The following is a 57,671-nucleotide window of genomic DNA, read 5'->3' as shown; positions in this document are numbered from 1 at the left end:
CATGAAGTTTGGTCTGCACACATCTTACATTTATGGTGGTCACTTTGTATTTATTTATCCTTTACTTTTGGGATGGCTGTTTTATGGTTACAGAGAATCACCGAAAATGCTATCATTCCTGACTGTTGTTGTCTGCATTTTATTCGCTTATCTGGCAACAAATAATTACCTCAGAATGACAGAATTCTTTTGGTTTTTAGATACATATTATTAATAAAAAAATCCGGAAAATAATTTTCCGGATTTTTTGCTTTTATGTTAAAATTAAATCTTATTTCGCTTCTGCACAGAAGATTCTGTACTGTACCGCCATTGCAGACTTAAAATATTCTTTTACTTTTGAAAGATCAGATGATGCACTTTGTTTTGTAAAATAGCTTCCTGCTAAAATTTTGTAATTCGGTCTTAATGAAGCGTCCGTTTCAACCTTAAGATTTGGAAATCTTTTTCTGAAATATGCTTTCACCTCATTTGCCTCCTCATTACTTTTCACTGTAGTGATCTGGATTTTATATCCCAGAATTCTCGGATTTTTTCTACAAATCTCTGCATTTGTCAGCTCTCTGCTGGGAACATAGATCTTTGTAGGCTTCGAAGATGCATAATCTTCATCATCATCTCTGGAAGATATGACAGTTGTAGTTTTTGAACACTTGTCTTCAAGGCTCTCCAAAGCACCGTTTACTTTAGAATCCATAGTCATGATAAGCTCTGTACCGGCTAGGGTATCTTTCTTCACAATCTGCTGTGCATCAATATCATAAAATGCCAATAAAGATAGTATCGAAAATAATTTAATCAAATTTTTCATTTAAACTTGTTTGCGCAAATTTATACAAATTAAAAAATTATACCAAACACAGTTATTTAGAATAATTACAAATTAAACGTAAATGACATTTTCCCCTTTCCATATACCGTTAAATTCCTGTTAAAAATATTATTTTTGCGGGATTGATTGAATGTTCAATATTTACTAACATAAGATAATTTAAATGATTAGTTGGAGAAAGCATTATAGACAAACGTTGATTGCAATAGGCTTATTGTTATCGACAAGTGCTTCAATTTACGGGCAGGACGGCGATCCTAAAAATGGTGAGAAGCTTTTCAAAGCAAATTGTACTGCTTGTCACGCACTAGACAAACAAGTTGTAGGACCACCTTTGAAGGGGATTGTTGCGAAAGTTAAAGAAGAGGCAGGCGTAGGCCCGGATTGGCTTCACAAGTGGATCAAAAACAACAAAGAACTGAGAGCTTCTGGCGACAAGTACGCTAATGAAATTTTCGAAAAATTCAATAAGACTGAGATGCAGCTCTTCCCTAATCTTTCAGATAAGGATATTGATGACATCTTAGCATTTACAACTAATCCTCCTGCGCCTGTTGTAGAAGGACCTAAAAATCCAACAACAGAAACGGCTGGTACTGCACCAGCAAACAATACTACTTCAAGTATTGTTATCATTTCACTTTTAGCAATTGCTGCCTTATTGGTTTGGATCTTAATTAAACTAAGACAATTAGTAAAATTAGGTCAGTCTGAAGACTTAGCAGGGCTTAATGAAACGAGGATCAAATCGTTTAGTGAAATCTATGAAAAGTACCATTATGTAGGTAAAGGATTAATCGCAATTCTTGCACTTCTGGCAACTTATGGCGTTTGGAACTGGGTCATGTGGATCGGGGTTTACAAAGGATATAAGCCAGAACAACCTATCTATTTCTCACACAAAATTCACGCTGGAGAGCAAAAAATTGACTGTCAACTTTGTCACTCAAGTGCTAAATACGGTAAAGTATCTGAGATCCCATCAATGAACGTTTGTATGAACTGTCACAGAACAATTTCTGAATACGGTGCAAATGATTACATGGAACCAGGAAAAGACAAAGCATTCTATGACGGAGAAATCCAGAAAATCTATGCTGCTACAGGTTGGGATCCTGCAAAACAACAGTACACAGGAAAAACTCAGCCAGTTGAATGGACAAGAATCCACAACATGCCGGATTTCGTGTACTTCAACCACTCTCAACACGTTGTAGCGGGTGAACAAGCAATCATCAATTCTTTCAATAAAAAGAATCCTAACAACAAAATTGATGTTGTATGTAAAGCTTGTCACGGAAAAATTGATACAATGAATGTTGTTCAGATGGCTAATGACTTCACAATGGGATGGTGTATCGAGTGTCACAGAACTACTGAGGTTGATATGAACAACGGTTATAATAAAGAATACTTCAAGAATCTACATGACAAGTTGAAAAAACAATACCCTAAAGATGGTGGTAAGATTACTGTAGATGCAATTGGAGGTCTTGAGTGTGGTAAATGTCATTATTAATAACTAAAAATTAGAAGTATAAATGGCTTCAAACAAAATACAATTTAGAAGTATTCACGAACTTAAAGACCCTGCTTTAAACAATAAGCTGGCTCAGAAAGAGTTCCAGGAAGAAATTCCGGTAGAAGATTTCCTTGGAGATGCTGAACAGAATGGTTCTAGTACTTCAAGAAGAGATTTCTTAAAATTATTAGGATTCTCTACTGCAGCTGTAACATTGGCTGCCTGTGAAGCTCCGGTAATTAAAACGATTCCTTACGTGGTAAAACCTCACGATATTATTCCCGGGGTTCCGAATTACTACGCTTCAACATATTTTGATGGTTTCGATTTTGCTAGTGTTTTAGTAAAGACTCGTGAAGGTAGACCAATCAAAATTGATCCGAACCCGGCAGCAGGTGATTTAGGTAAGACTAACGCAAGAGCTCAGGCAAGTGTACTTTCTCTTTATGATAACGATAAAGTAAAACAACCTAAGTTTGAAGGTAAAGACGAAACTTTCGATAAAGTAGACAGTTTTGTAATTAAAGGGTTGGAAGAAGCTAAGGCTTCAGGTAAAAAAATCGTGTTATTATCACATTCTTTTGCTTCACCTACTTTCAAAAAATTATTCGCTGAATTTAAAGAAAAATATCCTACAGCTGAATTAGTAACTTATGATGCTTTCCCTTATTCTGCAGCATTAGATGCAGCTCAGGAAGTTTTCGGACAAAGAGCATTACCTGTTTACGATCTTAAAGGATCTGAATTAGTAGTTGCTTTCCAGGCTGATTTCTTAGGAGATTATAACGCAGGAAGTGTTGAAACTTCTTATGCAGCAGCAAGAAAACCGGGAGCAAACATGTTGAGACACATACAAGTGGAATCAAACATGTCTATTACCGGAGCTAATGCTGATGAAAGAGTTAGACTAAAGCCAAGTCAGGTAAACAAAACTTTGGTTGAAGTTTACAATGCAATCGTAGGAGGTGGTACTTCCGACAAAGTTGCTTCTGAACTTGCAAAAGAACTTCAGACTAAAGGCAGTAAAGCTGTTGTTTTCGCTGACGGTTCTAAAGGTGCTCAGGTTTTAGCTCACTTAATTAACCAAAAATTAGGCTCTGTTGCTTTCACTGGTAAAGCAAACTTCCTAAAAGATTTCGACAAAGCAAGATTCGAGGAATTCCTTGGATGGGTAAATGCTGGTCAGGTTGGTGTTTTAATCGCAAACAACGTAGATCCTATTTATTCTTACCACAAAGGAGAAGATTTCAAAAAATCTCTATCTAAAGTTCCTTATGTAATCGCTGTTGCTGATAAGAAAAATGAAATGTACAAAGCAGCTAAAGCTGTAATTCCTGTAGCTAACTGGCTAGAATCTTGGGGTGATATCGAACCTCAGACAGGTGTATATTCATTAATGCAGCCTACAATCCAGAAAATCTACAAATCAAGACAGATTGAAGAATCTTTGTTGGTTTGGAAAAACGGAAAAAACAATGCTGCTAATAATTACTATGATTATTTAAAAGCGAGTGCTTCTTCTATTTTAGGAGCTACTTCTTTCAACAAAGCTTTATATAATGGTATCAATGTTTCTCCAAATGCTACGACATTGTCTTACGCTGGTGGAAACGGGGCTCAGGCAGTAGCTGAATTAGGAAACTTTAAAGCTTCTGATCTGGAATTGGTATTATATACTAAGACTTCGATGGGAGACGGAACTCAGGCAAACAACCCTTGGTTGCAGGAATTACCGGATCCGTTAACAAGAATGTCTTGGGATAATTACTTGACAATTTCTCCGAAAGATGCAGAAAGATTAGGTATCGATAACGATCTAAACGCAAGAATGCAGTTAGATGGTTCTATCGTAAACCTTACTGTGAACGGAGTAACAATAAAAGATGTTCCTGTATTCGTTCAGCCCGGTCAAGCTGACGGATCTGTAGGTCTTGCACTTGGTTATGGTAAAAAAGATTCAGGAGCAACAGCTGATACAGGTGTAAATGCTTATCCTTTATTTGATGGTTCTAACTTAGTTGTTTCTAACGCTAAAATCGAAAAAACAGGAGAAGATCACGAATTTGCAGGTATCCAGCTTCAAAACACATTAATGGGACGTTACGAAATCGCGAAGGAAGTTCCTTTAGCTGAATTCTTAAACGTAGCATTTGACGACGAACATAAAGGATGGAATAAGCCTTTGGAATATCACACGATCAGTGGAGCTCTTCCTGCTAGAAAGATTGACCTTTGGGACGCTTTCGATGATACGGACGGACCTCACTTCAACTTATCTATCGACTTGAACTCTTGTACTGGTTGTGGAGCATGTATCATTGCTTGTCAGGCAGAAAACAATGTTCCTGTTGTTGGTAAAGAAGAAATCAGAATGTCCAGAGATATGTATTGGTTAAGAATTGACCGTTACTATTCCTCAAGACAGAAAGTAGAGGTTTATGAAGGATTAAAAGAAGGAATGGCTGTACCGGAATTGTACGGAACTGCTTTTGGCGGTGACGGAGGTGCACTAAACCACCCAGCTGATAATCCGGATGTAATCTTCCAGCCGGTAATGTGTCAGCACTGTAACCACGCTCCTTGTGAAACTGTATGTCCGGTAGCGGCTACTTCACACGGTAAGCAGGGGCAAAACCACATGGCTTACAACAGATGTATCGGTACTAGATATTGTGCTAACAACTGTCCTTATAAAGTAAGACGTTTTAACTGGTTTACTTATAACTTAAATGATAAATTTGATTTCAATCAAAATAACGATTTAGGAAGAATGGTACTTAACCCTGATGTTGTTGTAAGAACAAGAGGGGTAATGGAAAAATGTTCATTGTGTATCCAAAAGACTCAGGCAACCATCTTAAATGCTAAGAAGGAAAACAGAAAAGTAACCGACAATGAATTTAAGGATTCTGTTGCTTGTGCTGGAGCTTGTTCTACCGGAGCAATGACGTTTGGAGACATGAATGACAAAGATTCTGAAGTGAGAGAATTATATTCTAGCAACAGAAGATATTATTTACTGGAAGAGATCGGAACAAAACCAAATGTGTTCTATCACACTAAAGTAAGAAACAGAGTAGAAAAATAACGTTTAAATAATAAATAGGTAAAAAATGTCAGGACATTACGAAGCTCCGATAAGGGAACCTCTAATTATTGGTCACAAAACTTATCACGATATCACAGAAGATATTGCACGACCTATCGAAGAAAGAGCAGGTAAATTATGGTGGATCTCACTATACGCAGCCTTAGTTCTATTTCTATACGGATTCGGCTGTATCGCCTACACTATCGGAACAGGTATTGGAGCATGGGGGCTTAACAGAACTATTAACTGGGGTTGGGATATTACCAACTTCGTATGGTGGGTAGGTATCGGTCACGCCGGAACACTTATCTCCGCAGTATTATTATTATTTAGACAGCGTTGGAGAATGTCTGTAAACCGTTCAGCGGAAGCGATGACTATCTTCGCAGTTGTACAGGCAGCAATCTTCCCTGTAATCCACATGGGTAGAGTTTGGGTCGGATATTGGGTATTCCCATTGCCAAACCAGTTCGGTTCTCTTTGGGGGAACTTCAACTCTCCTCTACTTTGGGATGTATTTGCGATCTCAACGTATTTCTCAGTATCAACTGTATTCTGGTTCATGGGACTTATCCCTGACTTTGCAATGATCAGAGATAGAGCAAAAACTCCTTGGACTAAGAAAATTTATACATTCCTAGCATTTGGTTGGGGTGGTAAAGCAAAACACTGGCAAAGATTCGAAGAACTATCTTTGGTTCTTGCAGGTTTGGCAACTCCGCTTGTATTCTCAGTACACACTACCGTATCTTTTGACTTCGCAACTTCAGTTATTAAAGGATGGCACTCTACGATCTATCCTCCTTACTTCGTTGCAGGAGCAATCTTCTCAGGATTTGCAATGGTACAGACACTATTGTTGATTGCAAGAAAAGTTTGTCACTTAGAAGACTATATTACAATGTACCATATCGAAATTATGAACATCGTAATCATCCTTACAGGTGGTATGGTAACTGTAGCTTATGCTACTGAATATTTCATCGGATGGTATTCTGGATCTAGATTTGAAGATTTCACTTATCTTTCTCCAGGTGCTGCTGTTGGACCTTACTGGTGGGCTTTCTGGGCATTGATTACTTGTAACTTAATTGTTCCTGCTTCATTCTGGTTCAAGAGATTGAGAACGAATATTATCTGGACTTTCATTGTTGCATTAATTATCAACATCGGTATGTGGTTCGAGCGTTTTGACATCATCGTTATCAACCTTTCAAGAGACTACTTACCGGGATCTTGGACAATGTTTAAACCAACGATCATCGATGTGGGTGTATACTTAGGAACAATCGGGTTCTTCTCTGTATTATTCTTATTATATGCAAGAACATTCCCTGTAATTGCACAGGCTGAATTAAAATCGATTCTGAAAATTTCAGGTGAAACTTATAAAGCAAAAGAAGGAGATGAGCACCACTAAAATTGTATACGGACTTTATGCTGACGACGACGATTTAATGAACGGCGTTAAAGCATTCAACGATAAAGGAATCGCGATAAATGAAGTTTATACTCCATTCCCGGTTCACGGACTAGATAAAGCTTTAGGGTTAAAGAAAACTAGAATTTCTGATGCTGCATTCTTCTATGCCCTTTATGGTGTTACCATTGGTGCTACTGTAACTTGGTATGTGATGAATCATGACTGGCCTCAAAATATTGGTGGTAAACCTGCTTTTGACTGGGCACACAACATGCCTGCATTCGTAGTTCCAATGTTTGAATTGATGGTTTTCTGTGCTGCTCACATGATGTCATTGACTTTCTTAGTAAGAAACAAAATGTATCCTGGAGCTCCTGCTCAGAATCCTGACCCAAGAACTACTGATGATAAATTCATGATGGAATTTGTAACTGAAGATGTAGAATCTGTAAAACAGTTGCTGATTGAAACTGGAGTTGAAGAAATAACTGTTAAAGACGCTTAAAATGAAAAAGAATGTATTAAAAATTACAGCGGTTTTAGGTTTAACAGCGGTTTTACTTAATTCTTGCGGACCAAAAGAAAATACTCCATTGGTATATTTCCCTGATATGTATTTTCCTGTAGCTTATGACCCATTGATGAAAGCTCAGGATGCGTATTCAGACCACGAAAATGAAATCCCTGCATTTGTTAAAAATAATGGTGCAACAGGTCTTTCTCCTGTAGAAGGAAGTGTTGCTCAGAATAAAGACGGCGTTTTTGAAGAAAGCTTGCTTCCAAAAAACGTAGATGAATATAACGCTGGTTATAACGCATCAAAATCAATGACTTCTTCTCCTTTAAATCCTGCAAATGCTGCTAAGGATATCGAAAGAGGAAAAATGTTATTCGACCATACTTGTTCGGCTTGTCATGGTGTAGGTGGAGATGGACAGGGACCAATCGTTCAGTCAGGAGCTTTCTCTGGTGTACCAAACTATGCCGATAGAGAAATTACTGTAGGATCTGTTCATTATGTATTAACAAACGGTAGAAATGCGATGGGATCTTATGCGGGACAATTGAACGCAGGAGATAGATGGAGAGTAGCAATGTATGTGATGAGTGCCTTCAAAAAAGGAGCAGCAGCACCTGCAGCCGCTACAGCGACAACGGAAGCAAAACCTGAAACGACTACCGAAACTAAAAAATAAGAAAAGAAATGTATAGTTTTTCACCAAAATTAAAATCAACTTCTATAATCCTTCTTGTTGCAGGTTTAGTTCTGTTTGGTATTGGTTTCTTTATGAATAAAGGACTTTCTACTGAAAAAATAGGAGAAATGATGGAGGCTGTTCATGCTTCTGGTCATAATGCACCTACGCATTCAAGTGAAATGGTAGGTCCTCAAGATCATGCTGCTCACTTAGAGCACGCTGAACTTCAGGTTCACAACCAACCTTTAGCGGCAATACATTTTGTAGCTGTATTTTTCTTCGGAGTAAGTTGTGCAGTATTGTTCTTTTACTGTATTCAGCATGCAGCTCACGCAGGTTGGCCAATTATTATTACAAGAGTAATGGAAGCTATTGCTTCTTATATTCCATACGGAGGAGCTATTTTGATCATTTTAATGCTTTTAAATATCTTCCACCAAGGACATCTATTCCACTGGATGGATCCTGATTTGACAGATCCAAATTCTGCTCATTTTGATGTGATCTTATTCGAAAAGAAAAGATTCTTAAACATTCCTTTCTATGCAATCAGAACTTTTATCTATGTTTTAGGTGCATCTTTCTTCTCATGGAAGCTTAAAGCTCAGTCTAAAAAAGTAGATGACACGAAGTCTGATAAAGTAGAATATCAAATGCTTTACAGATGGGCAGTAGGATATATTGCATTCTTCGGATTTGCTTCTGCAGCTTGGGCTTGGGACTGGTTGATGTCTATTGACCCTCACTGGTATTCTACAATGTATATCTGGTATTCAATGGTTAGCTGTCTTTCAAGTGGTATCGCTGTAATCATCTTACTAAGTGTATATCTTAAGAAAAACGGTTTCCTTCCTCAGTTCAATGATAATCATTTGCACGATTTAGGAGTATTCCTTTTCGCTACAAGTATGCTTTGGACGTATACATGGTTCGCTCAGTTCATGCTTTATTGGTATGCGAACGTTCCGGAAGAGGTTAACTATTTCTTTGGAAGATTCCAACACTATGGTATTACTTTCTTACCGATGCTGATCGTAAACTTCTTATTACCATTATTGGTATTAGTAAGCAGCAGCATCAAGAGAAACTACAAAGTTGTTACAACGATGGCTGTAGTTGTTATCTTAGGACACCTTTTAGATTACTTCAACATGGTAATGCCGGGAACGGTAGGGCCATACTGGAACACTCCTGAAGTATTCCTATTAGTAGTAGGAGCTGTTTTATTCGTAGCAGGGTTATTTATGTTTACTGTGCTTTCAGCATTAGCTAAATTAAAATTGATCCCTACAGGAAACCCTTTCTTACACGAATCTGAAATTTACGAATATCCTTTCTAAGGACTTGTAACAAAATAAAACTTTGAAAGACTGATTATTATGATCAGTCTTTTTTTATGCCATAGGTGAAGATGGGAAATTTCATGTAACCTTTTGCATTTTCATTTGTCATACTATTAAAAGATGATATTTAAACAAAAAATAACCATGAAAAAAAATTTCCTATTACAAATCATTTTCATTTTTGCCTTGCAGTTCTTTAATGCACAGACAATAACTTTTATTTCAGAAAAAACAAATAAGCCTTTACCAAAAGTTTCAGTGTTCGGGAAAGACGGAAGCATTCTTGCCTTCTCAGATATTGATGGTAAAATCGAAAAGCAATTATTAAAGCCCGACCAGGAAAAATTTCAGATTGTGTATGATAATTTGTCAGTAGCAAGTTTATCTTATTCGGATTTTGATAAAGAAGTGATAAAAATTAATGACAGAGTAAAAGACATAGAAGCGGTTGTCATTAAAAATAATAAACCTGCAAAATACATTTTTGTAAAAGGTAATTTTAATACTTATGTTACGGTAAACAGCAAACTGAATTGCTATGCCGACGGAATTGTAACCTACATCTTCGATAACAAAACAAAAAAACTGAAAAGTACAAACGTAGAACAATATCGAGTTTACAGACTTGAAGATGTAAAGTTTGAAAAAAAGCAGACCGCAATGTGGGATTATGATGCAACGATGGAAGTCCCGGACCTGAAAGAGGTGGGAAACATTTTAGATTATAAGCAAAGAAATTCTGTAATGAAAGAATTGAAAGGTGAGCAGAAAGATCAGATTGAAATCACCGGGGAAGCATTACAGAAAAAAGAGTTTGCCCTGTTCGGATATAGATTTTTTGATATGAAAAGTATCTTGAATGTTTCTTACGAAAAAGCATCAAAAAAAACATTGCGAGATTTATTAGAATTTAACGAAATAGGTTTTATTAAACTTAAACATAAAAGCGAACCGGAATACAACCAATTAGTTCTTTATACCAACTTCTACCCTACAGAATTAGACTTCAAAAATGATAACGAAATTGAAAAAGTAAAATTCAAAACAGACAATAGTGACTACGCAACGAAATATTGGGAAGATCCATCTTTTCCGAATATGCAGACTGTTTTCAGCTCATTTTTTAAGGATGATTTAAAAGAGAAACAAAATAAAAAATAAAATCCGCTATTAATAAAGGTTTTAGTATTTTTGTGGTAAACCGAAAAAAATGAAAAAGTTTTCTTTTCTACTAATTCTCAGCTTATTGCTTTTCACAGCATGTAAGAAAGATCATGTAGATGCTACGAATACTAAAACTTTGCAGTCGAGTATCAATGATATGACGGCTAGTCTTCCGACCATTAAACAGATTAAATTTAATGAAGCTCTTTACATCCTGAAAACTTTCGGAGTAGAAGCGGATGGCGATGTAGCAGAATTAAAAGCTCTGGGACAATTGATCAACGGGAAAAAAGTTCCTGAAATCATGACAATGGCAGACCAGATTGCACAAAAAAATGGTATCGAATGGGCAAGCACAGCTCCTCCATCATTAGGAGAAATGAATATCTTCGGTGATGAATCAGCAAAAGAAAGTGATCCGAATGATGTAAAAGCAAATTCACTGAGTATCATCACAAGACCGATCGGAGACGACGGAGCCGGAGCACCAACAGCACTTCAGATTATACCAAGATTGGTTGACAATGCCGGAAATCCGGTTGCATTCACCGGCGCAGGCTTAGAGGCGACTTTAGAGGTTTTCAGTAATGGCGTAAAACTTTCTACTGCGAAGAACCTAATGCAGGATAATAATTTCAAAGGATTTAATTTAAAATTCTCTTCAATCCCTGCTTCTAAGGTTGTTGATAATAAAATTGATATTACTATTTCAGTAAAAACAACGGCAAAAACTTTCAAAATGACAAAAATAGGATTGGATGTAAATCCTTCTTTATTGAAAGTGCCCGCTGCTCCAAAAGTAGATTCAACAGCCGTAAACCAAGATCCTGCGGTAATTGATCCTAATAATCCGGGAGCAACTGTGCCATCTACAACTACGGATCCAAATGCAACAGCGACTACACCTGCAGCAACTCCAACAGCACCAAAACAACCTGCAGATCCTAAAAATACGGTAAGCAGCTTCTTAAATAATGTAAGCTCACAAAATTTAAAGGCAGCATACAATTCTGCAAATAACCCAAGCTGGGGAAGCTATGAATCTTTTTCTAATCCAAACTCAGGTTTTGGATCTGTGAAAAATGTAAGTATAAAAAACATTACAACAAATGCCAATAACACAAGCGCTGCAAGTGTAAATGCTACTTATGACGTTACAGATAAAAGCGGAAAAACAACCTCTCTGAAAGTAACTTTCGGACTTAAAAATGTAAACGGAGACTGGAAAATTTCAAGCTACAAAATCAATCCATAAAAAATGGCTTCACAAGAATTAATTAAGAAATTAGAAGAAACTATTGAAAATATTCCTGATTTTCCGATTCCGGGAATTCAGTTCAAAGACATCTCTCCTATTTTCTTAAATCCTAAACTGTACGAAGATGTAATTGCAGATCTGGTGGAATTCAGTAAAGGAAAAGTTGATGCCGTTTGCGGAATCGAAAGCCGTGGTTATCTTTTCGGGATTGCAATTGCGGTAGCCTTAGAAGTTCCGTTTATCCTGATTAGAAAAGCAGGAAAACTTCCTCCACCTGTCATTTTAGAAAAATATGACCTGGAATACGGAAGCGCCATCATCGAAACCCGTGAAGGACAAATAAAACCGGGACAGAAAATTCTCATTCACGATGATCTTTTGGCAACAGGAGGAACTACGGAAGCCGCAGCAAAACTAGTTGAAAAACAAGGTGCAACAGTTTCACAATTCAGCTTCCTGATTGGTCTAAAAGGATTGAAGGGGGATGAGAAATTAAAAAAATTCAATGCAGAGGTTTATCATATTTTAGAATATTAACCTTTTGAAATAATATTTAAAAAATGCTTTATGAACCTATTCATGAAGTATTTTTTTTGAATGAAAACCGACAATTGATTCATTCACTTAAATATTTATTAATAATACTGACAAAGTATTTTGTAAATCATTCAGAAACAATTAAATTTGCAGTTCAATTTTTAATAATTTATGGCAAAACTTACAAACGAGCAAGAGGGTAAAGAAACAGTTGAGTTTTTTAAAGATCTTGACAGAGAGGCTTTAAACACAGAAAAATTCCTTGAAAAATACTCAAAACAATTAGGTATTGTTTTTGGGGTACTTGTTTTAGGTGTTCTGGGTTTCTTCGGTTACAAACAATTCGTTGTAACTCCTAAAAATGCAGAAGCTGTAAAAAGTTTCCTTGCAGCTCAGAAAAACCTTGTCGATGGTAAAGATAAAGAGGCATTGGGAGGAAAATCTGCTGCAAACCCAGGTTTTGTAGGAACTTACAATGAATATTCTGCAACAAACATCGGTAAACTTTCTGCTTACAACGCAGGGATTTTGAAGTTTAAGGAAGGGAAATTCCAGGAGGCATATGATCTTTTAGATAATTTTTCGTCTGATAACAAAACGATGATGGCAATGAAATTCGGAGCAATGGCAGATGCAAAGTCTGGTCTTAACAAGAATGATGAAGCTTTACAGCTATTAGACAAAGCATCTTCTGCAACCAATGATCCTTACACAACTTATTATTTTACCAGAAAAGCAGGTATTTTGGCTTTAGGTTTAAATAAAAAAGTAGAAGCTAAAAAATATTTTGCTACAATTGACGAAAAATATCAGGACTACGACAACGGAATGTCTGATTCTTATATTGAAATGACTAAATATTACTAAACAATGGCAACAGTTAATCTTTCTGATTACAAGCCACTTAATATAACCAATGCCGATGAGTTTTCTATCGGCATTGTTTTTTCTGAGTGGAATGATTTTGTAACCTACAATCTTCGTGATGCAGCTCTGGAAATCCTTCAAAAAGAAGGAGTAAAATCTGAAAACATCAAACTTTTTCCGGTTCCGGGAGCTTTTGAACTCAATTATGCAAGCATGCAGCTTTGCAAAGAACGTAAATATGACGCGGTAATTTCCATCGGATGTGTAATTCGTGGGGAAACTCCTCACTTCGATTATGTTTGCTCGGCAGTCGCTCAGGGAATCAAAGATTGTAACATCCTGACAGACACTCCTACCATTTTCTGTGTATTGACAGACGACACGAAAGAACAGTCTATCGCAAGAAGCGGTGGAGATTTAGGAAATAAAGGTGTTGAAGCAGCAGTAACTGCGTTAAGAATGATCGATTTCAAAAAAAATCTTTCTGATAAGAAAGGAAACATTGGTTTCGGACATTCTTCATAAAGTTTTTTTACATTAAAATATAAAGGGCTATTTTTTAATAGTCCTTTTTTCTTTTGAGAAATTAAATATCCATTATTTTACAAAAATTCTAAATGTCTTCAAAATTCATAATTAATATTGCATTTTAGTTTTATATTAGACGATTCTATACATCAACTATATTTATAAAAATTAATAGCTTTAACCGGATGCTTACTCAAAAAATAAAGCCATTCCTATATTTAGGAATTTTTTACCTTATCATCTCTTTAATATTAAGATTTGTATTCTTTTTCCATCCTATTACTACGGCAAGTTTTGGAGTTTTTGATACCTTAAAAATTTTACTTATAGGAATTTTAAATGACGCTTTGGTTTTCATTTTAGCGAGTGCTTTTTTGGCTCTTTATTTTTTATTTTTATCTAATTCGAAATACCACAAACCTTACGGACAAATCATTTTAGGTATATTGATTATATTATTCCTGTACATTTTACTCATTCCAAATAATATTTTTAAACAATACGGAGGTTCGATTGCAGAAATTGCTTTGGCTTTTATTGGCTTAAAAATAATTTTCTTCGGATTAATGCTTTTCTTACCCAAAAACCGACTAAAAATCAGAAATGTATTATATTTTATTACTATTTTTCTATATGTTTTATTAATCGTTTTCAATGCGGTAAGCGAATATTTCTTTTACAATGAATTTGGCTTAAGATATAATTTCATTGCAGTAGATTATCTTATTTACACCAATGAAGTCATTGGAAACGTGATGGAAAGCTATCCTGTTGTTCCTTTATTCCTGGGAATTTTTGTGATTGCCATTTCAATTACCATTTTCATTTATAAAAAAACAAAAAATGAACTTCTGGAACTTCCGAACTTAAAACAAAAATTCATTTTGCTGGGTTCATTTTTAGTGTTAGCGGGAATCAGTTTATTTGGGTTAAATTTTACTACAAAAATTAAAGCCGGGAATGTTTTTGAAGAAGAAATCGAAGCAAATGGATTACCCAAGTTTTATTGGGCATTTACACACAATGAATTAGACTATTTCCAATTTTACCCCGAAATCAATCAAAATCAGGCAGAAAAAAACTTTTTAAGCCAATATTCCCAGCCTTCTTTAAAGAGAAACATAACTACTGATGAGCCGGAATTAAAGAAAAATGTTGTTTTAATTTCTATTGAAAGCTTATCGGCAGATTTTATGGAACATTACGGAAATACACAAAAAATAACACCTTTTTTGGATAGTTTAGCCGACCATTCTTTGATGTTTACCGATCTTTATGCAACCGGAAACAGAACTGTTCGTGGTCTGGAGGCATTGACACTTTGCATTCCTCCAACAGCAGGAGAAAGTGTTATTAAAAGAGAAAACAATAAAAATAAATTCACAACCGGAAGTGTTTTCAAGTCTAAAGGTTATGATGTAAAATTCTTATACGGCGGTTACAGTTATTTCGATAATATGCAGGATTTTTTTGCCGGAAACGGGTATGGAATTGTGGATAGAAATAATTTTAAGCCTGAAGAAATTACTTTTGCCAACGTTTGGGGTGTTGCCGATGAAGATATGGCTAAAAAGGCAGTCCAAACAATGAATACGGAATCAAAATCCGGAAAACCATTTTTCAATCATTGGATGACGGTTTCCAATCACCGCCCTTTTACCTATCCGAATGGAAGAATAGACATTCCCGGAGATGCAAAATCTCGTGAAGGTGGTGTAAAATATTCCGATTATTCTTTGCGTAAGTTTTTCGAAATGGCAAAAAAACAGGATTGGTATAAAAATACCGTTTTTGTAATCATCGCCGATCATTGTGCCTCAAGTGCAGGAGACACCGAACTGCCAATGGATAAATACAGAATTCCGGCAATGATTTTCTCTGAAGGATTTATTCAGCCGCAAAAGTTTACGAAAACAATGTCACAGATTGATGTGATGCCAACTCTTTTCGGATTGCTGAATTTTAATTATCAATCTAAATTTTTAGGTCAGGATGTTTTCAAAAAAGAATTTCAGCCGAAAGCTTATATTGCAACTTATCAGGATCTAGGATTTGTAAAGGATAATTATTTAACAGTAATTTCTCCATTAAGAAAAGTAAAACAGTATATTTTAACTCAACAAAAAAATAATTTGGATCCTGCATTTAATATTTATTTCGACGAAAAATATTTAACTGAGCCTGATCAGAATAAAAAATATACTGACGAAACAATCTCTGCTTATCAATCTACTTCTTATTGGCTGAAAAAAAACCAGCTTAACCGCTAATTAATTATAAAATATTTTCTCCATTCATAGAAATTATGCTTTAAATTTTTAAATTTACATACAAATAAATACAAACTATGAAATGGACAGACGACAGAAGTGATAATGTTGAAGACAGACGCGGACTTGGCGGAGGAGCCGTTGTAGGTGGCGGACTGGGAACGCTTATTATTGCTGCAATTATATTCTTTTTAGGAGGTGATCCTTCTTCTATTCTTTCTTCAGGTGCAGGTTCCGGCTCTCAAAGAACAGAACAGAGACAACTGAACTCAAACGAATTACAGGTTCGCGAATTTGTAAAAATGGTAACCGCTGAAAACGAAGAAACGTGGACAAAAATTTTTGCTGAAAACGGAATGCAATATCATCCCGCGAAAGTTATCTTATTTGAAGAAACCACACAATCAGGATGCGGAACAGCACAATCTGCAATGGGACCGTTTTATTGCCCTGCAGATCAATCTGTTTACATGGATATGAGCTTCTTTAAAGAGCTTGAATCAAGATTTGGAGCGAAGGTTACAGAGTTTTCAATTGCTTATGTAATGGCTCATGAAATGGGGCATCATGTGCAAACTCTTTTAGGAACAACTCAAAAAGTAGACGGACTCAGACAAAGCGGAAGATATTCTGAAGAGCAAATGAACAGAGTTTCTGTGGCTACAGAATTACAAGCCGATTTCTATGCAGGAGTCTGGGCAAAACAAACCGATAGCAGAGAACATATTTTAGAACCTGGGGATATTCAGTCTGCAATAGAAGCTGCGGAAGCTGTAGGAGACGACAATATCCAGAGAAGATCACAGGGATATGTAAATCAGGAAAGCTTTACGCACGGGTCTTCCGCACAACGTAAAGAATGGTTCATGAAAGGCTATAACACCGGAGACATCAGACAAGGTGATACTTTCGACCAGCTTTTGAAATAAAATAATTAAATAATTAAAACCCTGAAGAAGTCCTTCAGGGTTTTGTTTTATTGTAATTCGATCGGATTACTGTTTCGTTTTGCTTCGTCTTTTATTCTCTCCTCCATTCTCTTTCTCATGTCGGCAGGATTTTGATTTCCACCACCGCCACCACCACGGTTTCCGCCTCCGCCACCAATTCTCATGGGACCGCCGCCTCCGCCTTGCGTCATGAATGACATTGGATCTTCCTGGAATTTCTTCTGCTGTTTTACATAATCTCCTCTTTTTACTTTAATTGTATTTCCGAATTGGTTTAAAGTAGGGAAATCCGCGATTTTATAATTTTTCATTAAGTCAAAAGAATATTCTCCTTTATCATCTTCTGCTTTTATAATTAATCCCGGAAGTCCGCCAAATTTATATGGCCCATCCTGATAAGGTAAATCTGTTGTAAACCAAGCCGTCCATTTTCTTCCTCCGAAATCTGTTTCAGCCTTCTGAACTTTATATTCACCGATTTTTGTGGTTTCAGAAGAAATTTTCCAGTTTAATGGTCTGTCTTCCTCGTAAGTATAAACATCTCTACCAATTCTGTCTTTAAAAGTCGTTTTCTGATTTTTTTTATCTTTTTCGATAGAATAATTGATATTCGACCTCAAATTTTCCATTTGGTCTCTGTTGAAACTTCTCGCTCCCCCACTTTGAAAAGTTGCCTGCATAATAGAATCTCTTTTAATTCTGTTTTCAGAATAAAAAACTGATTTTTCGGGAGAAATATCCAGGTATGCATTTTCTGTTTTAATATCACTTTTATTCGACGCGTCCGGTTTCATAGTAACCTGATACACAAATCTGTTCGTTTGCGCAAATGCAGTCTGTACGAATAACGCTAAAGCAATAATGCCTAATTTTTTCATTTATATTATATTTTTATTTTAATTCTATCGGATTTTGGCTTCCTGCATTAAAAGGAACATTTCCACTTCCTGAACTTTGCATTGGAAAACTATTATTTCCTCCGTCCATTCCCATTCCTCCTCTGTGCATTCCACGACCTCCGTTACCTCTCATTCCGCCTCCGTTCATTCCTCCTTGTCTTCCGCCGCCAAAGTCTTGCATTCCTCCGCCATTATTTCCTGCCATAGATTTTCTGTTTTTATTAAATTCTAATTCCAACGCAGCCTTATCACCATGAAAATTAATTCTTGTACTTTGTTTTGCATCAGAACTCACAGGTTCTTCAAAAGAATTTTGAACGATAATTTTTTTAACAAGATCAAATTTATAATCACCATTATCGTCTTCGAGTTTCACAATCAGTCCCGGTAATCCGGAAAATTTGTAAGGCCCATCCGAAACATTAATGTCTTTTGTAAACCAAGCCGTCCAAATTCTCCCTCCAAAAGTGACAGTCGCTTTTTGTGCAGAATAACCATTTTGTTTTTCAATACTGTTTGTTATTTCCCATTTTAGCGGTCTGTCTTCCTGATAATAAATTTGTTTTCCGCCTACTCTGTCATAATAATAAACTTTTTGTTCAGGAATATTTTTAGTGATAAAATATTCAAAAAAAGTCGGTTCAATACGCTTTCTTGCTCCTGATTTAGAAAAATCTTTTTCTTCTTTCTTATTATTTACTTTTTCTTCCGGTTTAAGAGAAGCAAAAAGAGAATCTTTTATTAATTTATTTTCACTGATGAATAAAGACTTGTTTCCTTTAATATCGAGAAACGTTTTTTCCATCTTCATGCTCACCAGATTAATTGAATCCGGATTTACATAAGTTTCATAAACATACCTTGCGGTCTGTCCATATGACATTGCTGCTAAAAACAACACAAAAAAACCAAGTAATTTTTGTCTCATCATTAATTTTATTTATAGATAAAAAATATGATTCAAAGTTAAATCAAAAACAGAGTCTCAGTGCTTTTGCAGGAAAATTTATACAATTTTAACATTCACATTTCTCTTTAAAATACACTTAATAAGATCGGAATCATTAAAATAGATATCTTCGATTTGAGATTGCGGAAATTAGTTCGTATTTTTGCACTATTAAATCATTCTAAATAAATACAATGATAAAAGTATCAGACCAAGCAAAGGCAAAAGCTATCCAACTTATGACGGAGGATGGTTTCAACCCTGCTGAAGATTATATAAGAGTAGGGGTAAAAAGTGGAGGATGTTCTGGTTTAGAATATGTTCTGGGATTTGACAATCACAAGACAGAAACTGATCAAATTTTCGAAGATAATGACGTTAAAATCATTGTTGAGAAAAAATCTATCCTTTATTTAGCGGGAACAATCCTTGAATATTCAGGAGGATTAAACGGAAAGGGGTTTGTTTTCAACAATCCTAATGCATCCAGAACGTGTGGTTGTGGAGAGAGTTTTTCTTTATAATTAGAAGTTAGTAGCTAGATGTTAAAATTAATTTGACATCTGAAATCTGACATCTAAAATCTAATAAAATGAGTAAATATACTGAAGACGACTTAAGAGTCGATTTAGAAAATAAAAAATATGAATTCGGTTGGGAAACGAAGATCGATTACGAAGATTTTCCCACTGGTTTAAATGAAGATATCGTCCGTGCGATTTCCGCTAAAAAAGAGGAACCCGAATGGATGACAGAATGGCGTTTGGAATCTTTCAGAATCTGGTTGAAAATGGCGGAACCAGAATGGGCAAACATTAAATATACAAAACCTGATTTTCAGGCGATTAAATATTATGCTGCTCCAAAGGCAAAGCCTGAATTGGAAAGTTTAGATGAAGTAGATCCTGAATTATTGGCAACTTTTGCAAAATTAGGAATCAATATTGAGGAGCAGAAAAGGCTTTCGGGAGTTGCTGTCGATATCGTAATAGACTCAGTTTCTGTAAAGACAACTTTTCAGGATACATTGATGGAAAAAGGAATTATTTTCTGCTCCATTTCCGAAGCTATTAAAAATCACCCTGATTTAGTAAGAAAATATCTTGGAAAAGTCGTTCCGAGAGGAGATAATTTCTATGCAGCTTTGAATTCCGCAGTATTTTCTGACGGAAGTTTCTGTTATATTCCAAAAGGCGTAAGATGTCCGATGGAATTATCAACGTATTTCCGTATCAATCAGGCAGGAACAGGTCAGTTTGAAAGAACACTTGTAATTGCAGATGAAGGAAGTTACGTTTCATATCTTGAAGGGTGTACAGCTCCTTCGAGAGACGAAAACCAGCTTCACGCTGCGGTTGTTGAGTTGATTGCAATGGATAATGCTGAAATTAAATATTCAACAGTTCAAAACTGGTATCCCGGAAATGAAGAAGGTAAAGGTGGGGTTTTCAATTTTGTAACAAAAAGAGGGCTTTGCGAAAGAAATGCAAAAATCTCTTGGACTCAGGTGGAAACAGGTTCTGCTGTAACATGGAAATATCCTTCTTGTATTTTGAAAGGAGATAATTCAATCGGCGAGTTCTACTCTATCGCAGTTACAAATAATCACCAATATGCTGATACAGGAACAAAAATGATTCATATCGGTAAAAATACGAGATCAACGATTATTTCTAAAGGTATTTCCGCCGGAAAATCTCAGAATTCATACAGAGGTTTGGTAAAAGTAATGCCTTCTGCAAAAGGAGCAAGAAACTTCTCTCAGTGTGACTCTTTATTGATGGGTAATGAATGTGGAGCACATACTTTCCCTTACATCGAAATCAAAGATCCTACAGCCCAGTTAGAGCATGAAGCAACCACTTCAAAAATCGGTGAAGACCAGATTTTCTATTGTAACCAAAGAGGTATTGATACAGAAAGAGCAATTGCTTTGATCGTAAACGGTTTCAGTAAGGAAGTTCTAAATAAATTACCGATGGAATTCGCTATTGAAGCTCAAAAGTTGCTTGAGATTTCTTTGGAAGGTTCTGTAGGGTAATCTTAGTTTTATTGAAAAGGGAAATTAAGATTAAAAAAATAAAAAATAATATTTCATTCGCACGCGTTAACACCTTTGTTAATTGTAGTTTAGTGTTACAAAGGATATACTCAAAGTCCGACCTTGCGATAAATTTGAACATATGTTAAATATAAAAAACTTGCACGCCAAAATTGAAGACGGCGCAGAAATTTTAAAAGGTATCAATCTTGAAATAAAGCCGGGTGAAGTTCATGCCATCATGGGACCGAACGGAGCCGGAAAATCTACTCTTTCTTCTGTGATTGCAGGGAAAGAAGATTATGAAGTTACAGACGGAGAAATTATTTTTGATGGTGAAAATATCATCGAAGACGCTCCTGAAGATAGAGCCCACAAAGGAATTTTCCTTTCTTTCCAGTATCCGGTAGAAATTCCGGGAGTTTCTGTAACCAACTTCATCAAAGCTGCGATGAACGAGAACAGAAAGGCAAAAGGATTATCCGAAATGCCTGCAAAAGAAATGTTGGCGATGATTCGTGAAAAATCTGAGCAGTTGGGTATCAAAAAAGATTTCCTTTCAAGATCATTGAACGAAGGTTTTTCGGGAGGTGAAAAGAAAAGAAACGAGATCTTCCAGATGATGATGCTTGATCCGAAATTGGCTATTCTTGATGAAACAGATTCAGGATTAGACATTGATGCATTGAGAATCGTTGCAGACGGTGTAAATGCTTTTAAAAATGAAGGAAATGCAGTGCTTTTGATTACTCACTATCAAAGATTGCTTAACTACATTCAGCCTGACTTCGTTCACGTTTTAGCAAACGGAAAAATCATCAAAACCGGTGATAAATCTCTTGCTTTAGAACTGGAAGAAAAAGGTTACGACTGGCTTTTAAATTAATTAAAAGAGTAAGAAATTCAGAGATTTTTACATTTCGGCTTTATTATTTTTTTAGTTTAATGAAAATTAAAAATCTCTAAGTTTAATATATTATCCATTCTTCGGAATGACAGATTTCAGCCAAATAAAAAGAAAAAAATGGTGCAAACCACAGATATACCAGTAATGGCATTAAAAGAACAAATTATAGAAAATCACAATGAATTTTTGGAGAGTCTTCGTCACAGATTTCTGGATGATGATAGAAAAGCTGCTCTTCAAAGGTTTGAAAAACTTGGTTTTCCTACAAAAAAAGACGAAGAATATAAATATACCAACCTAAAGGAGATTACCGAAAAAGGATACAACTTTTTCCCGAAAGAAAGTCACAACATCACCAAAGAGCAATTGGATGAATTGCATCTTGGTGAAGAGAATTTTGACTGGATTACTTTCGTGAACGGTAAACTTCGTAAAGAATTATCAAAAGTTTCGATTGAAAATGTTGAATTCCTTTCATTCAATTATGCTTTGAATGATGATAAACACAGAGATATTTTTGATCAGTATTTTAATACAATTGCTTCAAACAAGTCTGCCTTTACGAACTTAAATCAAGCTTATTGCAAGTATGGTTTCTTTTTAAAAGTTCCTAAAAATGTGGTAATTGAAAAGCCGATTCACGTCTTTTACATTTCTCAGAATCAGGAAGAAAACACTTTCTATAACACTAGAAATTTATTAATCGTAGATGAAGGCGCAAAAGTGGAAATCATTGAGAGTCACCACAATTTTGACAGCACATATGTATTGACAAATTCTGTGACGGAAATTTTCACATATCCAAATGCGAAAGCAGATTGGCACAAAGTTCAGAACGATAATGATACTTCTTATTTAATTGATAATACTTTTGCAAAACAGGAAAAAGACAGTTTAACGACTGTAAATACATTCTCTTTCGGAGGTAAATTGGTAAGAAACAACCTTGATTTTATTCAAAACGGATCGAATATCAATTCATTCATGAACGGAATCACGATTATCGGGAAAGACCAACTGGTAGATCACCACACGGCAGTTCACCACAATCAGCCAAACTGTGAAAGCTACCAAAATTACAAAGGTATTTTCAGTGGAAATTCTCATGGAGTTTTCAACGGAAAGGTTTTTGTGGATAAACTTGCTCAGAAAACAAATGCTTATCAGCAAAATAACAATGTTTTATTAAGTGAAGGTGCCAAGATTGATACAAAACCACAATTGGAGATTTTCGCAGACGACGTTAAATGTTCTCACGGCTGTACAGTTGGTCAGTTAAATGAAGATGCATTGTTCTATTTAAGAGCAAGAGGTATTTCTAAAAAAGAAGCTCAGGCTTTATTATTATATGCTTTTGCAAACGATGCAATGCAGAATATTGATATTGAGCCTTTAAAAGAAAAAATTTCAAAGCTTTTGGCAGAGAAATTAGAAGTTGATATAGAGTTTTAACAATATATAATTGATAATAAAAAAAGGGCTGTTTCATCATGAGACAGTCCTTTTAAATTTTGCATCCTCTGATTTTTCAATCAGTCTAATAAAATTTTTCACAAATTATTCATGTTTAATGTAAAAATATATTTAATACTTTAAAAAAACTGAATAATATTTTACGTTTTGTACTTTCAAGTGAATTTTAATAAGAAAAACTATTAATTAAAAAATTTTTACATTTACAGCAAACACGATAAATGCTGATCAAAATTTATGGAAGTGCAATTCATGGAGTTGCAGCACAGACAATTACAATCGAAGTAAATGTAGATACAGGCGGTGTCGGCTATCATTTGGTCGGACTTGCCGATAATGCCATCAAAGAAAGCAGTTACAGAATTTCAGCTGCTTTGAAAAATGTAGGCTATAAAATTCCGGGAAAGAAAATCACGATCAATATGGCCCCTGCAGATCTCCGTAAAGAAGGAGCGGCTTATGATCTGAGTATTGCCATCGGAATTCTTGCTGCTTCAGACCAGATTCTTACAGAAAATATTCAGGATTATATCATTATGGGAGAACTTTCTCTTGATGGAACCTTGCAGCCTATTCAGGGAGTTTTGCCTATTGCCATTCAGGCTCGTGAGGAAGGTTTTAAAGGAATTATTCTGCCAAAACAAAATACTCGTGAAGCAGCAATTGTTAATAGCCTTGATGTGTATGCTGCAGAAAATATCAAAGAAGTGATTGACTTTTTTAATGAAGGAAAACCGCTTCAAAAAATTGAAGTTGATACCAGAAAAGAATTTCAGGAGAAAATAAATGATTTTCCTTTTGATTTTTCTGAAGTTAAAGGACAGGAAACAGCAAAAAGAGCCATGGAAGTTGCCGCAGCAGGAGGACATAATATTATTTTGATCGGACCTCCCGGAAGCGGAAAAACAATGCTTGCAAAAAGAGTTCCGAGCATTTTGCCGCCATTAACGTTAAAAGAAGCGTTAGAAACCACAAAAATACATTCTGTAGCGGGGAAGATGGGAAGAGAAACTTCATTGATGACAGTTCGTCCTTTTCGAGCACCTCACCATACTATATCAGATGTTGCTTTAGTTGGTGGTGGTGGTTATCCGCAACCCGGGGAAATTTCATTGGCTCATAACGGTGTTTTATTCTTAGATGAAATGCCGGAATTCAAAAGAACGGTTTTAGAAGTTATGCGACAGCCTTTGGAAGATCGTGAAGTAACAATTTCACGGGCGAGATTTACTGTTAATTATCCTTCAAGTTTTATGTTGGTAGCTTCGATGAATCCAAGTCCCAGTGGTTTTTTTCCGGACGATCCGAATAATACTTCAACAACTTTCGAAATGCAGCGGTATATGAGTAAACTTTCGGGGCCGCTCCTGGATAGAATTGATATTCATATTGAGGTGCAAAAAGTTGAATTTGAACAATTGACAGAAAAAAGAAAAGGAGAAAAAAGCGAAGATATCAGAAAACGTGTATTGATTGCCCGTGAGATTCAAATGGAACGATATAAAGATTTAAAAATCAGCTATAATGCTCAAATCGGACCCAGAGAAATAGAAAAATTTTGCGAACTGGATTCTACATCATTCAACCTCATCAAATTAGCTATGGAAAAACTGAATCTTTCAGCAAGAGCTTATGACAGAATTCTGAAAGTAGCCAGAACAATTGCAGATCTTGAACAATCTGAAAACATCCTCTCTCAGCATATTTCTGAAGCGATACAATACAGAAGTTTGGATCGGGAATTTTGGAATGCTTAATCCAAAAAAAATTACTTTTTAATATTATAAAAACAAAAAAACCGTGAAAGAAAACTCTCACGGTTTTTTAAATATATCAATAAAGATTATTTTGCTTTTTTAGCTGCCTTTAAAGGTTTAGCCGGTTTAGTTTTTGTATCTGCAGGAGTATTTGCATCTTTTACTAATTGTAATTCGTCAATTAGTCTTCTTGCACCTGCATATTTGTCGATTGTCCAAAGAACAAAACGAACGTCTACGTTGATTGTTTTTTGCCATTCTTGTTCGAAAACAATATCACCGCTTAAAGCTTCACTGTTTCCGTCGAATGCGATACCGATAAGGTTTCCGTCTCCATCGATTACCGGAGAACCAGAGTTACCACCTGTAATATCGTTGTTTGACAAGAAATTTACAGGCATATAACCTTTAGCATCTGCATACTGACCGAAATCTTTGATGTTATAAAGGTCGATTACTCTTTGTGGAAGATCAAATTCTTCATCACCTTTCTTGTATTTTCCTACAAGACCTGTCATATCTGTATAATAGTTATCAGTAACACCGAAATAGTTTCTGTCTTCTCTGATTGGTAATTTATCTACAGTTCCGTACGTTAATCTCATTGTAGAGTTAGCGTCCGGATAGAATTTCTTTTCAGGCATAGTTTTCATTAATCCTGCTAAGAATAATCTGTTGTTTTTAGCAAAATTATCATCGATTTTCACGAATCTCTCAGCCGAAGTTTTTTGATCGGCAACAATTCCGTTTGCAATTTTCAAAAGCGGATCTGCATCTAATTTTAAACGGTCCGGATTCAAAACAAAGTTTGTAGCAGAAGTTTTATTAGCAAAAATTGAAGAATAAGCAATATTAGAAAGAGTTTTTGCATCTAATCCCATAATCGTTTCAGAAGCAACATCTCTTTTCACTCTTGTCTGGTAAAGGTTTACCATTGAATTCATCATTTCACCTTCAAGGTTTGTATTGATGTTTTCGTAAGCAGCTTTAATTGCAGCATCTACTTTTGGCTTCATTGCCAATCTTCCTTTCATATCTTGTTCAGCATAAGCTCTTAGAACAGGACCTACCTGTAGTGCAAGAGTGAAATATTTAGAATTTCTTAAAAGCTGAGTAGCATAATTTCTTTCAACATTTCTATCAGAAGTCTGTTTGTAATAAATACCTATATCATCCAAAACTGTTTCATACTCAGCAATGTTTGCAGGTTGTACAGCCCATGTTTTGAATTTTTCTTCAATAGCCTGTTTCTCGGTAATTGTTCCGTTTTTGATAACGGCATCAATTGTTCCTTGTCTGTTTTTCCAGTAGTTAGCTACAGAAGCATATTGAGAAGCATAGTTAAGTTGAGTTCCCTTATCTTTATCCATGTACTTCTTCATTACGTCCATTGCCAATTTAGAAGCTTCAACCCAAGCCGGATAATCTTTACCCACCATTTGCTGAATTCCGTAAGAAGTTAAATAACGGTTTGTTCTTCCCGGATAGCCTAAAATCATTGAGAAATCACCAGGTTTTACTCCTTTAAGAGAAACAGGTAAGAAATGTTTAGGCTTTAAAGGAACGTTCGTTGGAGCAAATTCAGCAGGATTTCCAGCTGCATCAGCATATACTCTGAAAACCGTAAAGTCTGCAGTGTGTCTCGGCCACTCCCAGTTATCTGTATCACCCCCAAATTTTCCTAATGATGAAGGCGGAGCTCCAACCAATCTGATATCTTTGTAATCTTGATAAACAAAATAATAGAATTCGTTCCCGTTGAAGAAATCTCTTACTACTACAGTATATTTTCCGTTTTCAGAGTTTTCAGACTGGATTGCTTTAGTTTCGGCATCAATCACAGCTTTTCTCTCTGCAGCAGACATGTTGTTATTTAGTTTAGAATTGATTCTTTGTGTAGCGTCATCCATTCTTACCAAAAATCTTACATAAAGATCTTTTGCATTGAATTCGTCTTTTTGCTTCATTGCCCAGAATCCGTTCTTCAGATAGTCTTTTTCCGGTGTAGAAGCTGCTGCTACAGCACCATAACCACAATGGTGATTTGTGAAAATAAGACCTTGACTGGATACAATCTCACCTGTACAGAAGCCACCGAAACTTACAATCGCATCTTTCAAGCTTGAATTGTTGACAGAATAAATTTCTTCAGGCGTAAGATGCAAACCTTCTTTTTGCATATCCACACCATTAAGTCTTTTTACGAGCATTAACAGCCACATTCCCTCGTCTGCCCTCATTTGAACAAAACTTAAAAGGAAAGTGAATAGTAGTAATATTCTTTTCATTTTATAAAATAATTTTTGTGTCGCTAATTTACTAAAATTTTTACTGTTTCATGTCTGTGATGGTATGAAAATGGATTAGAGTGAGTTATGAAAAAGATAATGTTTACTATTTTAACTGTTTTATGTCTGGTATTTACTCTACACTGCTCTTCAGTTCCGGTAAAAAATCCGCAGATCCAAAGAGAATGGATGTTGATCTCTTTTGAAGGCTATGATAAACAAGATTTAATTAAAAGTAATGCTAAAATTGATTTAACCTCAACCATCGAAGACGGAAAAATTAAAGGAGGAGCTTTTATGGGTTGTAACAGGATGTTTTTTTCTTCTGAATTTAAAAAAGACGGTAAAGTAAAAATCTCTGGAATCGGGTCAACATTAATGGCTTGCCAAGATATGAAACTAGAGGACAGTTTTTCTAAAGGTTTTAAAAATATGACGAACTATAAAGTTGAAGGACATTTTTTGACATTAACCGATGATAATGGAAATTCAATGAAATTTATAGCTGCTGATTGGGATTAATTTTAATTCAAATAAATTTTAAAATATAAAAAGTCCACCTTGTTAGATGGACTTTCTTTTAGTTGAAAAATCTGTTTGAGTTATTAGTTTTTCGGAATAGTTTTTTTGATATCCTGTAGTGTTAAATCTGCATTACTAACCAATCCCTGAGTATTGTTGTTTATTTTAGAGCTTCCAGCTTTATGAGACTTTCTCCCTGGAATCGTTGCCAAAACATCTTCAAAACTTGCCGTATTTGGAAGTAATTTTCCGGTATTATTTGATTTTTCCGGCTTTTTTTCTTGCTGCTTTACTTCAAGACCCTGCTCAGAAACAAGTGTTGTTGAAGGCTTTTTTGCTGCTCTTTCCTGAGCTTCCTTCATCATTTTTGCCTCGAATTCTTTAGATTCTTTGTAATTCGGAGCTTCCTGCGACTGTGTTTCAGGAGCTTTTCTGTTTTCCTGGGCATAAATATTTACGCTTAAGGCTAAGAATGCAATGATATATAATGATTTCATGATAGTTTATTTAATGTTTACTAATACTTTGATTTTACCGATTTCATTTTGATCGTAATCCTGAAGAGCTTTACCAATTACCTGTCCGATTTTCACTTTTTTAGGATTAGCTTTCATTGCAACTCCTGATTTTGATGAAGTCACTAAAAGATCTCCTCTTTTAATTTTTCCTCCTTCAAGACAAACTTTCGTGGGAATTACCCCGATTACTCCCATCGGAACTTTCCCGATCAATTCAGAATCAATATTTTCCTCTGTTAAAAGAACTCCCGGTTTTGTTGCATAAACTCCTGCAACCAGGTTAGAATATGGTTTTGAAGATTTTTCTACCGTTCTGTCCGAGTCTGTTGAAATAATTAAAATATCTCCCGGTTCGTATTCTGAAGTATTTCCTTCCACATCGAAAGCTTCGGCAACGTCGGCTCCACTGTTTTGGGTACCTCCATTGAAAAATCCTTTTCCTGTTTTATCGATACGGGCTACGTTACTTGAGGCACTCTGATAAGTGGCAATACTTCCTGATGGTCCCTGATGGTTAATGAGCAAGGTAGATCCTGTCCCAGTTGTAGTGATCTGGACTACTGGTTGACCATTGGAATTATTAAAGTTTCTGAAGTATCCTGCTCTACCTGTTCCAAAATTTGGAATCCATCCATAAATAGCAGACCCTGTCCCGTCTACTGTAGCTTCAACCCCGTCTCCATTTCCGCCGGCATTTGCTGTAATTCCGTTTCCGGCACCTTCTGTCAGCGCCAATAATGCAGGTCCGTTTCCACTGACATTACTGGAATAAAATAAACCTCCATAACCTCCGGTTCCTACAGATTCACCATAAACTCCCGCGGTTCCGAAATTGGCAAATATTGAATTTACTTTACCATGCAGGGCAGCAGAGGTTCCGTTTGTATTATCAACAAAGAAATCTCCGCCCATACCATTTCCGACTGTTTTTGCTGTAACTACAGCATTGGTATTTGATGTGTTAAAGTTTTGGAATTCTGCTGGTTTTCCTAAACTGAATGTTGGTGTCCAGCCATAGATGGCACGACCGGCTCCGTCAACATTGGCTTCTATTGCATCCCCATCTTTTCCGGCATTGGCAACAATAGCATCACCATTACCATCGGTTAGAGCAACTAAAGCACGCCCGTTTCCACTCACGTTTGACGAGTAAAACAAACCACCGAAACCTCCTGTTCCTGAAGCTACACCGAAAATACCTGCAGCACCGAAATTTCCAAAGATCGTTTTGGTTTCTCCTCTTACTGCGGCACTTACACTGTTTGTATTATTTGAAAGAAATGAAGAGACATTTCCTAAAGTATTATCCGGAATGTTTCCTGTACTGTTTGATTCTACTTCGAAAGTATTTCTGTCATTTGAGGAATTTGTATTTTCAAATCTTCCGGCACGCCCTGTACTTCCGTTAATACCCACTTGCCCAAAAACACCAACTCCGGTTCCTGAAGTATTCGTGGCCAGGAAACCTCTTACACCATAACCTGCTCCGTCATTTCTACCGACAACAGCTCCTGCAATTCCACTGGTTGTTCTACCAACAACAGCTTCTCCATTTCCATTATTATCTCCTACAATTCCGGCAGAGGTTTGTTGGCTGGTAACACCCTGAACACCAAATCCTGATCCTGTAGAACTGAAAACCCCTGTTCCACTTCCTGTAGAACTGACATTAATTACCGTTCCGTTTCCGACTGTATTTGCGTTAAGGACATTGTTATTATTTGCATTATTAAAAATCGATATGCTTGCACCAATACCATTAGTGCTTGTTGCCGTTAATCCCGTTCCGGAAGTACTGTTGGCATATACCCCTGTTCCGGCAGCTGATGAATTACCATAAACTCCTAGTCCGGCAGGTGTAACCCCGTAAACTCCCCAGCCGCTTCCGGCCTGAGATCCCCAAGCTCCGATTCCCAAACCGCCTGTACCGTTGTTAATACCCCTTACTGCAGAAGAAAATCCGCCGGGTGCAGTGTTGGTAACTGCACCTCTTACTGCGGCGATACTTGAAGTTGTTGTTGTATTATTTCCTTCAAGAGAAGTTCCGTCACCGTCATTCGTTAAAGAGAAAAGAGTTCCTGCATTGTTTACTGTATTTGTATAAGGAATTGTGAAGGTTCCGCCACCGCTTACAGCACCTGCTGATTTCGCAAACATTGCATAAGGAACGCTTAATAGCTGGCTTGTTCCTGTAATCGTATAAGTTGTTCCTCCGGTTGGGTCGGTTTCTGTTTTTAAATAATAACTTCCCGTTGGCCAGTTAATCGCATTGAAAGTTCCTGAAAGTACCGTTCCCGTACCTATTTCCATGGTGATAAGACCGTTGGTATTGGTACTTCCTGTAAGTCTTTCGGAATAAACTACTGTTCCTGCAGGTGAACCCTGTAGAATACTTACTCTTACTCCTATACTCTGATTTTGTAAAACCTGTCCTGTTGTATTTCTAATGATCGCCTGATAGCTCATTTTTTCGGGTGCCTGTGCAAAGGCCAGATGTGTGCCAAGCAGAAGTCCCGCCGCGAATAATATTTTTTTCATGGTTGTTATTTTTTAATGATTTTAAATGTTTTAATGTTTTTACCTTCTTGATTTATCCTGATGATATACATCGCGGATGGCAGATAAGAAAAGTTGAATTCAGACTTAGACTGACTTATTTTATCCGTTTTAATTAATTTTCCCTGAGCATCGAAAAGTTGATACTCAGAACCTTTGAAATTATTTGTTGTAAAGTCCAGATACAAATAATCTTTAAAAGGATTAGGATAAAGTAAAATGCCTTCTTCAGTTGAATTTGAGATTTCACTGGTTGCGAGTGTAGTGATTTCGTAGACTTGTTGTACGCCTTCAGAAACCTGACGGCTGCTTCCCTTTACGAGATAAGCAGCCTGCCCTACACTATAAGAAACCGAGCCGTTACTTCCTGTAGCATCTGCTCCTGTCGCCAAAACTGCTGATTGTGCTTTCAGCAAAGAGATGGGGATGAGAAGTAGCATGAGAAAGAAGCATTGAATAGATGTTCTTTTCATATAAAATGGTTTTGTGGTTATTAATTGGTTTAGTCAAAATTTTAAAGAGAATTCTGAATCGCTAAATTACCACATATGAAAGGCGGATATTTTTAAAATAGATAAACGACAAAAAAAATCGACGAATGACATTTAAGAAAGCATTATCTTAGTGGAAATAACACATTATGATTGCAAGATTCATACTTTTTATCCTGTTCTTGCCATTACCATTATGCTCACAGGAGTTTTCGAAGCTCGAATTCTTCAAAAAAGAATTGAAAACCAATCCTCCTGAAGAAAAGCGCTTTGAATTGCAGCAAAGCTTAGTCAATATTTACAGAATTTATAATCCTGACAGCTGTTTTTTTTACACTCAGAAGAATCTTGAACTTATCAAAAAAAATAAATGGAATATCAGGAAAGGAAAAGCTTTTTTGGGATTGGTAAGTTATTATACCGAAAAAAATAAAATCAGTCAGGCTTTAAAATACAATCAGGAATCTTTCAATATTAATACAAAAAACAAGGATGAATATACTTTGGCAGATAATTACTATATGTTCGGAAGGCTTTCCCATCAGAAAGGAGAACATGCAGAAGCTGTCAAAAATTATTTAAAATCAATTGATTTAGGCACAAAAAGTAAAAATCTCTGGATCGTTAATTCAGCGTACAGAAGTTTAGCTTTTCTTTATCTTGATGAATCTAATAAAGAAAAATCTTACGAAAACATCAATAAAGCACTGAAAGCCGCTCAGGAATCCAATTCGCAGGAGGCATTAGGATTTTGTCACGGAGTTTTAGCTGAAATCGACAGAAGTCTCGGAAAACTAAAAGAAGCTCAGATTAATTTTGAAAAAGCCTATCAATATTTCAAAAATACTCAAAATGAGTATGGACAGGCGTGGCTTTTTACCAATTGGTCTCTTCTGGATGTAACCAAATTGATGGAAAGTTACCAAATGCAGATGAAAGCACAGGAAATCTGGGACAAAACTTCGCCTAATCATTATATGTCGGTTGCCAATCATTACAATATCGCTTATACGTATCTGGATTTTTATAAACAATATGGGAAATATCAGAATCAGCTGAAATGGAATAAAAATGAGCTTTTAAAAGAGGCTCAAAAAGAGTTTGAGATCAGTAAAAGCATTGCCGAAAACAACAATAATAAGCAATGGGTGATGTTCAATTATCTTGGAATGTCGGAATTAAGCAGATTGAAAGGAGATCTTGATGGTTATGCCGAAAACATTCAGGAATATTATAACACAAGAGATTCCATCTATTCCCAAAGCAGAAAAAACGAAATGGCAAAACTGGAAAGCCAAAAAGTCGTCGAGCAGAAAAACAAGGAAATTAAATTTAATAAACTGATTATCAAAAACAAAGAAAGAGAAAGATTATATTACATTTTAGGACTTTTTGCACTTTTAACAATCGGAGTTTTGATGTTTTTCCTCTATAAACAATCAAAAAAGAACAGCGACAGGCTTCAAAAACTGAACATAGAACTTGATAAAGCCAATAAAACCAATATGAAGTTTTTCGGGATTCTCAATCACGATCTTCGAAGTCCGGTTGTCGGGTTGATTCATTTTCTTCATCTTCAGAAAGAAGCTCCGGAAATCATGGACGATGAAACAAAAAAACGTCTTGAAAATAAAGTCATCAATGCTTCCGAAAAATTACTGCAGCAAATGGAAGATCTTCTTCTTTGGAGCAAAGGTCAGATGGATAATTTTTCTCCTGAAATCAAAACGGTTTTCATTAAAGATATTTTTAAAGACATTGAAGAAAATTTTTCGTGGGTGGAAAATATCGAATTTATATTTGATTTTCCTGAAAACATGAGCATCTCAACAGATCAGGAATATCTTAAAACGATTACGAGGAATTTAACCAATAATTCCGTAAAAGTTTTAGAACAAAAAGAAGGTAAAAAAGTAATTATCTGGAAGGCTTTTTCGGATGAAAATAAAAATTACATCACTATTACAGACAACGGAGAAGGCGCTTCAACGGATAAATTCAAAGCATTATTTGATGACAGTGTAACTATCGGAACCAAAAAAGGTTTGGGTTTGCATCTTATCAGAGATCTTTCCAGAGCCATTGATATGGAAATTGAAGTTAAATCCGAACAAAATCAGGGAAGTACAATCACTTTAAGCTCCAAAAAAATCTAAATTACTCTTATAAGTTCTCCCGATCGGTAATTTTATATGATGTACCAATTCCACCTCATGGGTATTTTTACTTCTGATCAGATGTCTGGGAACCGCATAACTCCTATGAATTCTGATAAAAGAATCAAAATAACTTTTATTCAAAATATTTCCTATTGAATCCAGGATACAATGCCTTTTCTCTGTAGTTACAATTCTTGTATAATCTTTGAGTGCTTCAAGATAAAGAATATCACTTATTTTAATCTGTGAAATACTGTTTCCTTCTTTTATTCTGATATTATTTTCACCCACAAGAGCATCAAAGTTTTCGGACTTTTCCTTCATTTCAAAAAAATCAAAAAGCTTCTGCATAGAATAATTGAAACGTTCTGATTTCAGAGGTTTCGTAATAAAATCAAAAGTATCAACCTCGAATGTATTGATCGCATATTCAGGATGTGAACTTACGAAAATGCAGGCAGGGATTTTTTGAGTCATTTTTCGGAATTCAATCCCACTCATTCCCGGTAAATCTATATCTAAAATAATAAGGTCAACCGGAGTATTAAGATGCGGAATCGCCTTCTCAGCAGAATCGAACGATCCCACAACAGCAATATTCTCAAACTGCTTGATATGCTGATGAAGAACCAGTCTGTCCAGTTCATCATCCTCAATAATCATACATTTAATATTGCCAATCATGGTGTTTTCAGTGTTAGTTTTTTATAATTTCAAATTTCGTTTATATTATCCGAGAATTCGATTCATAAAGGTATTAAATTTCTATAAATCAAGGATATTATGAATTTAAATTAACACTAAAAAGACATGCCGCAAAAATTCATCTTGGTTTTTTTCCTGAAAAATGGTAACTTGTAAATCTTACAAATACAGATAGAATTTAATGCTAGAAAAGAAAGAACATAATTACGAAAAGGCAGTTTTGGTAGGCGTTATTACACAGCATCAGGATGAAGATAAACTTCAGGAATATATGGATGAGCTTGAGTTTTTGGCTTTTACAGCCGGAGCTACAGTAGACAGACGTTTTACTCAGAAATTGACCCAACCGGATTCCAAAACCTTTATCGGAAGCGGAAAAGCTCAGGAAATAAAAGAATATGTAAAAGAAAACGAAATAGGAACTGTTATTTTTGATGACGAATTATCTCCTTCTCAGCTTAAAAATTTAGAAAGAGAAATTGAAGTTAAAATTCTCGACAGAACCAACCTTATTCTTGACATTTTTGCACAGAGAGCACAGACTTCTTATGCAAGAACCCAAGTGGAATTAGCTCAATATCAATATCTTTTGCCTCGACTGACAAGAATGTGGACTCACTTGGAGCGTCAGAAAGGGGGAATTGGGATGAGAGGTCCCGGTGAAACGGAGATTGAAACGGACAGACGTATTATTCGTGACAGAATTTCATTGTTAAAAGACAAACTGAAAACAATCGATAAGCAAATGGCAACCCAACGAAACAATCGTGGAAAGGTTGTGCGTGCTGCTTTGGTAGGATATACCAACGTTGGAAAATCTACGTTGATGAATGCTTTGTCTAAATCTGATGTTTTCGCTGAAAATAAATTATTCGCAACGCTTGATACAACCGTAAGAAAAGTAGTGATCGGAAATCTTCCGTTTTTATTAACAGACACGGTTGGTTTCATCAGAAAACTACCTACTCAGCTTGTAGAATCGTTCAAATCTACTTTGGATGAGGTACGTGAAGCCGATCTTCTGATTCACGTTGTTGATATTTCTCACGAAAGTTTTGAAGATCATATAGATTCTGTGAATCAGATTTTAATGGAAATCAATGCGCATCAAAAACCGATGATCATGGTTTTCAATAAAATTGATGATTTCAACTATGAGAAAAAAGACGAGGATGATTTGACTCCATCAACGAATAAAAATATTTCTCTGGAAGAATGGACGAAAACCTGGATGGCAAAATCTAAATATCCGACAGTTTTCATTTCGGCTTTAACGAAGGAAAACTTCCCGGAAATGAAAAAAATGATCTACGATGAGGTGATGAAAATCCATATCTCAAGGTTTCCCTACAACGATTTCCTTTTCGAATATTTCGATAACGACGAGGAAGAAGAAAAAACCAATAAAGATTAATGAAATACCACTTTTTCCTTTTATTGCTTTTGGTTTCTGTTTTTGGTTTTAGTCAGAAATCAAAAATTGATTTTAAAGCTATTGAGAAAGATCTTAAAAATGAGAAATCACCTTACAATTATGACAAACTGATTTTTAAGTATAAAGGTTATCCGAAATCTTTGGACACGATAGAAAGCCAACATCTTTACTATGGAAGAAATTTCAGGAAAGATGTTGTTTCCACCATCGATGATGATTTTAAAAGTCTTGCCGAAGCTTTTAAAACCGAAAATTTTGATGAATGCATAAAACAGGGCAAAGTTTTATACGAGAAAGATCCTACGAATATGGATATTCTTTTGATTTTGCTTAAAGCTTATGATGTAAAACAGGATGCCGATAACGTGATCCATCATCTCGGACAGTTCAGAGCTTTAACGGGGGCAATTCGAGCATCCGGTGACGGGAAGTCTGAAAAATCACCTTATCTGGTAAATTCTGTAGGCGACGAATATATCTTATTAAATATTCTGAATCTCGGGCAGGAATATACAAGAGGTTCAAAGTCTATGAGAGACGGAATTCTTGACATTTGGGAAAAAGAAAACAACAAAGTGTATATCAAAGTACTTTATATCGATTATTAATTAAATAAATTTTTTAAAAAACAGCTTAGTGGAATTATATTATTCATTTTCAGCTTTAATAGTTTTAGCATCAATATTTTCATACCTTAATTACAGATTCCTGAAACTTCCGAGTACGATCGGAATTATGGTGATTGCCATTGTCGTTTCAATATTTTTGGTTTCCTTCGGGGAAGCCGTTTTACCGAGAACTTTCGGACACCTTAACAATCTGATGAACGGCATCGATTTTACGGAGGTTTTAATGGGCGCAATGCTTAATTTTCTTCTGTTCGCAGGAGGAATTCACATTAATATAGACGATCTTAAAGAACAGCTCTGGCCTGTTGTGATATTTTCAACAGTGGGTGTTGTGATTTCCACGTTTGTGGTTGGTTTCGGAGTGTATTATCTTTTGCCTTTCGTTGGGCTTCAGCTTCCTTTTATTTACTGTCTCCTTTTCGGAGCGTTGATCTCTCCTACTGACCCTGTTGCGGTTTTAAGCATTCTGAAACAGGCAAATGTTTCCAAAGCTTTGGAAACAAAAGTTGCAGGAGAATCTCTATTCAATGATGGTGTAGCAGTTGTAATTTTTACCGTTGTTCTTGAATTGGCAATCGGTAATAAAGTTGATCTTGGTGTCGAAACTATTGGGATTTTATTGCTGAAAGAAGCTGGTGGAGGAATTCTGTTAGGTGTAATTTTAGGATGGGTAACTTCAAAATTAATGCGTGAGGTTGACGATTATATCATTTCTGTATTGGTAACGCTTTCTGTAGTAATGGGAGGCTATCTTATTGCAAGACAGATGCATATTTCAGGACCCTTGACGATGGTTGCAGCGGGATTATTTATGGGTAACTTTAATGTTAAATTTAAAATGAAATCTATAACGCAGGATTATCTTATCAAATTCTGGGAATTAATTGACGAAATTCTGAATGCTGTTCTTTTCCTTTTCATCGGTTTTGAGCTTTTAATGATAAAAGATCTAAAGCATTTTATGATTCCGGGAGTTCTTGCGGTTCTTGTTGTTTTATTTGCCCGCTTTATATCGATTTGGGGGCCTACGAAGTTGATGCCTTCTAAAACAAGGTTTAGTCCGCAGACGGTAAAAGTTTTAGTTTGGGGAGGAATTCGTGGAGGTGTTTCCATTGCATTAGCTTTATCCATTCCAAAAAATGAAAACAGTACCATTGTTTTAAGTATTACTTATTGTGTCGTTGTATTTTCTATTATTGTTCAAGGACTTACGATTGGAAAACTTGCCAATCCAAAGAAGATTGCAAAAGAAGAAGAATCGAAGGAAAGTATTACATTAAATAATATTGACTAAATATTTAGAAACCAAATGAGTAAAATCATTAAAGAAATACAAGAAGCTTTATCCGTCTTATCCATACCCGAAAAAGCGGAATTTTTTCCAAAATTCTTCAAAACCGGCAAAGGCGAATATGGAGAAGGAGATTTGTTTCTCGGTGTGAAAGTTCCGGATCAAAGAGCTGTGGCAAAAGAATATTACTCCAAAATTTCTTTACAGGAATTAAGCGAATTGCTGTCTTCAAAATATCACGAACACCGATTAACGGCATTGTTTATGCTGATCTCAAAATTCGAAAAAACAAAAGATAAAGCCGTAAAAGATGAGATTGTAGAATTCTATCTGAATCATCTGCAATATGTTAACAATTGGGATCTTGTAGATTCAAGCTGTTATAAGATTTTGGGCCGGTATGCTTTTGAAAATCAGAGAGAAAACTTATTAAAAAAGCTTTCTGCTTCCAATGAAATGTGGCACAAAAGAATCGCCGTCGTCGGAACAATGCATTACGTAAAAAAAGGTTCGTTTGATCTTACAAAAGAATTTGTAACCCAAAATTTAAAGCATTCTCATGATCTGATGCACAAAGCAAACGGTTGGCTTTTAAGAGAAATGGGACAGAAAAATGAGGCAGAACTCATTAATTATCTCAACAAATATTACAAAGAAATGCCAAGAACCTGTCTGAGATATTCCATCGAAAAATTGGATGAAGAATTGCGTCAGGATTATCTGAAAGGCAGAATTTAGAAATAAGATCGTACTTTTACAAAAAACCCAACTATGAAAAATTTCCTTAAACAGCTTTTTCTGTTTATTCCTCTGTTATTACTGTCGAGCTGTTTCGATATTTTAGATAAAGCAAATGTAAAGGCCGACGGAAGCGGAGAATATACCATTATTCTCAACGCAAGCAAAAGCAAAACACGTTTGGCTTCTATCTCAAAAATGGAAACCATTAACGGAAAAAAAGTTCCGAAAAGACCGGAAATCGAAAATAAAATCAATGAAGCTGCAAGGATTTTTAAAGCAACTCCGGGAATCAGCAATGTAAAAACCTCAATGGATTTTGATAATTATATCATTAAATTAAGCTGTAATTTCAAGAGAATTGAAAATATCAACGCTGGGCTGGAACAATTAAAAGCTAAAAATATTCTTGGAAAAATGATTCCGACGCAGATTTACAGTCAAAACATTGCCAGCAAATCATTTACCAGAAACAAAGTAAATACTTTCAAAAGCGATTATGACAAGATGAGTAAGGCTGATAAAGAAATCTTCAATGGTGCCAAATACACTTCTGTCCTGCAATTTGAAAATACGATAAAATCTCAGACGAACAGTTCTTACTTGCTTTCTCCAAACAAAAAAGCAGTGAAACTGGAAGCCAATGTCTTAGATTTTATCCTTCAGAAAAAACAAATTCAAAATAATATTCTCTTTCAATAAATAAACCATGAACTCTATTTTACAAAAAATACAGACAACTATCTTTTTGCTTTTCGGCTTTGCGCTGGTATTTTCACAGCAAAAAATGAAGCTTCCGAAGGATGCCGTTTTCTATATGGAAATCAACGGAAAACAGCTTGACAAAAAGATAAACTGGGAAAAATTCAACCCTTTTTTACAGAAAGTAACCAAAAAAGGCAAAGAAAAACCATCCTGGACAGACTATTCCAAAACGGGAATTAAATATGATGCTACACAATATCATTATGCGAGTTTTAATGATTCTGTGAAAACTTATACCGCTCATTTTATTTTAGACAACAAAGAAAAATTTCAGGAATTCATTAATTCCACCAAGAAAAAAGGACTGGAAATTTCTAAGAAAAACAATTATTCTTATATTAATCTTGATGATGATGTTTTCGTAGCATGGAACGGAAATCGTGCCGTTTTGAAAATGATCAGCTATACTAAACCTTATAAATATGATGACTATAGTGACGCAATTGATAGTATAGCAATAGTCGCAGACAGTGCCGTTGCCGTTGTAGACAGTGCAGCTGCCGTTGCGGTAGACAGCGCTTATGTAGATGAACCTGAAAAACCTTTCGATTATAAGGAAGAAATCAAATATCTGAAAGATGATATTAAAGATTTAAAAGAAGATATTAAAGGTCACAACGCGGAAATTGCAAGAATGCAAAAGGACATCAAATACCTTGAAAAGCATCACGAATATCCGAAAGAGAAAAAAGATTCGACGGATAAAGAATATTCGGATGAGCCGCAGGCTGAAGCTGTGCCACCGCCAATTATTGATGAAGATATGGCAGAAACGGAAGAAAATTTTGACTATAAGAAAGAAATGGATTCTTTGAATATAGAAAAATTCAAGATCGTGAAAAAACTGGCGGAAGCTGATTTCGGCAACTATTTTAATTCAAATCTTGAACTTGAAGTTTCTAAAGACATTCTGGCTTTCCGTGATGCAGATTCTGATGTCTTTGTGTACACAGATTACGGCAGAATTGTAAATGAAGGAGTTTATGGTAAAATGATGAAAACTTACGAATTCGGACAGGTTTTCAATAAAATGTACAACTCCAATTCTTCATACAATCTGTATTTTGATAAAGAAAAAGTAAGACTGGTAAGCAGTTATCAGCACAAAGATCCTGAAGTTCAGAAAAACTTTTCCGCCATTTATAAAGGAAAGAAAAACAAGAATCTGATGTCGCTTATCAATGATAAAAGCATTGGCTACTACTCTATTAATGTAGACGGAAGCAAATATTTCGATCTGATGTACAGCCTGCTGAAAAATTCAGGAGAAGCGGAATATCAGAAAGAAATGGAACTGATGATGGAAACCATGAAAATTGTTCTGGATGAAGAAGCTATTGCTAAAATTGCCCCAGGAAACGGGATTTTCGTGTTGAATGAATTAAAGACAAAAACAGTAGAATACACAGATTACGACTATGACGACAATTACAACGAAAAAGAAGTAAAGAAAACCAAAGAAGTGGCAATGCCAAATTTTACTATTGCTTTTGCTACGGAAAATGAAGGATATTGGAACCGTATTTTCAATGTATTGACAACCAATAAAAAAACCGCGAAAAATTTCATCAAAAAAGGAGATTTTTATTCGTTTAAGGATGATAAAAAAGACAGCTATGTAGATCAGTTGTTTTTTACTGTAAAAAACGGAGTTGTTTACGTAACGACTTCTACAGACAATCTTCTTCCTAAAAATCAGTCTGATATTTCTAAAAACTGGGCGAAAGATTCAGCTAAATATCCGGCTTCAGGAAGATTTGATATTGAAAGGCTTTTAATTGGTCTGGAAAAAGAATTCAAGAGTCCTTCTGAAAGAAAAACATTGGATTTCGTGAAGAAAAATGTTGGTGAAATGTATTTTAAATCTGAAGCAAAAGGCGACAGAATAGAAACAGAAATAGATTATTCTATCAAAAATTCGTCAGAAAACAGCCTGATGTATTTCTTCGATTTGTTTGATGAAGTCTACAAGAACAACGAATCTGAGAAAAAAGCACCCATTTTATAAATGAAAAAGAAACTTATTGTCTTAGTTGTTTTTCTGTTTGCAGCGATTATTTATTTTATTTTTTATCACAAAAAAAACAAGTTCACCATTGTTTCTGCAAATGCCGATGTAATCATTTTAGTCGATGCAAAAAAATTAACGAGACAATATGTTTACAATTTTGCAACCCATCCTTCACAATGGTTTGGAAGCAAAAATGAAGATAAAAATTCAATTTCTATAATAAAATCGGGAGTGGAAATTCCCGATTTTTTTCAGATTTTCCATTTGAAGAATTCAAAATTTTCCGATTGGTACAGTGTTTTCGAATTAAAAGACAGACAAAGATTTATCACATTTTTAAAACAGCAAAAATTTGCAGATCAGGGAAATAACATTTTTAAAAAGAATCAGGTTTTTATTAAATTATTAAATAAAAATTGCATCGTAGGAACTTCTGATAAAGGTTTTGACAGTATCGATTATCAAATGCTTCCATCTTCAAAAATTAATATTCTTGATGCTGGAGAGCTTATCAATCATGGTATAGGAACTATTTTATTCAATTCCGATAAAGGCAGCTCCAATCTTTCTATTGAATTAAATTCGGATGAAATAATAATTAAAAACAATTTGGATTCAAACGATTCACCTTCCATAATTTCCAAATTACAGCATACAAAATCTTTTATTGAAACTGAATTAGATACCGAAAATATTAAGAACTTCAGTTCTCTTTTTGATAAAACGTTTGCTAATTCTTCTCAGATTAATTATTTAAAAGCAACCGCTGAGCTTGAACAGGCAAACGACACAATCATTACTTACGGTTATGACGACAATTTCAATGAAGTTGAAAAAAAGAGCATTCAAAAAATTATCCAGCCGAATTATGTGATTAATTTTCAAAGTTCAGATCCCGAAAAAACTGAGCAATATTTTCAGAATAAAAAATGGACTAATGCTCAGAAACAATTCACTGCAATTCCGTTTCAGCCAAATTATATTGAAAAAAATAAAACAGGATTTGAAATAAAATCAATCAGAAAATCCATTCAACTATTCCCAAAGTTAAACGAAAATTATATTTTTGTCAGGAATAACGCTTTATTACTTTCTTCTTTTAAATCTTTAACCTCATCCGAAAAGAAATTAATTTCCGATATTGATTATATTTTCTATGGAAATAATGATCAGGATTATTACTTGAAGTTGCAATTTAAAAAAGGAGAATTGCCCTTAATTTTGAGATGGTAAAAAGCGACTCTAAAATTTGCTGATGGCTTCTTCTGACACTTTATTGATAAAAACTTTTACGCATTATTTCCTGCATTTTGTATTTCCTGTTTTTATTGCATTAATTTTTTATCGTGAAAACTGGAAAAAAGCGTATTTCATTCTATTGGCAACCATGCTTGTAGACCTCGATCATCTTTTTGCCACCCCTATTTTTGATCCGGACAGAGCGAGTATCGGATTTCACTTTTTACATTCTTATTATGCTATTGCGGTGTATTTTTTGATGCTTTTCTTTAAAGGAAATATCAGAATTATCGGCATCGGACTTTTGTTTCATATGCTGACGGATTTTCAGGATTTTTACTTCTGGAGCCATTAAAATATTATTAATATTTTCTTTTAAAATTTCAAATCTCATAGATTTTTTGTATTTTAGGAACACTTATGAAATTAAAGGAATTTTTACATTATACTTACATTTTTCCTCTTCTGGCAGTGGGATATTATTTTTCCGGACTGATGGGAACAGGCGTTTTTTTTGATGTAATTGCCGGAATTTTATTAACGGGAAGTGTTTTATCTGCCGTTCATCATGCAGAAGTTGTCGCCCACAAAGTAGGCGAACCATTCGGAACGATTATTTTGGCACTCTGTATTACCATTATTGAAGTTGCTTTAATTATTTCGTTAATGATTGCCGGTGGAGATCAGGCAATTACACTCGCAAGAGATACTATTTTTGCCGCAGTCATGCTTATTCTCAACGGAATTTTAGGCATCTGTATTTTGATAGGTGGTGTAAAATATTACGAACAGTTTTTCGCAAGAACCTCAGCTACAACCTATTTAGTAAGCATTGTTTCCATTTTAGTTTTAACTTTAGTTCTTCCTAATTTTACTTCGAGCGTCAACGGACCTTTTTATAACACCCCTCAACTGATTTTCATTTCTATTGCCTGTCTTGTTATTTATGGTATATTTTTAATGGTTCAGACGGTAAGACACAGAAATTACTTCATCGTTGCCGAAGAGCATCCGGAAGGAGTTTATATCCCTTCCACTATAAAAACAATTATCAGCTTTATTTTCTTAGTCATCTGTCTGGCAATTGTTGTGATGATGGCGAAAGGTCTTTCTACGACGATCGAAAATATGGTGCAGGGTTTTGGAGCTCCAAAATCCTTAGTCGGAGTCATTATTGCTGCAGTAGTTCTTCTTCCGGAAGGTGTTGCAGCGATCAGAGCGGCTCGAAGCAATCAGATTCAGTCGAGCCTGAATTTGGCTTTAGGATCAGCTTTGGCGAGTATTGGATTAACGATTCCTGCAGTTGCGATCGTTTGTATTATGTATGACATCCCGTTGGTTTTGGGGTTAGATAAAAAAGACATTATCCTTCTTTCTTTATCGGTTTTTATTGTAATGCTTTCCTTAAGTCGCGGAAAAACAAATATTTTATACGGAACGGTTTTATTGGTAAATCTTGCCGCTTATATTTTTACGGTAATTGTACCTTAATTAATATTTTAAACAAAACTCATATTAAGTCTCTTACAATCTTCTCGCTAAATCCATTTTAAAAGACATTAATTTGGCAATATTTTCGGATTTGTAGATTGCTGTATCTGCATTTTCGCCCACAAAATTTTCTTCGACCGAAATTTTCCAAAGTTCCAGCCAACGGTTGAAATGTTTCTGTTCCATCGCCTGAATTTCATTAATCGGAAAATGAGCGCCCATCGGATTTCCTTTGTAAGACATCTGCCCAAAAAGAATTGTTTCCCAAAACGAATACATTTTCGGTAAATGTTTATCCCAATCCACTTTAGCAACATCTTTAAAGAAAAACCCAATCGTTTCATCCTTAACGACTTTGGCATAAAATGAATTCACAAGATGTTCAATATCTTCTCTTGATTCCAATTTTTTCATACATCAAAGTTAATTTAAAATCAATTGAGAAATTCAATCATTGAGTTGATAAATTTCATTATCAAAAGTTTTTTTAATCAAAATTTTATTTAAATTATAATTTTAAGTCGCTGAAAATTAAGAACTCCTTTAATATGGAGTTGCTACCTTTGTTAGCAACTCCATAGTTTGTATAATTAAAAACTGAATAATGAATCAGTTAATATTCCAATAGCTTTTTTGATTGGTCATTTAATTATATTATCACCTAGAATTTAAAAATCAATAGACCCAATCCTTAACCCTAAATATTTTCCATTTAGTGAGCATTCCCCATTATACAAAATCAAAATTATCAGCCCAATAATCATAATCTGTATCGGTGCTATTAAGAAAGTAACCATTTATATGTTGTCCTCTTTGTGCATAAATATCCCCCAAAAATTGAATAGTTAATCCATCTGGATATATATATGCAATAATCGAACTCATATTACCGTATGTAAATGGGTTATTAGGATAACTGTTGAAAAAATCTAATTTTCTTCCTATTGTAATTGCTGGATGTGAAGTATTTATTTTAATTGTAGAATTATCTATTACTTCATCCACCATTATAGGCACATTAAACTGTCTTTGTTTTGATGATATTAATCTGAAAAAATGAACATCATGACTTTCGATTAATGTATAAATATCATCTAAGGATTTTTTAAAATTATTAGTAAGCTTTACAATGATAGCAGATCCTGTGTTTCCAGTAATAATTCCAGTTCCGAGGTGGCAAGTAGCTATATCTCCTCTCAAGTCAATTAGATCATTTACTCCATATACATATTTGTCGGTTATATTAATAGTTAATGTATTATTATTTCCGTTATATACTATATTTCCGCTAAAATAGGGTTCATATCTTTCCCAAAGTTTCCGTTTCAAAATTTCTAAATTATTATATCCATTACCGTAAACCTGCATTTCCTCAAATATTTGGGAAATAGAAAAAGGATTTCGTTGGAAAACATCATTGGTGGATACTGCATTATTAAAGCTTAATATAGGAAAATCAATATGTCTAATCATATTATCTAAATTCTGATCAGCCAAATTCGCAATTGTAGTTTGGTCATATTTAAAATCGGACATTTCAAATGATCTTGACAATGGCCCAACAACAAAAAGATTTCTTTCTGTAGTAATATAACAACGAACAAAATTAACGGGACCATTTACCATTGAAAAAGGGACTCCTGTTTCAGATAGGTTTTCTTGTTTAGTTTCGCGCTGCCTAAAAAAACAGTCCTCAAAAGTGATTGTATTACTTCCTTTTGAAACGTATTGAGTTCCCGCATTACCAATCTTATAAATACTTTCAGCACCACAATGTTTAAATACACATGGAGCCGCATAAATCGTGTCTAAATCAATAATTTGATAACAGCTTTCAAAATCACAATTTGTTACAAGCATGTTGATACACCCTTTTCCTTGCCCGAATGTCTTATTGTCAAATATAGTGAATGCTCCTCCTAATCTGGAATTGTATACATTAAGAAGTCTGGATTGTGTGTGGCATACTACGACATTATAAGCATTATTTGTGATTAAGCAATTTTCAATGTCATTAAAATCATTGTTGTAGTCACTTGCTGAAGCGCTATATGCAACACCGACTACAAAACCTTGAACACAACATTTTATCAATTTTGTATTGGTACTTATGTTTGTACCACTGTTCACAATTGCAGGATCGAAATACATTGGTACTGAGACAAATGGTGGTAAGGAAGGTGCATCATACTTAGTATAACTATTCCAAGTTTCATCAGTTGCACCAGCTACAAATCTAAAACCATCTACAATAATACCTCCATAAGGACAATATCGTGAAAAGCCTTCTTCTTTATATTTCTGTTTAGTAATATCTCCAACCCAACCTTCTCTAGTGTCAAGACCAGCCTCGTCAAAAACATTGCCTATTTTGCGTCCATTTTTTAGAAACGGATAATTCATTCCTATAATAGTTATACCATTAATTTCTGAAAAAAAAGATGAATTCACGGAAATGCCATATTCACCTTCACATAATAAAGTGGTTCCTTCAAATTGATTTTCAGGATACCATTTAAAAATACCAGTCTCACCTACAAAATTAATGTTACAAAAATCTGTATAACCCATTTGCAAGCCTTTTAAAAGTCGAAAAGTCCCTTTTGGAGCAATTACTTTTTTCGGAAACGTTTTATATGCACAATCTAAAGCTTTTTGAAAGCCATCATAATTATCAGTTCCGGAAAAAGGAATAATCTGTTGACTTTCTTCGTGTACTTGTCCATCATTTACTACTCCAAACCAAGCTACTTTCCATTCAGGAATATTGAAATTTCCATCAATATATTGTGAAGTACGGTTATAACAAAAAATTTTAGTATCGACAATACTCTCAATTGCTGTATTTTGTCCATTTAATACCCCAAAATTTTTTAATACCCCACCAGTGAAATAAAGTAAACCATCTTGTGGTAAATAAACAGGTTGATTATTACAATCCACATCTACATCTATTTCAAGATATTTACAAGTGGAGAACGCTGTTGCAAAGTCTCCATAAAAAGTTGATATTTTTATAAGATCTCCCATAATTTTTTTTAAATTATTAAAATTAAATTTTTGCCCGTACAATCCTAGCATGAGCTCTAGTAATCAAACTTTTTATTTTATTTGTATTGTGCACATACAAATAATTACTGAGGATAAATCCTTATTATTTAATTACTAATACAAAAGTATATAAGCAAAGCGCCAAAACTTGACGTATTAAAATATTAAATAAGGAAAATGTTATATAAAATGGGAAATAGATTGAGGATATTTTACTTTAAATGAGCTGACAAATTGATTTGTTAGGGTTTATTTTTAGATTTTTGATTATATTAAGTTTTGATAACTGACTTTATCAAAAGCTTTTGATAAATTTCATGAAAACAATATTTTATCTTTGCATTTTAAATCAAACCAAATGATATAAAAAATGGCAAGAGGATTCAGACAAAAAATTCATCAAAAAAATACGGAAAACAGTGGTTTCGGTGATAATGCTTCCGGGAGGTTTATCAATAAAGACGGACTTCCGAACGTCCACAGAAAAGGAGTAAACATCTTCAACAGATTCAGTTGGTATCATACAATGCTGGATTTGTCGACATTTCAGTTTCTTTCCTATTTGGTCATTGCTTATATTTTGGTGAATATTTTCTTTGCTTTAATTTATTATCTGATTGGGGTAGAACACTTAACCGGAATTGATAAAAGTGACCCGATTAATGAATTTATCGATGTCTTTTTCTTCAGTTCACAGACATTCACGACTGTTGGATACGGAAGAATTGCACCGGTTGGCTTTATGGCGAGTTTGGTGGCAACTTTTGAGGCTTTTCTTGGATTGCTTACCTTTGCTATTGCAACAGGACTTTTTTATGGGAGATTTTCCAGACCAAGAGCGTATTTGAAATTTTCTGACATTGCGGTAATCGCTCCGTTTAAAGGCACTTCTGCTTTAATGTTCAGATTGGCTCCTTATAAAAATAATGCTCTTACAGATGCAGATGTCATTGTTTCAACAGCCATTGAAGTGATTGATGAAAGTGTTCCGAAGACAAATTTTTATCAGTTAAAGGTTCAATTAAATAAAATTAATACATTGGCTCTCAATTGGACTGTCGTTCATAAAATAGATGAAGAATCACCATTTTATGGTTTTTCCGACGATGATTTTAAAAATACAAATATTGAAATCATTGTTCATGTTCGTGCGTTTGATGAAGTGTTTTCGAATACCGTGGTTCAAAGGTCTTCTTATGTTTCAAAGGAAATAATCTACGGCGCGAAGTTTATTCCGATGTATTATCCTGATAAAGAGAACCTTTCTACGGTTTTGGATCTGGATAAAATTAATGATTATCAAAAAGCAGATCTTCCCGTTTTTGTGGAAGAACAATAATAAATGGATTTAGAACTTTACAAAAAACAGGCTCTTCAAAAACAAAAAGAGCATAAAAAATTTCTGGACAGTCTGAAAAAAAAACCGCCCAAGAACCTTGATTATATTGTTCAGGAAACTCATGATGAAGTCTTTGAAGAAGTAATCGACTGCCTTCAATGTGCCAATTGCTGTAAAACAACCGGACCTCTATATACCGAAAAAGATATTGAGAGAATTTCGAAACATCTTCGTATGAAACCCGCAGATTTTGAAGCAAAATTTCTAAGAGTGGATGAAGACAATGATAAAGTTCTGCAAAATTTGCCTTGTTTTTTCCTAAACGACGATAATACCTGTTCGATCTACGAAGTTCGACCAAAAGCATGCAGAGAGTATCCTCATACTGACAGAAAAAAGATCTATCAGATTAATAATTTGATGATTAAAAATACGGTGATTTGCCCTGCAGCTTATGAGTTTGTGGAAAGAATTATGAAAAATTTAGGAAAGTAAACTATAATCCAAAATCAATCTTAAATAATTATAAAGTCCGTTAAATAAATACTTTAGATATACTATTTAATAATAAAGTGGCGTTTCATTTAAACAACCATTTAAAATATTAGTATTATGAAAAAGTTAGTTTTAACAGCAGCGTTTACATTAGTCGGAGTAATCGCAGTATCGGCTCAGACGGAAACAACAACTCAACAAAACCCGTCGCAAAACCCTAATAACCAAACGACAACTCAAACTCAACAAAAGAATTCACAGACAGCCTCAACTTCCCAAAGCCAAAATACAACGGCAACAGCGACTGTTGATACAACTCCGGTAACAACTGCTACTGAAACTACAGCAAGCGTGAGTACAGATACAGCCGTTGATGCAGCAAAACCAACAGACGCGACGAAAGAAGAAAAGAAGTCTAAAAAGAAAAAATCTAAGTAGTATTCAAATTTAAATAAAGTAGAAATGAGATCCTGGAATGTAATGTTTCAGGATTTTTTTGTAAATATGTATGAATAATTATTCAATATATAATAGCCATTTTCTTATTGCATGAAAAAACTAAACCCATCGATTAAGCATCATTTACTCATAGGGATTTTCCTCAGTATCTGGCTTTTTACCTTTGCCTTTTTTATAAGACCGTTTGACGATGGAACGATAAGTTTTAAAGTATGGATTATTATCAGCATTGGATTCAGTTTCATCGCATTTCTATGTTATAGCGTACTTGCTTTCCTTCAAAAAAAGATTTATCATCAACTCTCAAAATGGAATGTTGGATTTGAGATAGCCAGTCTACTTTTTTTCCAACTCCTGTTTTTGGTATTTACTTTTTGTTTTTATAAAAGTCCTGTTTTACATGGAGGGTATGATTTTTTCACCTTTTTAAAGATGATAATTCTTAAATCAGCTTTGATTTCAACCCCCATAATCGTTTTAGCAAGAATATATGCTGTTACATTAATTCCTGCGAAAGATGATAACATCATTATGAGAGGAGAGAATAAATTGGATATTTTAAAAATAAGAAAAGATGATCTGATCTGTGTTTCAAATTCGCAAAATTATGTCGAAATCTTTTTTATAGATAGTGGCGAGCTAAAAACAAAACTCATCCGAAGTACGCTTAAAAAAATTCAAACCGATTTTGATTTTTTAGTTCAGGTTCATCGTTCACACTTGATAAATCCATCTCATTTTAAGGCCTGGAAAAATCAAGATACGATTTCTCTTACCCAAATTGAGCTTCCTGTTTCTAAAAATTACAGAGAACATTTATTGGCTTTATAATTTCCGTACCTAAAACGGCATATTTCATACCTAATCCCCATTTCAACATAGTTTTAGAGAGTATTTGTATTTATTTTGTTTTTTCAAATTAAACAAGAGATAATTTATGAAAAAACGTTGGGTTAGAAGAATTTTGTATTCGGTTATGGCATTATTAGGTGTTGTTATCTGTGCTTTTATTTGGGCTGATTATGAATTAAATAAAGTTATGGGGAAATCTACCAAGACTATTGATATTTCTTCGATTATTAAACCTTCTAAAATACTTCAGATAAGAAATGTCAACGTTCTTTCAGAAGATTGCAGTCATTTTATTAAAAATCAAAATATACTCATTAAAGACGGTCTGATTCTTCAATTAGGTAAGAATCTAGCTAAAAATAAAGATGCTGTTATTATTGACGGAACAAACCAATATCTGATTCCTGGTTTGGTTGATAGCCATGTTCATTTAAAAGAAAGTAAAAATGATTTGTTTTTATATTTGGCGAATGGGATTACTTTCATCAGAGAAATGGCGGGACAACCTGTTGTTTTAGAATGGAGAAAATCAATACAGAAAAACGGTCTCGGTCCACGAATGTTCATTGCATCTCCACCAATTTACAGTGAGAGCGGATTGACAGGTTATTATTATAGCTGGACAAGAAAATCTATCAACTATTCAAATAAAAAGGATGCTCAAAAAGTAATTAAAAAAATATACAAACAAGGCTATGATGCAATTAAAATGTACGGTTTTGTGAATCCGGAAATGGTTAAAACAACCAATGAGATTGCTAAAGAAAATAATATTCCTGTGATTGGACATATACCTTTGGTTAATTTAGAAACCTTTTATCAATCAGGTCAAAAAGAAGTAGCTCATATTGAAGAACTTACCATTAAAACAATTGAAGAATTCGGAAAGCCAATTTCTAAAAATCCCGAAAAATATCTTACATTTTTAAAAGCACGTTCTGCTCAGATTGCTGAAAAATTAAAAGAAAATAATATCAGTGTTACTTCAACGGTTTGGCTGTGTGAAAGTTTTGTGGGACAACGATTTAATTTAAAATCTAAACTTAAAGAAGTAGAATTAAAATACGCAAACCCCAAAATTATTGAAGGAACTCCCCTCTATAAAATGGGTTGGCTACCCGGCAAAAACGGATATGAATATGATGGAAAAGATGAGCCCAAAGCAAGAAAATCATCATTAACTTTTTGGAAAACCTATGTAGAAGCTATACACATCATGACAAAAGCATTGGTAGATCATAAAGTTCTCATTATGGCAGGAACAGATGCTAATGTACCTGTTTCTGTCCCTGGATTTTCTCTTCATAATGAGTTAGAATCTTTATCTAAATCAGGAATGACTAGCTCACAAGCCATTTATTCTGCAACTGTTGAACCAGCCAATTGGATGAAAACCAAGACCGGAAAAATAAAAGCGGGATATTATTCCGATCTGGTTCTGCTTAGAAAAAATCCGTTAGAGAATATTAGGAATACAAAGACTATTGAATATGTGTTTTTTAATAAATATGCCATAAACAAAAACCAAATAAAAACTATTTTGAAAGCTATAGAAGATGCTAATAATGAAAACAGAAGCATTAAAATTAATGAATATTTACACTTTTAATCAAATAAAAAAAGCGTTGATATATTCAACGCTTTCTCCTTTCACTTTTTACTTTTTTCCCATTTATAAATCCCGGGAACAGGCTGTATCAAAAAAGGTCGGGAAAATTTCCCAACCTTTATATTTTATACTACTCCCTGAGCTAACATTGCTTCTGCAACTTTCACGAATCCGGCAATATTTGCGCCTTTTACGTAGTTTACATAGCCATCTTCTTCTTTTCCGTAGTCTCTACAAGCTTTGTGGATTCCGATCATGATCTCTTTCAATCTTGCGTCTACTTCTTCAGAAGTCCAGTTCAGACGAATTGAGTTTTGAGTCATTTCCAATCCTGAAGTTGCAACTCCACCCGCGTTAGACGCTTTACCTGGAGAGAACAATACTTTATTGTCTAGGAAATAATTGATTGCATCTAAAGTTGAAGGCATATTTGCTGCTTCAGTTACACAAACACATCCATTTTCAACCAATAATTTAGCATCTTCCAGATCCAGTTCGTTTTGAGTTGCAGAAGGCATAGCAACATCACACTTCACTTCCCAAGGACGTTTTCCAGCGAAGAATTGTGCAGACGGATATTTTTTAGCGTAATCTTCCGCTCTGTTATTTCCTGAATTTCTAAGCTCTAGCAGATAATCAATCTTTTCTCCGTCGATACCGTCTTTATCATAAATATATCCGTCCGGACCTGAAATAGTTACTACTTTTCCTCCCAGTTCAGATATTTTTTTGATAACTCCCCAAGCTACGTTTCCGAAACCTGAAACAGTTACTATTTTATCCTTGAAAGTTTGTCCGATTGTCTTAAGCATTTGCTCAGCAAAATAAACAACTCCGTATCCTGTAGCTTCAGGACGAATTAATGATCCACCGTAAGCAAGACCTTTACCAGTCAATACACCTGTAAATTCATTTCTGATTTTCTTGTATTGCCCGAATAAATATCCGATTTCTCTTGCTCCTACACCGATGTCTCCCGCAGGAACGTCAGTTTCAGGACCGATATGTTTACATAATTCTGTCATGAAAGCCTGGCAAAAACGCATTACTTCCATATCAGATTTACCTTGTGGATCGAAGTCTGAACCTCCTTTACCCCCTCCCATCGGAAGCGTAGTTAAAGAGTTTTTGAAAACTTGCTCGAAAGCTAAGAATTTAAGCACCGAAAGATTTACCGTAGGATGGAAACGGATTCCTCCTTTGTATGGTCCGATTGCAGAGTTCATTTGTATTCTGAAACCTCTGTTTACCTGGATTTCTCCTTTATCGTCAACCCATGGAACTCTGAAAATGATTACTCTTTCAGGTTCCGCCATTCTTTCAAGAAGTTTCATTCCTGTGTATTCCTTTTTGGTCATAATAAACGGAATTACAGTAACAGCAACTTCTTTTACGGCTTGTAAAAATTCTGGCTCATTAGGGTTTTTTGCCTCAATTTTTGCAATAAACTCCTGGATTTTCTGGTCAATATTATATTGTTCCATATATTAGGGTTGAATATTATTGCCAACAAATTTAATTTTTTTTTCAAGATTCACAACACCTTAAAGAATGATTGTTGAAAATTTAATAATATAATGTCTTAATATTATTAAACTGATAATTTGAGCTTTAATTTTGTTAAAAATTAAATATTATCTCAAAAACAATGTAATATTAAGAAATCGTTAATTGTCATATCACCACAAATTGTCTCCCCGAAAATGATTTTAGTTTCCCTAAAAGTTCCAATTCTAAAATTATGGGTAAAATTTTATGTGATGAGAGATTAATTTTTGCAACAATATCATCCAGCGAAATCTGTGGATGATTTACAATCACATTAAATATTAATTCTTGATTTTCAGTTAATTGAATACTTATTTCATTACGAGGAAATAATTCCTCTGTTTTCGATTTTGCATTATTAAATCCTAAATTATCAATCAAATCTTTTATTGTTGAAATTGTCGTTGCTTTGTTCTGAAAAATCAAATGATTGCAGCCTTGGCTTTGTTTATCTGTAATTTTCCCCGGAAGGGCAAACACTTCCCTGTTGTAATTATTTGCAAATGTTGCCGTACTTATTGAGCCACCACCAAAAGCCGTTTCCACAACAATTGTTGAAGGAGAAATTCCCGCAACAATTCTGTTTCGCTGAATAAAATTTTCACGATCGGGTTTTCTGGACGAATTAAATTCCGTGAATAAAGTCCCGCCTTCTTCAATAATTTTTTCTGATAATTTTCTGTTTTTCGCAGGATATAAAAGATGAAATCCGTGTGCTAAAACAGCAATTGTAGGTATTTGATTATGAATTGATTGTTCATGAACTTCCTTATCAACTCCTAAAGCCAAACCACTCACCGAAATATATCCACAGGATTTTGTTTCTTCAAAAAAATCCTGAATAAACTGTTTTCCGTAAGAAGTCATATTTCTCGTTCCAACGATGCTTATTTTTTGTTTAGAATCATCAAAATTCCCTTTTTGATATAAAATTGCAGGAGCGTCGTCGCATTCGTTTAATAATTGTGGAAGATCGTGAAGATGTCTGAGATTAATTTTGATATTATTTTTTTCGCAAAATTCTAATTCTTTTTCTGCAAATTTCAAATGTTGGGAATTTCCGATATCAGAAACCATTTTATGCCCGAATCCTCCAAGTTTTTTATACTCATTTTTCGTGTTTTCCCAAGCATTTTTAGCGCTTCCGAAAATCCTGACAAGTTTATAGAAATTGATATCACCAATTAGGTTACATTCGCGTAAAGCGATCGCATAAAGATGCTCTTCAGAATACATTTGTGTTGTTTTGACAAATGTAAAAAATTTATTTTACTTTCCTCTTAATTCATCCAGACGATCCCAGATGTCATCTTTCTTTTTATAAGGCAGTTCCATAAAATCTTCAGGATGATTTTCTTTGTATTCCTGCCAAAGTTTGTCGTCTTTCTCGCTATAATAGTTGGGAAATTCCCAAATGTATTTTTTCTTTTTATCTCCTACTTTCTTAAACATAAAAGCAAGAATAATCCCTACAAAACCTCCTGCAAGGTGAGCCTGCCACGAAATTTTGCTCGGTTCCTGAAGATTGGAAAATAATTCTTCCGGCAACATCCCCCAAACCAAACTTCCATAATATAGAACGACCAATAAAGAAATGGTGAGAAGTGTTGTATTCCATTTAAAAACTCCACTAAAAAACAGGAAAAAGGCAAGAACATATACTACACCACTTGCTCCGATGGTACAGGTATAAAGATAATCTCCTGTCATAATATCAATCGGCGGAAGGAGCCAAACCAAAAAACCGGTTGCCAGCCAGCCTATAATAAAAACTTTATTGGCAACTAAAGGATAAAATTGATAGAGCAAAAACATCAGCACCGCAATCGGTATCGAATTCCCTACAATATGCTCCATATTTCCATGTAAAAGAGGAGAAGTGATAATTCCCAATAAACCTTCCGGCAACAATGGGATAATCGCCCCGAAGCAACTTTGGAAAAAGCCCAGCTGCTGTAAGAAATAGCCCAACCACATTGCTGCAAGCATCAGCAAAGGATAAATAACAGCCTTTTTGGAAATTACATTATTTTTAAACATAACCTTTCAACGTCAAATGGAAAGCCAATGATAAATTTCGGAAAAAATGTCGATGAATTGTTGACTTTGATTTTTATTTCAGACAAAAAGTTATGATTTTGATCAGTTTTAAATTTTTAACATAATATTTTGTCATTTAAATAATTAAAGTGGCTTGGTTTTAGTATGCAAAAGAGGAAAAACCGCATTTGCAGGTATTTATAGCAAGTTTAAGCCTTGTTTAACCTGAAAAATTATAATTAATACTTTTGTAAATGAAAATTTTTGAATAATGAAGAAGTTTCTAATGGTTCTATCCATTTCTTTAGGAATCTTTGCTCATGCACAGGAAAAAGTAAAAAAAGATTCTGTAGTTGTAGATACAGTAAAACACTGGTCGGTACTGGGAAAACAATCTTTAATGATTAATCAGGCAGCCTTTTCGAATTGGGTCGGCGGTGGCGCAAACAACGTGGGTTGGCTTGCCGGAATCGATTATAATATTACCTATGAAAAAGACAAAGATCTGTGGGAAAACCTCATCCTTTTAAATTATGGACAAAATGATACACAGGGAATTGGCGTAAGAAAAACCCAAGACGTAATTAATGTTTCTACGAATTACGGAAGAAAAGTTTCAAAAAGCTGGTATCTTTCGGCAGGAGCAGGTTTTCAGTCTCAGTTTTCTACGGGATATGAAGACGGAAATAATCCTGAAGCGAAAAAAATATCCAATTTTATGGCTCCCGGGTATCTGAATGTCGGTATGGGGATTACCTATAGACCAAATGATAATATTAATGTAACCCTTCGTCCTACCAATGCGAGATGGGTTTTTGTTTTAGATAAAGATTTGCAATTGGCGGGAAATTATGGTTTAAAAGCCGACGGCGATTCTTCCTTACTGCAATTCGGTTTTCTGGGCACGGCTTTATATAAAGTTAAACTAATGGAAAATGTCAATATAACAAATACGGCTTCTGTTTTCTCTAATTATCTGGAACATCCTGAAAGATTGGTTTTGGCTTATGGAATGATTTTGAATTTAAAGGTTAACAAATTCATTTCTTCGAACATAACGGTTGATGTCTTGTATGACCACAATCAAATCCAAAAAACGCAGCTTAAGCAAACTTTAGGGGTTGGCTTTGCTTATACTTTGAATAATGGAGTGAAGCGTTCTGACAGAAAAGACAGCCAATGGTGGATTAAAAAATAAATTTTAGTTTAATAAACTGCTTCAAGAATGAGGCAGTTTTTTTTGGTTTATTACATAAAAAGAGACTGCTTAAAAAACAGTCTCTTGAGAGAATTATTGAAAAAACTAAATCCACTGTATTGGATTTTTCTATGCTCTATTTTTTGATGAACTTATTTCTGTACAGCTTGCCGTCTGCACTTTTAGAAACAATCATGTATGTTCCCGGAACAAGGCTGCTCACGTTGATTGCTTCATTATATTGATGATCTCTTTTTTGCTGTATCAGTTTTCCTGACATATCGATGATAGAAACTTCAGGATATTTTTTGTCAGATTCTCTTCCGATGTATAAAACCTGTGTTGCAGGATTCGGATAAATGCTTAAGCTATTTTCTTTCGGCTTGGTTTCTCCTGTAGAAAGAGTTTCACAGAAATTCCAGTTTCCGAAATTTAATTTGATAAATGCAAAATCACCTAAAAATTCACATTGATCAGGGCAATATTGCGTGCAGGCATAAAATCCGTAATTTCCGGAGGTTGTTGCCGTGTAAGAATCTCCCGTTTCACCCGGAATAATACAAGGATCTGCTGGTGAAGCCGGAATTGTGCCTGGAACACATTTAAACCAAGTATGAACTCCGTAAACTAATGGAAACCCATCATTAAGCTGTACAGAAGCTCCATTACAAACATTATATTCTCCATTCACTTCTTCGTAAGTTCCCGGCTGGAAATCTGCCATCATAAATGGAAGTCCGTAAACATATCCATCTGCCATAATCGGTTCACTTTCACCAGCGCAATCATTTTCGTTAACCACAACTTTGAAATAATACAGCATGTCGCTTGATCCGTTAATCGTCAAAGTCTGTGAAGTTGCTCCCGGAATTGCAACCCAAGGATTTGTATTCGGTGTTTGCCAATCCCATTCCTGCTTGTACCATTGATAAGTAGCATAAGTCTGCGTTGTGGAAAGCGTTTCACTTTCCGAGTTACAGAAAATTACTTTGTCCTGAAACATTGTTCCCAATCTTGGACTTGTGATTGTAGGAGTACATTGCTGTGCTTTTAGATTTAAGACACTTAAAAATAAAAGACTTAAAAAAATTAGTCTTGCTTTCATATAAAGAATTTATTTGATTTGGTGTTTAAAGCTTAATTAATCAAGCAATACTCTGATCCCGAATTTCAGGTTGAAATTCAAAGGTTTTTCTTTATAAATGGTATTTAATGAGCTGTTGTCATTAAAA

The 57,671-nt window shown here is 34.9% G+C and carries 51 protein-coding genes (2 of these 51 running past the window's edge); 36 read left to right on the top strand and 15 right to left on the bottom strand.

Annotated elements, in window-relative coordinates; all coding sequences use genetic code 11:
* Positions 1-214 carry the final stretch of a DUF6080 domain-containing protein gene (locus ABD745_RS18525; protein ID WP_344833610.1) on the top strand. The gene continues 1,061 nt to the left of window position 1, outside the view, so 214 of the gene's 1,275 nt are visible here — the last part of the coding sequence; its start codon lies off the left edge, out of view; it ends in the stop codon at positions 212-214.
* Between the two features lie 57 nt (positions 215-271).
* Here ABD745_RS18525 and ABD745_RS18520 read toward each other — a convergent pair whose 3' ends face one another.
* Complete coding sequence (locus tag ABD745_RS18520) at positions 272-811, bottom strand: SPOR domain-containing protein (protein WP_344833608.1); 540 nt, start codon at positions 809-811, stop codon at positions 272-274.
* A gap of 184 nt (positions 812-995) precedes the next feature.
* Between ABD745_RS18520 and ABD745_RS18515 the strand changes: the two genes are divergently transcribed.
* The 13 genes from ABD745_RS18515 to ypfJ all read left to right on the top strand — a co-directional run bounded on the left by ABD745_RS18515 (position 996) and on the right by ypfJ (position 16,963).
* Complete coding sequence (locus ABD745_RS18515; RefSeq protein WP_344833606.1) at positions 996-2,351, top strand: c-type cytochrome; 1,356 nt, start codon at positions 996-998, stop codon at positions 2,349-2,351.
* Positions 2,352-2,373: 22 nt separating this feature from the next.
* Entirely contained in the window at positions 2,374-5,442 is a 3,069-nt protein-coding gene (locus ABD745_RS18510; protein WP_344833603.1) for a TAT-variant-translocated molybdopterin oxidoreductase, read from the top strand.
* 25 nt (positions 5,443-5,467) lie between these two features.
* A complete protein-coding gene (nrfD, locus tag ABD745_RS18505; RefSeq protein WP_047398785.1) occupies positions 5,468-6,865 on the top strand; it encodes an NrfD/PsrC family molybdoenzyme membrane anchor subunit in 1,398 nt (465 codons plus the stop codon).
* Entirely contained in the window at positions 6,852-7,373 is a 522-nt protein-coding gene (locus ABD745_RS18500; protein ID WP_047398786.1) for a DUF3341 domain-containing protein, read from the top strand. The genes nrfD and ABD745_RS18500 overlap by 14 nt, the downstream gene beginning before the upstream one ends.
* 1 nt (position 7,374) lies before the next feature.
* Complete coding sequence (locus tag ABD745_RS18495) at positions 7,375-8,064, top strand: c-type cytochrome (protein WP_047398787.1); 690 nt, start codon at positions 7,375-7,377, stop codon at positions 8,062-8,064.
* Positions 8,065-8,072: 8 nt separating this feature from the next.
* Complete coding sequence (locus ABD745_RS18490) at positions 8,073-9,407, top strand: quinol:cytochrome C oxidoreductase (protein ID WP_344833596.1); 1,335 nt, start codon at positions 8,073-8,075, stop codon at positions 9,405-9,407.
* A 147-nt stretch (positions 9,408-9,554) separates the two neighbouring features.
* Positions 9,555-10,571: a hypothetical protein gene (locus tag ABD745_RS18485; protein WP_344833592.1), complete on the top strand. Its 1,017-nt coding sequence runs from the start codon at positions 9,555-9,557 to the stop codon at positions 10,569-10,571.
* A gap of 49 nt (positions 10,572-10,620) precedes the next feature.
* Positions 10,621-11,829, top strand: coding sequence for a hypothetical protein (locus tag ABD745_RS18480; RefSeq protein ID WP_344833589.1), 1,209 nt, complete (start codon positions 10,621-10,623; stop codon positions 11,827-11,829).
* A 3-nt stretch (positions 11,830-11,832) separates the two neighbouring features.
* On the top strand, positions 11,833-12,369 hold the full coding sequence (locus ABD745_RS18475; protein ID WP_344833587.1) for an adenine phosphoribosyltransferase: 537 nt from the start codon (positions 11,833-11,835) through the stop codon (positions 12,367-12,369).
* A gap of 171 nt (positions 12,370-12,540) precedes the next feature.
* A complete protein-coding gene (locus ABD745_RS18470; protein WP_344833584.1) occupies positions 12,541-13,236 on the top strand; it encodes a YfgM family protein in 696 nt (231 codons plus the stop codon).
* 3 nt (positions 13,237-13,239) lie between these two features.
* Positions 13,240-13,761, top strand: a complete 522-nt coding sequence (gene ribH / locus ABD745_RS18465) for a 6,7-dimethyl-8-ribityllumazine synthase (RefSeq protein WP_344833582.1) — start codon at positions 13,240-13,242, stop codon at positions 13,759-13,761.
* Between the two features lie 188 nt (positions 13,762-13,949).
* Positions 13,950-16,034 (top strand): LTA synthase family protein, encoded by a 2,085-nt coding sequence (locus ABD745_RS18460; RefSeq protein ID WP_344833580.1) that lies wholly within the window; start codon positions 13,950-13,952, stop codon positions 16,032-16,034.
* A gap of 77 nt (positions 16,035-16,111) precedes the next feature.
* A complete protein-coding gene (gene ypfJ / locus ABD745_RS18455) occupies positions 16,112-16,963 on the top strand; it encodes a KPN_02809 family neutral zinc metallopeptidase (protein WP_047398795.1) in 852 nt (283 codons plus the stop codon).
* Positions 16,964-17,010: 47 nt separating this feature from the next.
* Here ypfJ and ABD745_RS18450 read toward each other — a convergent pair whose 3' ends face one another.
* Complete coding sequence (locus ABD745_RS18450) at positions 17,011-17,862, bottom strand: GLPGLI family protein (protein ID WP_344833576.1); 852 nt, start codon at positions 17,860-17,862, stop codon at positions 17,011-17,013.
* 13 nt (positions 17,863-17,875) lie between these two features.
* Positions 17,876-18,814 (bottom strand): GLPGLI family protein, encoded by a 939-nt coding sequence (locus tag ABD745_RS18445; RefSeq protein ID WP_344833574.1) that lies wholly within the window; start codon positions 18,812-18,814, stop codon positions 17,876-17,878.
* A 212-nt stretch (positions 18,815-19,026) separates the two neighbouring features.
* On the opposite strand from ABD745_RS18445, the gene ABD745_RS18440 reads away from it, so the two are divergent.
* The 5 genes from ABD745_RS18440 (at position 19,027) to ABD745_RS18420 (ending at position 25,010) form a co-directional block, all read left to right on the top strand.
* The gene (locus ABD745_RS18440) at positions 19,027-19,356 is read left to right on the top strand and encodes an iron-sulfur cluster assembly accessory protein (RefSeq protein WP_047398797.1); all 330 of its coding nucleotides are present in this window, start codon (positions 19,027-19,029) and stop codon (positions 19,354-19,356) included.
* A 68-nt stretch (positions 19,357-19,424) separates the two neighbouring features.
* Complete coding sequence (gene sufB / locus ABD745_RS18435; protein WP_344833571.1) at positions 19,425-20,873, top strand: Fe-S cluster assembly protein SufB; 1,449 nt, start codon at positions 19,425-19,427, stop codon at positions 20,871-20,873.
* A 142-nt stretch (positions 20,874-21,015) separates the two neighbouring features.
* Positions 21,016-21,759, top strand: coding sequence for a Fe-S cluster assembly ATPase SufC (gene sufC, locus ABD745_RS18430; protein WP_047398799.1), 744 nt, complete (start codon positions 21,016-21,018; stop codon positions 21,757-21,759).
* A gap of 165 nt (positions 21,760-21,924) precedes the next feature.
* A complete protein-coding gene (gene sufD / locus ABD745_RS18425) occupies positions 21,925-23,232 on the top strand; it encodes a Fe-S cluster assembly protein SufD (protein ID WP_344834054.1) in 1,308 nt (435 codons plus the stop codon).
* A 242-nt stretch (positions 23,233-23,474) separates the two neighbouring features.
* On the top strand, positions 23,475-25,010 hold the full coding sequence (locus tag ABD745_RS18420) for a YifB family Mg chelatase-like AAA ATPase (RefSeq protein WP_344833564.1): 1,536 nt from the start codon (positions 23,475-23,477) through the stop codon (positions 25,008-25,010).
* Between the two features lie 86 nt (positions 25,011-25,096).
* Here ABD745_RS18420 and ABD745_RS18415 read toward each other — a convergent pair whose 3' ends face one another.
* A complete protein-coding gene (locus tag ABD745_RS18415; protein WP_344833561.1) occupies positions 25,097-27,298 on the bottom strand; it encodes a S46 family peptidase in 2,202 nt (733 codons plus the stop codon).
* Between the two features lie 99 nt (positions 27,299-27,397).
* Here ABD745_RS18415 and ABD745_RS18410 point away from each other — a divergent pair, with 99 nt between their 5' ends.
* The gene (locus ABD745_RS18410; RefSeq protein ID WP_344833559.1) at positions 27,398-27,820 is read left to right on the top strand and encodes an META domain-containing protein; all 423 of its coding nucleotides are present in this window, start codon (positions 27,398-27,400) and stop codon (positions 27,818-27,820) included.
* Between the two features lie 83 nt (positions 27,821-27,903).
* On the opposite strand, the gene ABD745_RS18405 is transcribed toward ABD745_RS18410, so the two are convergent.
* The 3 genes from ABD745_RS18405 to ABD745_RS18395 are packed head-to-tail and all read right to left on the bottom strand — an operon-like array spanning position 27,904 to position 31,334.
* Positions 27,904-28,317 carry a hypothetical protein gene (locus ABD745_RS18405; RefSeq protein ID WP_344833557.1) on the bottom strand — a complete coding sequence of 138 codons (414 nt, stop codon included), beginning with the start codon at positions 28,315-28,317 and terminating at the stop codon, positions 27,904-27,906.
* 6 nt (positions 28,318-28,323) lie between these two features.
* Entirely contained in the window at positions 28,324-30,876 is a 2,553-nt protein-coding gene (locus ABD745_RS18400; protein WP_344833554.1) for a beta strand repeat-containing protein, read from the bottom strand.
* A 5-nt stretch (positions 30,877-30,881) separates the two neighbouring features.
* Complete coding sequence (locus tag ABD745_RS18395; RefSeq protein ID WP_344833552.1) at positions 30,882-31,334, bottom strand: T9SS type A sorting domain-containing protein; 453 nt, start codon at positions 31,332-31,334, stop codon at positions 30,882-30,884.
* A gap of 200 nt (positions 31,335-31,534) precedes the next feature.
* Between ABD745_RS18395 and ABD745_RS18390 the strand changes: the two genes are divergently transcribed.
* Complete coding sequence (locus tag ABD745_RS18390) at positions 31,535-33,541, top strand: ATP-binding protein (protein ID WP_344833549.1); 2,007 nt, start codon at positions 31,535-31,537, stop codon at positions 33,539-33,541.
* On the opposite strand, the gene ABD745_RS18385 is transcribed toward ABD745_RS18390, so the two are convergent.
* Positions 33,521-34,228 carry a LytR/AlgR family response regulator transcription factor gene (locus ABD745_RS18385; protein WP_344833547.1) on the bottom strand — a complete coding sequence of 236 codons (708 nt, stop codon included), beginning with the start codon at positions 34,226-34,228 and terminating at the stop codon, positions 33,521-33,523. The genes ABD745_RS18390 and ABD745_RS18385 overlap by 21 nt on opposite strands.
* A gap of 202 nt (positions 34,229-34,430) precedes the next feature.
* Here ABD745_RS18385 and hflX point away from each other — a divergent pair, with 202 nt between their 5' ends.
* From hflX to ABD745_RS18340, 9 genes are all read left to right on the top strand, one after another.
* Positions 34,431-35,663 (top strand): GTPase HflX, encoded by a 1,233-nt coding sequence (gene hflX / locus ABD745_RS18380; RefSeq protein ID WP_344833545.1) that lies wholly within the window; start codon positions 34,431-34,433, stop codon positions 35,661-35,663.
* Positions 35,663-36,292 carry a DUF4919 domain-containing protein gene (locus tag ABD745_RS18375; RefSeq protein WP_344833543.1) on the top strand — a complete coding sequence of 210 codons (630 nt, stop codon included), beginning with the start codon at positions 35,663-35,665 and terminating at the stop codon, positions 36,290-36,292. The genes hflX and ABD745_RS18375 overlap by 1 nt, the downstream gene beginning before the upstream one ends.
* Positions 36,293-36,320: 28 nt before the next feature.
* The gene (locus tag ABD745_RS18370; RefSeq protein WP_344833540.1) at positions 36,321-37,607 is read left to right on the top strand and encodes a cation:proton antiporter; all 1,287 of its coding nucleotides are present in this window, start codon (positions 36,321-36,323) and stop codon (positions 37,605-37,607) included.
* Positions 37,608-37,622: 15 nt separating this feature from the next.
* Entirely contained in the window at positions 37,623-38,342 is a 720-nt protein-coding gene (locus ABD745_RS18365) for a DNA alkylation repair protein (protein WP_344833538.1), read from the top strand.
* Positions 38,343-38,375: 33 nt separating this feature from the next.
* The gene (locus ABD745_RS18360; RefSeq protein ID WP_344833536.1) at positions 38,376-39,044 is read left to right on the top strand and encodes a hypothetical protein; all 669 of its coding nucleotides are present in this window, start codon (positions 38,376-38,378) and stop codon (positions 39,042-39,044) included.
* A gap of 7 nt (positions 39,045-39,051) precedes the next feature.
* Positions 39,052-41,115 carry a hypothetical protein gene (locus ABD745_RS18355; protein ID WP_344833533.1) on the top strand — a complete coding sequence of 688 codons (2,064 nt, stop codon included), beginning with the start codon at positions 39,052-39,054 and terminating at the stop codon, positions 41,113-41,115.
* Positions 41,116-42,351 (top strand): hypothetical protein, encoded by a 1,236-nt coding sequence (locus ABD745_RS18350; protein WP_344833531.1) that lies wholly within the window; start codon positions 41,116-41,118, stop codon positions 42,349-42,351.
* Between the two features lie 22 nt (positions 42,352-42,373).
* Positions 42,374-42,712 carry a DUF6122 family protein gene (locus tag ABD745_RS18345; RefSeq protein WP_344833528.1) on the top strand — a complete coding sequence of 113 codons (339 nt, stop codon included), beginning with the start codon at positions 42,374-42,376 and terminating at the stop codon, positions 42,710-42,712.
* Positions 42,713-42,777: 65 nt separating this feature from the next.
* Positions 42,778-43,848 (top strand): calcium:cation antiporter, encoded by a 1,071-nt coding sequence (locus ABD745_RS18340; RefSeq protein WP_344833526.1) that lies wholly within the window; start codon positions 42,778-42,780, stop codon positions 43,846-43,848.
* 33 nt (positions 43,849-43,881) lie between these two features.
* Here the strand turns inward: ABD745_RS18340 and ABD745_RS18335 are convergent, their stop codons facing one another.
* Positions 43,882-44,262, bottom strand: coding sequence for a group III truncated hemoglobin (locus tag ABD745_RS18335; protein WP_344833524.1), 381 nt, complete (start codon positions 44,260-44,262; stop codon positions 43,882-43,884).
* 315 nt (positions 44,263-44,577) lie between these two features.
* A complete protein-coding gene (locus ABD745_RS18330) occupies positions 44,578-46,929 on the bottom strand; it encodes a hypothetical protein (RefSeq protein ID WP_344833522.1) in 2,352 nt (783 codons plus the stop codon).
* 340 nt (positions 46,930-47,269) lie between these two features.
* Here ABD745_RS18330 and ABD745_RS18325 point away from each other — a divergent pair, with 340 nt between their 5' ends.
* The 5 genes from ABD745_RS18325 to ABD745_RS18305 all read left to right on the top strand — a co-directional run bounded on the left by ABD745_RS18325 (position 47,270) and on the right by ABD745_RS18305 (position 51,653).
* Positions 47,270-48,238 carry an ion channel gene (locus tag ABD745_RS18325; protein ID WP_344833519.1) on the top strand — a complete coding sequence of 323 codons (969 nt, stop codon included), beginning with the start codon at positions 47,270-47,272 and terminating at the stop codon, positions 48,236-48,238.
* A 3-nt stretch (positions 48,239-48,241) separates the two neighbouring features.
* A complete protein-coding gene (locus ABD745_RS18320) occupies positions 48,242-48,733 on the top strand; it encodes a YkgJ family cysteine cluster protein (protein ID WP_344833516.1) in 492 nt (163 codons plus the stop codon).
* Between the two features lie 117 nt (positions 48,734-48,850).
* A complete protein-coding gene (locus tag ABD745_RS18315) occupies positions 48,851-49,171 on the top strand; it encodes a hypothetical protein (RefSeq protein ID WP_344833514.1) in 321 nt (106 codons plus the stop codon).
* A 111-nt stretch (positions 49,172-49,282) separates the two neighbouring features.
* Entirely contained in the window at positions 49,283-50,023 is a 741-nt protein-coding gene (locus tag ABD745_RS18310; protein WP_344833512.1) for a LytTR family DNA-binding domain-containing protein, read from the top strand.
* Between the two features lie 106 nt (positions 50,024-50,129).
* Entirely contained in the window at positions 50,130-51,653 is a 1,524-nt protein-coding gene (locus tag ABD745_RS18305) for an amidohydrolase family protein (RefSeq protein WP_344833509.1), read from the top strand.
* Positions 51,654-51,778: 125 nt separating this feature from the next.
* Here the strand turns inward: ABD745_RS18305 and gdhA are convergent, their stop codons facing one another.
* The 3 genes from gdhA to ABD745_RS18290 all read right to left on the bottom strand — a co-directional run bounded on the left by gdhA (position 51,779) and on the right by ABD745_RS18290 (position 55,241).
* On the bottom strand, positions 51,779-53,137 hold the full coding sequence (gdhA, locus tag ABD745_RS18300; RefSeq protein WP_047398844.1) for an NADP-specific glutamate dehydrogenase: 1,359 nt from the start codon (positions 53,135-53,137) through the stop codon (positions 51,779-51,781).
* A 190-nt stretch (positions 53,138-53,327) separates the two neighbouring features.
* A complete protein-coding gene (gene dprA, locus ABD745_RS18295) occupies positions 53,328-54,437 on the bottom strand; it encodes a DNA-processing protein DprA (RefSeq protein ID WP_344833505.1) in 1,110 nt (369 codons plus the stop codon).
* Positions 54,438-54,470: 33 nt separating this feature from the next.
* Positions 54,471-55,241: a rhomboid family intramembrane serine protease gene (locus ABD745_RS18290; RefSeq protein WP_344833502.1), complete on the bottom strand. Its 771-nt coding sequence runs from the start codon at positions 55,239-55,241 to the stop codon at positions 54,471-54,473.
* A 271-nt stretch (positions 55,242-55,512) separates the two neighbouring features.
* Between ABD745_RS18290 and ABD745_RS18285 the strand changes: the two genes are divergently transcribed.
* Positions 55,513-56,439: a DUF3078 domain-containing protein gene (locus ABD745_RS18285; RefSeq protein WP_344833499.1), complete on the top strand. Its 927-nt coding sequence runs from the start codon at positions 55,513-55,515 to the stop codon at positions 56,437-56,439.
* A 136-nt stretch (positions 56,440-56,575) separates the two neighbouring features.
* Here ABD745_RS18285 and ABD745_RS18280 read toward each other — a convergent pair whose 3' ends face one another.
* Together ABD745_RS18280 and ABD745_RS18275 are read right to left on the bottom strand one after the other, a co-directional pair.
* Positions 56,576-57,544 (bottom strand): T9SS type A sorting domain-containing protein, encoded by a 969-nt coding sequence (locus tag ABD745_RS18280; protein WP_344833496.1) that lies wholly within the window; start codon positions 57,542-57,544, stop codon positions 56,576-56,578.
* A 36-nt stretch (positions 57,545-57,580) separates the two neighbouring features.
* Positions 57,581-57,671: the end of a porin family protein gene (locus ABD745_RS18275; protein WP_344833493.1), read on the bottom strand. 1,337 nt of this gene lie beyond the right edge of the window; 91 of the gene's 1,428 nt are visible here — the last part of the coding sequence; its start codon lies off the right edge, out of view — the gene reads right to left on this strand; it ends in the stop codon at positions 57,581-57,583.

This window comes from Chryseobacterium ginsenosidimutans (assembly GCF_039536845.1).
GTDB lineage: Bacteria > Bacteroidota > Bacteroidia > Flavobacteriales > Weeksellaceae > Chryseobacterium > Chryseobacterium ginsenosidimutans_B.
Note: the sequence above shows the minus strand (reverse complement) of the source record. Positions and strands in the feature narration are given on the sequence as shown.

What these genes read in the sequence shown, in the direction of transcription:
- ABD745_RS18520 (WP_344833608.1), bottom strand. Translation starts at nt 811, where the DNA reads ATGAAAAATTTGATTAAATTATTTTCGATACTATCTTTATTGGCATTT.
- ABD745_RS18515 (WP_344833606.1), top strand. Translation starts at nt 996, where the DNA reads ATGATTAGTTGGAGAAAGCATTATAGACAAACGTTGATTGCAATAGGC.
- ABD745_RS18510 (WP_344833603.1), top strand. Translation starts at nt 2,374, where the DNA reads ATGGCTTCAAACAAAATACAATTTAGAAGTATTCACGAACTTAAAGAC.
- nrfD (WP_047398785.1), top strand. Translation starts at nt 5,468, where the DNA reads ATGTCAGGACATTACGAAGCTCCGATAAGGGAACCTCTAATTATTGGT.
- ABD745_RS18500 (WP_047398786.1), top strand. Translation starts at nt 6,852, where the DNA reads ATGAGCACCACTAAAATTGTATACGGACTTTATGCTGACGACGACGAT.
- ABD745_RS18495 (WP_047398787.1), top strand. Translation starts at nt 7,375, where the DNA reads ATGAAAAAGAATGTATTAAAAATTACAGCGGTTTTAGGTTTAACAGCG.
- ABD745_RS18490 (WP_344833596.1), top strand. Translation starts at nt 8,073, where the DNA reads ATGTATAGTTTTTCACCAAAATTAAAATCAACTTCTATAATCCTTCTT.
- ABD745_RS18485 (WP_344833592.1), top strand. Translation starts at nt 9,555, where the DNA reads ATGAAAAAAAATTTCCTATTACAAATCATTTTCATTTTTGCCTTGCAG.
- ABD745_RS18480 (WP_344833589.1), top strand. Translation starts at nt 10,621, where the DNA reads ATGAAAAAGTTTTCTTTTCTACTAATTCTCAGCTTATTGCTTTTCACA.
- ABD745_RS18475 (WP_344833587.1), top strand. Translation starts at nt 11,833, where the DNA reads ATGGCTTCACAAGAATTAATTAAGAAATTAGAAGAAACTATTGAAAAT.
- ABD745_RS18470 (WP_344833584.1), top strand. Translation starts at nt 12,541, where the DNA reads ATGGCAAAACTTACAAACGAGCAAGAGGGTAAAGAAACAGTTGAGTTT.
- ribH (WP_344833582.1), top strand. Translation starts at nt 13,240, where the DNA reads ATGGCAACAGTTAATCTTTCTGATTACAAGCCACTTAATATAACCAAT.
- ABD745_RS18460 (WP_344833580.1), top strand. Translation starts at nt 13,950, where the DNA reads ATGCTTACTCAAAAAATAAAGCCATTCCTATATTTAGGAATTTTTTAC.
- ypfJ (WP_047398795.1), top strand. Translation starts at nt 16,112, where the DNA reads ATGAAATGGACAGACGACAGAAGTGATAATGTTGAAGACAGACGCGGA.
- ABD745_RS18450 (WP_344833576.1), bottom strand. Translation starts at nt 17,862, where the DNA reads ATGAAAAAATTAGGCATTATTGCTTTAGCGTTATTCGTACAGACTGCA.
- ABD745_RS18445 (WP_344833574.1), bottom strand. Translation starts at nt 18,814, where the DNA reads ATGATGAGACAAAAATTACTTGGTTTTTTTGTGTTGTTTTTAGCAGCA.
- ABD745_RS18440 (WP_047398797.1), top strand. Translation starts at nt 19,027, where the DNA reads ATGATAAAAGTATCAGACCAAGCAAAGGCAAAAGCTATCCAACTTATG.
- sufB (WP_344833571.1), top strand. Translation starts at nt 19,425, where the DNA reads ATGAGTAAATATACTGAAGACGACTTAAGAGTCGATTTAGAAAATAAA.
- sufC (WP_047398799.1), top strand. Translation starts at nt 21,016, where the DNA reads ATGTTAAATATAAAAAACTTGCACGCCAAAATTGAAGACGGCGCAGAA.
- sufD (WP_344834054.1), top strand. Translation starts at nt 21,925, where the DNA reads ATGGCATTAAAAGAACAAATTATAGAAAATCACAATGAATTTTTGGAG.
- ABD745_RS18420 (WP_344833564.1), top strand. Translation starts at nt 23,475, where the DNA reads ATGCTGATCAAAATTTATGGAAGTGCAATTCATGGAGTTGCAGCACAG.
- ABD745_RS18415 (WP_344833561.1), bottom strand. Translation starts at nt 27,298, where the DNA reads ATGAAAAGAATATTACTACTATTCACTTTCCTTTTAAGTTTTGTTCAA.
- ABD745_RS18410 (WP_344833559.1), top strand. Translation starts at nt 27,398, where the DNA reads ATGTTTACTATTTTAACTGTTTTATGTCTGGTATTTACTCTACACTGC.
- ABD745_RS18405 (WP_344833557.1), bottom strand. Translation starts at nt 28,317, where the DNA reads ATGAAATCATTATATATCATTGCATTCTTAGCCTTAAGCGTAAATATT.
- ABD745_RS18400 (WP_344833554.1), bottom strand. Translation starts at nt 30,876, where the DNA reads ATGAAAAAAATATTATTCGCGGCGGGACTTCTGCTTGGCACACATCTG.
- ABD745_RS18395 (WP_344833552.1), bottom strand. Translation starts at nt 31,334, where the DNA reads ATGCTACTTCTCATCCCCATCTCTTTGCTGAAAGCACAATCAGCAGTT.
- ABD745_RS18390 (WP_344833549.1), top strand. Translation starts at nt 31,535, where the DNA reads ATGATTGCAAGATTCATACTTTTTATCCTGTTCTTGCCATTACCATTA.
- ABD745_RS18385 (WP_344833547.1), bottom strand. Translation starts at nt 34,228, where the DNA reads ATGATTGGCAATATTAAATGTATGATTATTGAGGATGATGAACTGGAC.
- hflX (WP_344833545.1), top strand. Translation starts at nt 34,431, where the DNA reads ATGCTAGAAAAGAAAGAACATAATTACGAAAAGGCAGTTTTGGTAGGC.
- ABD745_RS18375 (WP_344833543.1), top strand. Translation starts at nt 35,663, where the DNA reads ATGAAATACCACTTTTTCCTTTTATTGCTTTTGGTTTCTGTTTTTGGT.
- ABD745_RS18365 (WP_344833538.1), top strand. Translation starts at nt 37,623, where the DNA reads ATGAGTAAAATCATTAAAGAAATACAAGAAGCTTTATCCGTCTTATCC.
- ABD745_RS18360 (WP_344833536.1), top strand. Translation starts at nt 38,376, where the DNA reads ATGAAAAATTTCCTTAAACAGCTTTTTCTGTTTATTCCTCTGTTATTA.
- ABD745_RS18355 (WP_344833533.1), top strand. Translation starts at nt 39,052, where the DNA reads ATGAACTCTATTTTACAAAAAATACAGACAACTATCTTTTTGCTTTTC.
- ABD745_RS18350 (WP_344833531.1), top strand. Translation starts at nt 41,116, where the DNA reads ATGAAAAAGAAACTTATTGTCTTAGTTGTTTTTCTGTTTGCAGCGATT.
- ABD745_RS18345 (WP_344833528.1), top strand. Translation starts at nt 42,374, where the DNA reads ATGGCTTCTTCTGACACTTTATTGATAAAAACTTTTACGCATTATTTC.
- ABD745_RS18340 (WP_344833526.1), top strand. Translation starts at nt 42,778, where the DNA reads ATGAAATTAAAGGAATTTTTACATTATACTTACATTTTTCCTCTTCTG.
- ABD745_RS18335 (WP_344833524.1), bottom strand. Translation starts at nt 44,262, where the DNA reads ATGAAAAAATTGGAATCAAGAGAAGATATTGAACATCTTGTGAATTCA.
- ABD745_RS18330 (WP_344833522.1), bottom strand. Translation starts at nt 46,929, where the DNA reads ATGCTAGGATTGTACGGGCAAAAATTTAATTTTAATAATTTAAAAAAA.
- ABD745_RS18325 (WP_344833519.1), top strand. Translation starts at nt 47,270, where the DNA reads ATGGCAAGAGGATTCAGACAAAAAATTCATCAAAAAAATACGGAAAAC.
- ABD745_RS18320 (WP_344833516.1), top strand. Translation starts at nt 48,242, where the DNA reads ATGGATTTAGAACTTTACAAAAAACAGGCTCTTCAAAAACAAAAAGAG.
- ABD745_RS18315 (WP_344833514.1), top strand. Translation starts at nt 48,851, where the DNA reads ATGAAAAAGTTAGTTTTAACAGCAGCGTTTACATTAGTCGGAGTAATC.
- ABD745_RS18310 (WP_344833512.1), top strand. Translation starts at nt 49,283, where the DNA reads ATGAAAAAACTAAACCCATCGATTAAGCATCATTTACTCATAGGGATT.
- ABD745_RS18305 (WP_344833509.1), top strand. Translation starts at nt 50,130, where the DNA reads ATGAAAAAACGTTGGGTTAGAAGAATTTTGTATTCGGTTATGGCATTA.
- gdhA (WP_047398844.1), bottom strand. Translation starts at nt 53,137, where the DNA reads ATGGAACAATATAATATTGACCAGAAAATCCAGGAGTTTATTGCAAAA.
- dprA (WP_344833505.1), bottom strand. Translation starts at nt 54,437, where the DNA reads ATGTATTCTGAAGAGCATCTTTATGCGATCGCTTTACGCGAATGTAAC.
- ABD745_RS18290 (WP_344833502.1), bottom strand. Translation starts at nt 55,241, where the DNA reads ATGTTTAAAAATAATGTAATTTCCAAAAAGGCTGTTATTTATCCTTTG.
- ABD745_RS18285 (WP_344833499.1), top strand. Translation starts at nt 55,513, where the DNA reads ATGAAGAAGTTTCTAATGGTTCTATCCATTTCTTTAGGAATCTTTGCT.
- ABD745_RS18280 (WP_344833496.1), bottom strand. Translation starts at nt 57,544, where the DNA reads ATGAAAGCAAGACTAATTTTTTTAAGTCTTTTATTTTTAAGTGTCTTA.